A 54,123-nucleotide genomic window follows, 5' to 3' on the forward strand; every position below is an offset into this window, starting at 1 on the left:
CCGTCTTCGAACTTGAGCCGGTCCAGCTTGGTGTAACCCTGCTCGCTCAGCAGCGCGCGGACCTGCGCCTGCGTCAGCGGGGCGCTGCCTTGCGCTGCCGCCGGCGCTTGCGCGTAGGCGCTGCCGGCTGCGAGCGCCAGCGAAAGGGACATGGCCAGCAGCGGCCGAGACAGCATCTTGTGAGTGGCGTTCATGGCGTTCTCCGGTTGACCAGAGTCCTCATGCTCACAACCCGGGGTTCTGCAACAGGTGAATGTGCCGGCGTTGGATTCAGCTTTGTGCGGTCGCCGTCAGCGTTCGGGATCCAGCAGCCAGATCTCGACCCGCTCGTTGCGCGCCTTGGCCGCCGCGTCTTCGCCGCCGACCAGGGGGCGCGCCGCGCCCAGTCCCCGCGCGCGTTTGACCACGATGCCGCGCTGGGACAGATAGGCGGCGACCACGTCGGCGCGGTCGTTGCTGGCGATGGTCGGGTACAGGCGGTTGGCCGAGTCCGGTGTGGCGAAGCCGATCACGCCCAAGGCGCGGCCGCGCATCGCCGGCTGCTGCATGAAGGCGATCAGCCGATCCAGGTCCTGGGCGCTGCGCGCTTCGAACATCGAATTCAGCGACTGCAGGCTGAAACGCAGGGTGGTGGTCAGGCGCTGCGCGCCGGTACCGGCCTGCAGGTAGGCATCGGTCTGGCGCGGGTCGGAGGTCGCCTGGGGCGGCTGCATCGGATCGGGCGCGATGCTCATCGGGATCGGCCCGATCCGGCGCACGACCTGCTGCGCTTGTGCGCCGACCGAATACAGCGCCAGGCTGCGGCCGAGCGCCGACATCATCTGCCCGCCGTACAAGCTGTAGCGCTGCACCAGTGGATAGTCCTCGCCGCGAATGCTGGCCGGCGTGGGCGCGACGGCGATGCCGCCGTCGGCGATGGCGAGCGCGCGGGTGCCGGCCGGCAGCGGCGTGGTCAGCCCGACGACCGCCAGCGCGGCGGGGTGTCCGGCCACGGCCTGCGCCGCTTCGACCTGGCTGGGATGGATGCGCTGCACGGCGGCCTGTGCGGTCGCCGGTAGCGGCAGGCGCTCGCGCAGGAAGTCGCCCAATCCGCTGCTCGCGGCGTTGCGCTGCACTTCGATCGGCAGATCGGCACCGCCGAGTTGCGACCAGCGCGTCAGCCGGCCGCTGAGGATGTCGCGCAACTGCGCGATGCTGAGCGAGGTCAGCGGATTGTCGGCGGCGACCAGCACGCGCGCGCCGTCCAAGGCCAGGACGAAGTTCTGGTCCGGGGAAGACAGATCGCCCAGTTGCCAGGCGGCATCGCGCTCGCGCGCATCGGGCGTGCGCGCCAGCATCGCCAGTTCGGCATCGCCGCGGATCAGATCGGCGAAGCCGGCGGCCGAACCGGTGCCGTCGATCTCGACCACCAGCGGCGCGTCGTCGCGCAGCGCGGAGATCTCCAGCGTCGCCGCATCGACGCGGCGGCGCTGGATCTGCCGGTAGCCGATGCTGTGCAGCCAGGATTCGACCAGCGCCGGCATCAGCCGCGCGCCAACGCTGTTGGAGCCATGCACGCGCAGGCGCTCGGCCTGCTGCGCGGTGGCGGACGGTATGGCGCACAGCGCTGCGGCACCCACCAACAGCAGGCGCAAAATGGAACGCGACATCGGATCCCCCTGGATCTGGACAAGCGCGGCAGTGTTGGCGATCGGCGTGACATGGCGGTGACTGTGAGCGCGGTCACGCGCGGCCGGGACGGTGCGTCGCGGCTGCTCGGGTGCACGGCACGCAGCCGCCAGCGCGCCAGCAGCTGGCACTGCACCAGCTTGTTGGATTCGATCTGCATGCCGAAGAAGCGCGCCGCATCGCCGCCCGCGGTCGGACAACATCCAGGGAATGCAGGCTGGGCCGATGTCACGTGTAGCAGCGGCTTCAGCCGCGAAGGGCTCTACCGATAGCGCTCATCGCGACCGATGGCACGAAGCCATCGCAGGTAGCACGTAGGGAGTGGCAACGGCCAGGAGCAGGCCGCGCCAATCTCAAGTCCATCACCACCACGACTGCGATCAGCAGCGAGGTGCCGCCGAAGTGGAACGAGGTGCCGAGCTGCGGGCGCATGATTTCCGGCAACAGGCAGACGATCGCCAGGTACTGCGAGCCAGCCGCGGTCGACCGGGTCAGCACGCCGCGTCGACCTAGTCCCGCGGCCGCATCGTTCAGGCCGGTGCTGCCGCCCGCGTTGTCGCCGCCTGGGCCCAACGCGCGGCGACCAGCGGCGAGGTGATGCAGACCGCGCTGTCGGTCACCGTGGTCACTGCGCGCTCCAGCAGCTGGATGTCCGCTTCGTGCTGGCGCGCCACGTGCGGGTCCTCGAAGAAGATCGCGCGTTGGCAGCGTCGCTCCAGCACGCGGTCGGCGATCTGCGCGTCGCCGCCCATCGGGCCGCTCTGGTAACGATGCACCCAGTCCTGGCCCTGCGGCCAGCCGCGGCTCCAGGCCAGTTCGTTGAGGCGCTGGCCGGTGGTGCCGGTGGCCACGCGCTCGGCGAAGCGCGACAGCAGGTCGAAATGTTCGCTGGCGAAGGCCAGCATCTGCGGCTTCATCGCGTCGTGCGCGATCAGCGCCAGGGTCTGGCGCTCCAGCGCGTGCAAGTCGTCGGCACCGGCGTCGGCAGTCAGCCCGGCGTGCACGCGCTCCACCTCGATCCAGTCGCGGGCGCTGGCCACGGTGGAAATGAAGGGCTTGCCGTGGATCACGCACTGGCGCTTGAGCGCGATCGCCTCGGGAAAGATCGAGGAGGGGTCGACCGGGTCGATGAAGTAGATCGCCCCGTCGAGCGTGCGCTCGGCGCCTTCCAGGCCCACCACTTCGGCGACCAGCTTCATCAGTCCGCCTTCGCGGCCGAACGGATAGCGCTTGAGCCCAGCGTAGCCGGGCAACCAGCCGGCGCGCGCGATCGCCTCGTGGGTGCGGCCGACCGCGTGCAGGCCGAGCTGCAGTTCGCGAATGCCCGCCTCGCAGGCGCGCAGCCAGCGGAACAGGGCGGCGTCCTTGCCCTGGTGGTGCAGTCGGTTGGCGGCCAGGCCCAGGCGCATATGTCGATCCGTGCGGGAACAGGAGCGACAGTCTGCGCCGGATCGCGGTGCGGACTCAATCGCTTGGCGGTTGCGGCGCCGGGGCCAGCGTGGGGTGGCACGGTACGTGGCCGCCATGGCGGTCGACGTACTGGCCGTGCCGTTGGCGCGAATGCGGTAGACGGCGATGACGCGGGGCCTCCGCGGCCCCTGCCCAGTGCCTCTCCCGGAGGGGCCGGCCGCTCGCTCGTTCTTGCTTGCATCTTTTCGACGCCTGCATGTGTTCGCGCCACGCTGTGTCGATTGCGGTGCCGCCTGAGGCAGCACCGCTCCGCGGCGTCGGGACGTCGCCGCGCGTCGACGGCGTGACGCGACGGGCTGCCGTCGCGCGCTATTGCGCCGCTACTGCGTGATCTGCGCCGCGCGCGCCGCCAGCACGGCCATCTGCGGCTTGCTGGTGCCGTCCTTGGCCGGTTGCAGGTTGAACGGGTAGTCGGTCCGCCACCATGCGCCGGCCGCCCACGCGGTCCAGCCCATCCAGACGTCGGCGTTGTCGTGCACGTAGCCGAGCATGTCGTCGAGCGCGGCCATGCAGGTGGCGTTGCTGCTGGCGCCGAACTCGCCCAGGAAGCCGCGGTAGCCGTTGGCGCGCAGCCACTGGGTGAAGCCCTGCAGCTTCTCCGCGCCGATCGTGGCGCTGACGCATTCGGCGCTGGTGCCGGAGTAGTCCTTGTCCAGGTACTGGTGCACTTCGAACACCAGGTTGTTGACCGGGTCCTCCATCGTCACCAGCGACTGCGCGTTGGGCACGCCATACCAGGTGCTGTTCCAACTGTGCGCGCCGGTGTACGCGGTGCCCGGCACCATGATCAGGTTGTAGGCGCCGGCCTCGCGGATCGCGTCGATCGAGACTTGCGCGGCGGCGGCCCAATCGCCGGAGGAAATGCCGTTGGGCTCGTTCATCAGGCCGAAGATCACCGCATCGTCGTTGCCGAACGCGATGGCCAGGCGCCGCCACAGGTCGCCCAGCACCGCCGGCGGCACGCCGTCGCTGCCGATCCGCACGCCGTAGTACTTGGCGTAGTTGTGCACGTCCAGGATCACGTGCAGGCCATGGTTCCTGGCGCGGCTCACCGCGGTGCGCAGGTAGCCCAGCTGCGCCGCATCCAGTTCGCCGTTGGCGGCCGGTTGCAGGCGTTCCCACAGGAACGGCAGGCGCACGATGTTCATGCCCTGCGCGGCCATGTAGGCGAAGTCGCCGTCGGCGGGATACACGTAGTCTTTGAACGGCACGCCGGGCTTCTTCGCCGAGTTGAATTCGGCGCCGGCCAGGTTGACCCCGGCATAGCGCAGTTCCTGGGCGGCGGCGCCCGGGATCGCGCTGGCCAGCGCCAGCCACAGCGATGCGCGCAGCAGCCAGCGCGATGGGGCGAGGGGGAGGGAAATGCGTTGCATGGGAGTGCCTCTTTCGTGGGGGAAGCGAACGGGCGCCGCCGCGGCGACGCGTGGCGACGGGGGGTACCCGGCAGGTTGCAATCGGCATGCCAGAGCGGCGGCGTGCGGCCGGCGCGTGGCGCGTGCGCAGGCGTGCGCCAGCGCAACGTGTCGCTGTGGGGTCGGTGCCGGCGCGGCTCGCGCCAGTCGCGCGGCTCACGCGCTATCAGCGCCGCGCAGGCGCGGTCAGCGCGTGACGCGCTTCGCCCTGCTCGACAGAATCGGCATCTGCGGCTTGTCGCGGCCGTCCGCGCCGGGCTGCACGTTGAAGGGATAGTCCTGGCGCCACCATGCGCCGCCGGCCCAGTAGCTCCAGCCCAGCCACACGGCGCGGTTCTGCTCGATGTAGCCGAGCATGTCGTCCAACGCCTTCCTGCAGGTGGGGTTGTCGGCGGCGCCGAATTCGCCGAGGAAGCCGAGCTTGCCGGTCTCGCGCAACCAGCCGGTGAAGCGGCGCAGCCGCTCGGCACCGATGCTGCCGCTGACGCAGGTGGCGCTGGTGCCGCTGGAATCGCCGTCCAGGTACTGGTGCACCTCGATGGCCACGCGCTTGAGCGGGTCGTACAGCGAGGCCAGCGCCACCGCGTTGGACTCGCCGGCCACCGTCGAGTACCAGCTGTGCGCACCGGTCCACAACGCGCCCGGCACCAGGATCAGATTACGCGCGCCGGTGGCGCGGATCGCGTCGACCGCGGCCTGCGCGGCGGCGGCCCACAGGCCGGGCGAGATGTTGTTCGGCTCGTTCATCAGGCCGAACACGACCGCGTTGTCGTTGCCGAACTCGCGCGCCAGGCGCTGCCAAAGGTCGCTGAAGGTCTTGATCGGCACCGCCGGGCTGCCGATCTTCTGGCCGTAGTAGCTGGCGTAGTTGTGGATGTCCAGGATCAGGTACATCCGCTGCGTCTTGGCCTGCTTTACCGCGGCCCGGATCAGCGCCAGCTGCGCCGCATCGAGCTGCCCTTGCGGCGTGGGCTGCAGGCGCTCCCACAACACCGGCAGACGGATGATGTTCATGCCCTTGCCGGCGAAGTAGGCGTAGTCGGGCGTGCGCGGATAGAAGTAATCCACGTTGGGCACGCCCGGCTTCTTCGCCGAGCTGATCTCCGCGCCGGACAGGTTGACGCCGGCGAACTTCAACGCGCCTTGCGCGTGCAGCTGCGGCAGCACCGCGAGCAGGTACGCCAGCAACGCTATCCGCACCGCGCGCAGACGCAGTGAGCCACGGACCATGGTGAGCCTCCTTCGGCATCAGCGGGGGACGACCCGGCCAGGCGCCATGCGGCTGGCCGAGCTGATGACAACGGTGTGCTTGGCTGCACCGTACTGCATTGACGCTGCCGTCACCACGCATGGCGCACGCGCATGCACGGATCTGTGCGGCGTGTGGCATGGCGAACGCGGACTGGTTCTCGTGGGGTGGAGCCGGATAGCGCGCGGCGCGCCAGGCGCTACTGCCTACAAGGCGCGTGCGCAGCTTGCAGGTGCCGGCGGCGCGCCGGCACCGCGGTCAGCTCACTTGCCGGTGATCTTGCGCGCGTGGCTGGACAGGATCGACATCTGCGGCTTGTCGCTGCCGTCCTTGCCGGGCTGCACGTTGAACGGATAATCCTTGTTCCACCACGCGCCGGCCGCCCACCAGGTCCAGCCGAGGATCACGTCGTTGTTCTTCTCCATGTAGCTGAGCATGCCTTCCAGCGCCTGGTTGCAGACCGGATTGTCGCCGGTGGCGAACTCGCCGATGAAACCGACCTTCTTGTTCTCGCGCAGCCAGCTGACGAAGCCGGTCAGCCGCTCGACGCCGGCGGTGGCGCTGACGCATTCGCCCTTGCTGCCGCTGCTGTCGCTGTCCAGGTACTGGTGCGCCTCGAACGCCATGCGGTTGCCCGGATCCTTCAGCGGCTGCAGCGCCACCGCATTGGAGATGCCGTAGGACTTGCTGCGCCAGCTGTGCGCGCCGCTGTAGGCGGTCCCGGGCACCAGCACCAGATTGTTGGCGCCGGCCTTGCGGATGGCATCGATCGCCGCCTGCGCCGCCTGCGCCCAGTCGGTGGCGGAAATGGCGTTGGGTTCGTTCATCAGCCCGAAGATGACCGTGTCGTCGTCCTTGAACTCGGTCGCCAGCCGCCGCCACAGGTCGGCGAACACTTCGGGCGTCGCCCCGCCGGTGCCGATCCGCTCGCCGTTGAACTTGGCGTAGTTGTGCGGGTCCAGGATCAGGTGCATGCGGTTGGCCTTGGCCTGCGTCACCGACTTCTTGAGCAGCGCCAGCTGCGCCGGATCGAACTCGCCCTTGGCGGTGGGTTGCAGGCGTTCCCACAGGAACGGCAGGCGCACGATGTTCATGCCCTTGCTGGCGAAATAGCGGTAGTCGGCCTCGGCCGGATAGGTGTAGTCCTTGAACAGCGTGCCGGGCTTCTTGCTGGAGTTGAATTCGGCACCGGAGAGGTTGACGCCGGCGTACTTGAGCACGCCTTTGCCGTCCTGGGCGGACGCGCCGAAGGCCGCGGCGAGCAGGAGTACGGTGGGAGCGAGGGGACGCAGCCGTGACGAGCGGAGAGAGGAAAGCGACATGGGGGAGCTTCCTGGGAGAGGGGAGGATGCCGTTTTGCCATCGGGGGAGGACCGGCAGTACAAGGGTGCGCGGAGCGCACGCCAGCAGCCAGCCTAGGCGTTGGGGCGTTAGCGCCTCATTCACTCGGGCGAAAGACGGCGTTGTGGTGGCGGTGGCAGTGGCAGCGGTGAGTGAGGTTGTGGCGGCTGTGCGGCTGGGGTAGTTGGCGCTGCACTGTACGAGGGGCTTCAGCCCCGACAGACAACCGACACCGTGCGGTGCTGTTGGGTCCGTGTCGCGGCTGAAGCCGCTCCTACAGGAAGCGCGGTGTCTGATGGTGCACTTGTAAGGAGGGGCCTCAGCCCTGACAGCTGAAACCGCATGGTTTCGACGCTGCTCGTCGCGACTGAAGTCGCTCCCACAGGGGGAGGCTTCCGCGCCCGGTGAGTGCATTTGTGGGAGGATTTCAGTCCTGACAGATGGCTGAGCCGCGTGGTTTCCGGCTCCGCTCGTCGCGGCTGAAGCCGCTCCTACAGGGACTGCGGTGCCTGATGGTGCACCTGTGGAGGGGCTTCAGCCCCGACGCGACGATGCTGGCGGTGTAGGGTGCCGCGGGTGCAGTGGCCAGAGGACCATCGCCGCGGCATTGCCGGCGACGAGTGCACACGCTCTGCCCGGCCGCTCGCCGCCGGGCATGCAACGACTTGCTTGGACGCGGTCGACGTCGCTCAGGCGGCGGCCTGGGTGGTCACCGGCAGGCGGTTGCCGATCCATTCGGCGATGCTCGCGGCCGCGTCGCGGCCTTCGGCCACGGCGGTCACCACCAGGTCGGCGCCGCGCACCGCATCGCCGCCGGCGAACAGCTTGGGGTTGGTGGTCTGGTACGGCAGGCGGCCGCTGCCATCGGGATCGCTGCCGCCGGCCAGGATGCGGCCGTTGGCGGTGCCTTCCACGCCCTGCGCGGCCAGCCATTCCGGCACGCTGGGGGAGAAGCCGAAGGCGATGATGACCACGTCCGCGTCCAGCAGCGATTCGCTGCCTTCGACCGGCACCGCGGCCTGGCGGCCCTGCGCATCGGGTTCGCCCAGGCGGGTCTGCACCACGCGCACGCCGGCCAGCTTGCCGGCGGCATCGGCTTCCACCGCCAGCGGCTGGCGGTTGAACAGGAAGCGCACGCCTTCCTCGCGGGCGTTGGCCACTTCGCGCGCCGAGCCGGGCATGTTGGCCTCGTCGCGGCGGTAGGCGCAGGTGACCTTGGCCGCGCCCAGGCGGATCGCGCTGCGCACGCAGTCCATGCCGGTGTCGCCGCCGCCGAGCACGACCACGCGCTTGCCGCTGAGGTCCGGCAGCGCGATGGTGTCTTCCCAGCCGGCGATCGGCCGGCCCCACGGGTCGTTGCCGCCGACGATGCGGCTGTTCTGCACCAGGAACGGCAGCGCCGGCAGCACGCCGGGCAGGTCCTGGCCGGCCAGGCCGCCGTCGGTGTAGCGGTAGGCGCCGGTGCCGAGGAACACCGCATCGTATTCTTCGAGCAACTGTTCCAGGCTGACGTCGCGGCCGATCTCCACGCCCAGGCGGAACTCCACGCCCATGCCTTCGAGCACCTCGCGGCGCTTGCCGATCACGCTCTTGTCGAGCTTGAAGCTGGGGATGCCGAACTGCAGCAGGCCGCCGATCTGCTCGTAGCGGTCGTACACCACCGCATGGATGCCGGCGCGGACCAGGCGGTCGGCGCAGCTGAGCCCGGCCGGGCCGGCGCCGATCACCGCCACGCGCTTGCCGGTGGCCTGGACCTGGCTCAGGTCGGGACGCCAGCCATTGTTGAGCGCGGTGTCGACGATGTACTTCTCCACCGCGCCGATGGTGACCGCGCCGAACTCCTCCAGCGTGCAGCTGCCTTCGCACAGGCGGTCCTGCGGGCACACCCGGCCGCACACTTCCGGCAGCGGGTTGGTGCTGTGGCACAGCGCCGCGGCTTCCTCGATGCGGTTCTCCTGCACCAGCTGCAGCCACTGCGGGATCGCGTTGTGCACCGGGCATTTCCAGCTGCAATACGGATTGCCGCAATCCAGGCAGCGCCCGGCCTGGTACTGCGCGTCGGCCTTGTCGAACTTGCCGTACAGCTCGTTCCAGTCGCCGGACGTACGCAGTTCCACCGGGATGCGCTGCGGCATCTGCCGGGGCAGGTCGAGGAACTGGAAGGCTTGTTTGCGGCTCATAAAAAATTCCGTGACATATTCCCTTCTCCCCCCGGGAGAAGGTGCCCCGAAGGGGCGGATGAGGGTACGGGGCGCGCAGCGCCTTCGCGATCCCCTCTTCCCAAAAGCAGGAGAGGGGATACATCCATCAGGCAGCGCGCCGCAGCGACTCGGTCAGCGACTCGATGCTCGCCGCCTTCGGTTTGACCAGCCAGAACTTGCCGACGTAGTCGCGGAATTCGTCGAGGATCTGCTGCGCCCAGATGCTGCCGGTCAGTTCGCGGTGGCGGCTGATCAGCTTGTGCAGGTGCTGGCGGTGGCTTTCGAAGCCTTCGGCGGAGATGCGATGGATGTCGATCAGCTCGTGGTTGTAGCGGTCGACGAAATCGCGGTCCACGTCGAGCACGTAGGCCAGCCCGCCGGTGAAGCCGGCGCCGAAGTTCAGCCCGACCTTGCCCAGCACCAGCACGATGCCGTCGGTCATGTATTCGCAGCAGTGGTCGCCGGCGCCTTCGATCACCGCCAGCGCGCCGGAGTTGCGCACGCCGAAGCGCTCGCCGGCGCGGCCGGCAGCGTACAGCTCGCCACCGGTGGCGCCGTACAGGCAGGTGTTGCCGATGATCGCGGTGTTGCGCGCCTCGAAGCGCGCGCCGCGCGGCGGACGCACCACCAGGCGGCCGCCGGCCATGCCCTTGCCGACGTAGTCGTTGGCCTCGCCTTCCAGCTCCAGCTGCAGGCCGCCGGCGTTGAACGCGCCGAAGCTCTGCCCGGCCGAGCCGCGGAAGCGCAGGGTCAGCGGCGCATCGTCCATGCCGTGGTTGCCGTGCACGCGGGCGATGGCGCCGGACAGGCGCGCGCCGATCGAGCGGTCGGTGTTGTGGATCAGGAAACGGTGGTCGCCGCCGGTCTTGTTGGCGATCGCGTCGGCGAGCAGGCCGTCCATCTGCGTGGCCAGGCTGTCCGGCGATTCGTACAGGCGCTGCGCCGCGCAGTGGCTGCCGTCGTAGCGCACGTCCTTGAGCAACCGCGACAGGTCCACGCGCACGCCTTCGCGCGGCGACACGTCCAGTTGCTCGAGCAGTTCGGTGCGGCCGATGATCTCGTCCAGCGAGCGCGCGCCCAGGTACGACAGCCACTGCCGCACTTCCTCGGACAGCAGCTTGAAGAAGTTCTCCACCCGCTCGGGCAGGCCGACGAAGTGGTTGGCGCGCAGCCGCTCGTCCTGCGTCGCCACGCCGGTGGCGCAGTTGTTGAGGTGGCAGATGCGCAGGTACTTGCAGCCGAGCACGATCATCGGACCGGTGCCGAAGCCGAAGCTGTCCGCGCCCAGGATCGCGGCTTTGACCACGTCCAGGCCGGTCTTCAGACCGCCGTCGGTCTGCAGGATGGTGCGGTCGCGCAGGTTGTTGGCGACCAGCGCCTGGTGCGACTCGGCCACGCCCAGTTCCCACGGCACGCCCGCATAGCGGATCGAGCTGACCGGGCTGGCGCCGGTGCCGCCGTCGTGGCCGGACACGGTGATCAGGTCGGCGCCGGCCTTGACCACGCCGGCGGCGATGGTGCCCACGCCGGCATGGCTGACCAGCTTCACCGACACCAGTGCGGTCGGATTGACCTGCTTGAGGTCGTAGATCAGCTGCGCCAGGTCCTCGATCGAATAGATGTCGTGGTGCGGCGGCGGCGAGATCAGGCCGATGCCGGGCTTGGCGTAGCGTAGCCGCGCGATCAGTTCGTTGACCTTGTGCCCGGGCAGCTGGCCGCCTTCGCCAGGCTTAGCGCCCTGCGCGACCTTGATCTGCAGCACTTCGGCGTTGACCAGGTATTCGGGGGTGACGCCGAAGCGGCCGGAGGCCACCTGCTTGATCTTGGAGCGCTTCTCGGTGCCGTAGCGCGCCGGGTCTTCGCCGCCTTCGCCGGAATTGCTGCGCCCGCCGAGGCGGTTCATCGCGATCGCCAGCGCCTCGTGCGCCTCGGGCGACAGCGCGCCCAGGCTGATCGCGGCGGTATCGAAGCGACGCAGCAGGTCCGCGGCCGGGGCCACCTCGTCCAGCGGGGTCGGCACCGCGGCGCGCTTGAGCTGCAGCAGGTCGCGCAGCGCCGACGGCGGGCGCGAGTGCACCGCCTCGGCGTAGGCGGCCCAATCGGCCTGCTCGCCGCTGCGTGTGGCGCGCTGCAGGGTCATGACCACGTCCGGGTTGTACATGTGGTACTCGCCGCCGTGCACATACTTCAGCAGCCCGCCCACTTCCGGCTTGAGCAGATCGTTCCAGGCGCGCGCGTTGAGCTGCCGCGCCTCGGTGTCCAGCCGCGCCAGGTTCACCCCGCCGATGCGCGAGGCGGTGTCCGGGAAGCACAGCTGGACCACGTCCGGGTCCAGCCCGACGATCTCGAACAGCTGCGCGCCGCGGTAGCTGGCGATGGTGCAGATGCCCATCTTGGAGATGATCTTGGACAGGCCCTTGTAGATGCCCTTGCGGTACTTGCGGCCGATCTGCGCCTGTTCGCCGCCCTTCTTCAGCAGCAGGATGCCGCGCCGGCCCAGGTCGAACAGGGTCTGGTAGGCCAGGTACGGATACACCGCGGTGGCGCCGAAGCCGAGCAGGCAGGCCATGTGGTGCGGATCGCGCGCGGTGCCGGTCTCGATGATCAGGTTGACGTCGCAGCGCAGGCCCACCCGCGACAGGTGGTGATGCACCGCGCCGGTGGCCAGCAGTGCATGCGCCATCGGCCGTTCCGGCACCGGGTAGCGGTCGGTCAGCAGCAGCATGACCTTGCCGTCGCGCGCGGCCTGTTCGGCCTCGGCGCAGATGCGGCGCAGGCCGGCCTCAAGGCCTTCCTCGACGCTGTAGGACAGGTCGATCTGCGCGTTGCGGCTCTGGTACTGCTCCATCTTCAGCAGCTGGCGCAGCTTGCGCTGGCTGAGCACCGGCGAATTGAGGATGACGTGGTTCACCGTCTCCGGGCCGGCATGGAAGATGTTGGTCTCCTTGCCGAGCTGGGTGGTCAGCGACATCACGCAGTCTTCGCGCAGCGGATCGATCGGCGGGTTGGTGACCTGCGCGAACGCCTGGCGGAAGTAGTCGTACAGCGGCCGGGTGTGGCGGCTGAGCACCGCCATCGGGGTGTCGTCGCCCATCGAGCCGGTGGCTTCCTGCTCGGTCTCGGCCAGCGGGCGCAGCACCTGCTCCACTTCCTCGGTGCTGAGCTGGAACAGCTTGTGGTAGCTGCGCAGGGTGCGCTCGTCGAACGGCTCCTCGACCAGCGACGGGTCGATCAGTTCGGTCTGCAGGTAGGTCACGCCCTGCTGCAGCCACTGCTTGTACGGGGCGCGGCCGCGGTTGATGCGGTCGATCGCGTCCGAGTCGAGCAGGTCGCCGCGCTTGAGGTCGATGGCCATCATCTCGCCCGGGCCGAGCTTGCCCTTGCGGGTCACGCGCTCGGCCGGCAGTTCCCACACGCCGGCCTCGGAGGCGACCAGGAAATGGCGGTCGGAGGTCAGCATCCAGCGCGCCGGGCGCAGGCCGTTGCGGTCGAGCATGCACGCGGCGTAGCGGCCGTCGCAGGCGACGATGCCGGCCGGGCCGTCCCACGGCTCGGTGTTGAGCCCGTAGAACTCGTAGAACGCGGCCAGGTCGGCGTCCTTGAACTCCAGCGACTGGGTCGCCGGCGGCACCAGGATGCGCAGCGCCTGCAGCAGGTCCATGCCGCCGGCGACCAGCAGCTCGAGCATGTTGTCCAGGCTCTGCGAATCGGAGCCATGCATCGAGATCACCGGGTCGAACTCGGCGATGTCGAAGCGCGGGGTCTTCCACACCTTGCTGCGCGCCTGCGCCCAGTGCCGGTTGCCCTCGATGGTGTTGATCTCGCCGTTGTGCGCGAGCAGCCGGAACGGGTGCGCCAGCGGCCAGCGCGGCAGCGTGTTGGTGGAGAATCGCTGGTGGAAGACGATGGCGCTGGAGGCCAGGTCGCTGCGCTGCAGGTCCGGGTAGAAGGTGCTGAGCTTGTCCGGCAGCACCATGCCCTTGTAGCTGATGCCGTTGGGCGAGAGCGTGGTGACGTAGAAGTCGGCGACATCGCGCAGGCGCTGCTCGGCGCGGCGGCGCGCCAGGAACAGGGCCAGGGCGAAGGCGTCTTCGCTGTGCTCGGCGCCGGCATCGACGAACACCTGCTCGATGTGCGGCAAGGTGTCCTTGGCCAGCTGCCCGCACACCGAATCGTCGGTGGGGGTGACGCGCCAGCCGCGCGGCTGCGCGCCGGCGCGGACCAGTTCCTCTTCCAGCACCTGGCGGCAGCGCGCGGCGGCATCCGCGTCGTCGCGCGGCATGAACACCTGGCCGGCGGCGAAGCGCGCGCCCACCGCGATGCCGGCGTCGCGCGCCAGCGCGCGCAGGAACGCATCGGGTTTGCGGATCAGCAGGCCGCAGCCGTCGCCGGTGAGGCCGTCGGCGGCGACGCCGCCACGGTGGGTCATCCGCGACAGCGCGGCGATGGCGGTGTCGACCAGCGCCCGCGAAGGTTGGTCGTCGAGCTGGGCGACCATGCCGAAACCACAGGCATCGCGCTCGTCTTGGGGGTCGTAGAGCCCGTGGCGGTTGCGGGGGGCCATGTCTGCCTCTAAAAAGCGATCCGAAGGAACGCGGCGACACTCGCCCCCGCTCTATCCTGGAGCGCATCTTGAGGTCACCGGAACATCGACTAAAGCACAGTTGGTGCGGTGCCGCAATACACGGTTGCAGCTGCAACCGTAGCCGCGGCCGGCGCGGGCGACGAACCCGCTGCACCGGCCGCGTGGCGCTTGGCGGTAACGCCCTGTAGGCGCGGCTTCAGCCGCGACCGGAGGGTGACCGATAACGCCCGGTCGCGGCCGACGCCGCGCCTACAGAGAGCAGCATCTGGATCGAGCCGCTGCGGCAAGCGGCACCAGCCCGCCCTCGGCGCCGAGCACGCGCGAGGTCAGCCGCAGCGCACGCCGGTGACCACGTTCTTGGCGTCGACCTCGATGTTCAGGCGCTCGCCGTTGAATTCCATCGTCACCATCTGGTTCGGGGTCAGCACCCGCACGCTCTTGGAGCCGGTGTCGATCCGTGCCTGGTCCACCAGCGCCTGTTCCGCCGCCTGGCCGACCAGGCCCTGCGCCTGCGACGCGTCGCAGGTACCGACCGGCGGGGCCTCCGGCGCGCTGGCCGGATTGGGCTTGGCGGCCTGTTCGGCGGCCTGTTGCGCCTTGGCGGCGACCTGTTCCTGCTCGTCCGGCGGCGGCGCGGTACACGCGGCCAATGCCAGCGCCAGGCACGCCGCGCCGAGCAGGCCGACACGCGCGGACGGACGAGAAGAAAGGAAATTGCTCATCGGGGCTCCAGGAGTCGAGGGGAGAAGACATCCAGCATAAGCCGACAGCATCGGTGAATAGGCGTTCGCGGTTCGTTAACCGGCGCGGCATTGACGCGGCCTAGCCGCGACGCTGCCGACAATCCCCGCTCCCATCGCCGCCGGCGGTTTTTCGATGAGCAAGGCTTCCCGCTCCACCCCCGCCGCCGCCGAGGCGGCCCGCGCGCTGCAGTCCAAGCAGGCCGCCAGCAGCGCCGGCCTGGTCTACGTCAGCGACACCGAGCCCGGCATCGTCCGCCGCCGCGTCGGCAAGGGGTTCAGCTACCGGATGCCAGACGGCAGCCCGGTGCGCGATGCGCAGACCCTGCAGCGCATCCGCCAGCTGGCGATCCCGCCGGCCTACACCGAGGTGTGGATCTGCGCCAAGGCCAACGGCCACATCCAGGCCACCGGCCGCGACGCGCGGCGGCGCAAGCAGTACCGCTACCACGCCGACTGGGCGCAGGTGCGCGGCGACGGCAAGTTCGAACGGATCATGGCCTTCGGCCAGGCGCTGCCGCGGCTGCGCCGGCGCCTGCGCCGCGACCTGGCGCTGCCCGGCTACCCGCGCGACAAGGTGCTGGCGATGGTGGTGGCGCTGATGGCCGAGACCCTGGTGCGCGTCGGCAACGCCGAGTACGCGCGCAGCAACCGCTCCTACGGCCTGACCACGCTGCGCAACCGCCACCTGGAGTTCGTCAAGGGCGGCCGCGCGCGGCTGAAGTTCCGCGGCAAGGGCGGCCAGGAGCACGACATCGAGGTCGACGACGCGCACCTGGTCAAGCTGATCCGCGGCTGCCAGCAATTGCCGGGGCAGGCGCTGTTCCAGTACCGCGACGACGATGGGACCTTGCAGCCGGTGGATTCGGGCGAGGTCAACGACTACCTGCGCGAGGCGATGGGCGAGAGCTTCACCGCCAAGGACTTCCGCACCTGGGGCGGTACCCGCGCCGCGCTGCAGCGCCTGGCGCAGCTGCCGTTGCCCGAGCCCAGCAGCGAGCGCGCGCTGAAGCAGGCGCAGAACGCGGTGATCCGCGAGGTCGCCGACGCGCTGGGCAATACCCCGGCGGTGTGCCGCAAGGCCTACATCGATCCGTGCGTGTTCGACGGCTGGCGCTGCGGCGAGCTGCACGGGCTGTGCGAGCGCGTGCGCGGCGAGCGGCAGTGGGACCTGGCGACGCTGAAATACCTGGCGCAGGCGCGCACGGTCAGCCGCAAGGCGGCCAAGGCCGCCGGCAAGAAGGTGGTGGGTGCCAAGGCGGCGGCGCGGGCGGCCGGTGTAACGGCGGCGAGGGCAACGGCGGCCGGCGCCAAGACAGCGCGGCCGGCGCGCCCGCGCCGCACGGGCGGCACGGCGGCGAAAAAAGCCGCTGCCCCGCGCAAGCGGGCCTGACCCGGCGCGTCGGCGGCGCGTGGCGGCGGTCCCGCCGCGTGCGCCGCCCATCGCCACCGCGACGTCTTGTGGAAGCGACTTCAGTCGCGACGGGCCTTCCCGGGAATGCACGTCGCGACTGAAGTCGCTCCCACAACAGATTGCCAGCTGCGATACGCACGCCAAGACCCACGCTGGGAGCTGCGTCGGCAACCGGCGCGCCGCTGCGCGCGTCGGCACGGCCGCCGCGCATCTTGAATAGCGCGACGCGGTTGCCGCCGGCTTCGGTCAGGCGCGGGTGATCAGGTCCTGCTGCGCCGCAGACAGCGAATGCTGTCCGTCCACCGCCGTCACCCGGCGGCCGTCCGCATCAACCGCAATACAGCGTGGTGATGTTGTTGGTCGGACCGACCTCGATGGTCAGGCGTTCGCCGCCGCTCTCGCCGGCGCCGCGGGTCGCACTGTCCACGCCGCTGGCGGTCGCGCCGCTGCGATCGACGCTGCTGTTCACCACCTGCACCTGCAGGCTGTCGCTATCGACGCGGGCGCGCTCGACGGTGGTCTGCGCGGCGGCCAGGCCGACCGCGCCGCGCACCTTGTCGACGTGGCACTGGCCGGAGATGACGCCGTCAATGGGCTGCACCTGGGCGATCTGGGTGGTGCTGCAGGCACCGAGCAGCAGGCAGGCGAACGGAACGGCGAGCGCGAACGGGTGGCGGATCATGGGGCATCTCCTTCGATGAATAGCGCGAGCCTGTCGCGGTCGATGTTTGCGTGGCATGAAGAGCGCAACGCCAGGCTTCACCTGGCGTGGCCGCCGGCCCGGCCACACTGTCGCCTCCCAGCCAACCGGAGCCGAACCATGGCCACCTGCGATGTCTGCGGCAACGACTACGACAAAGCCTTCACCCTGACCCAGGGCGCGCGCAGCGGTACCTTCGATTCGTTCGAGTGCGCGATCCACGCCTTCGCCCCGCACTGCAGCCACTGCGACTGCCGCATCGTCGGCCACGGCGTGGAAGCCGGCGGACGCATGTTCTGCTGCGCGCATTGCGCCCAGCATGCCGGCGTCGAGGGCGTCGCCGACCGCGCCTAGCGTTTCGCCCTGTCCTCGGTCGCAACGGCGATCGTCCACATCAGCGGCGCCGCGCGCCGCGCCCACTTCCGGAGCACTGCCGATGGCCTCCCGCCGCAAACCTCCCGCCGCCTCCAAGTCCGCCTCGTCCAAGCCGGCCAGTGCCGCTGCCGCCGGCGCCGCCGGCAAGACCGCGCAGAAGCAGCGCGCGCTGCAGCGCGAGGTCGACGCGGGCGAGAAACAGGCCAAGGCCAAGGCCAAGAAATCCGCGCCGACCCAGGCTGGCACGCGCAAGCAGCCGGAGACGATGCCCAGGCAGCACCTGCGCAAGCCCGGCAAGGAACAGGACCTGGCGCTGCAACCGCGCTTCGACGCGCCAGACTACGTGGGCAGCGGCAAGCTGCGCGGCATGAGCGCGATCGTCACCGGCGCCGATTCGGGCATCGGCCGCGCGGTGGCGGTGCTGTTCGCACGCGAAGGCGCCGACGTGGCGGTGCTGTACCTGGACGAGCACGAGGACGCGCAGGTGACCCGCGCGCACGTGGAGAAGGAAGGCCGCCGTTGCCTGACCATCGCCGGCGACGTGAAGGATCCGGCGTTCTGCCAGGACGCGGTGGCGCAGACCGTGCGCGCCTTCGGCGGGCTCGACGTGCTGGTCAACAACGCCGCCTTCCAGTTGCATTGCCACGCGCTGGAGGACCTCAGCGACGAGCACTTGCAGGAAACCCTGCAGACCAACATCGCCGGCTACTTCCACATGGCGCGCGCGGCCTTGCCGCACCTCAAGCGTGGTGCGGCGATCATCAACAGCGGTTCGGAGACCGGCCTGTTCGGCAGCAAGTCGCTGCTCGACTACTCGGCGACCAAGGGCGCGATCCATGCCTTCACCATGGCTCTGGCCAGCCAGCTGCAGCCGCGCGGAATCCGCGTCAACGCGGTCGCGCCGGGGCCGGTGTGGACGCCGCTGAACCCGGCCGACAAGTCCGCCGAGGACGTGGCCGAATTCGGCAAGAGCAGCGCGATGGGCCGCGCGGCGCAGCCGGAGGAGCTGTCGCCGGCCTACGTGTTCCTGGCCTCGCCGATCACCGCCAGCTACATCAGCGGCGCGATCCTGCCGGTGATGGGCGGGCCGCAGGGCTAGCGTGCGCAGCCGCGGGGCCGACAGCGTTCGGCCCCGTCGTCCTTGCCGCGGCGATGCGCCCGGCCGCTATTCCTCCGACGCCGCCCAGCGCGCGAGGTTCTGCTGCACATCGGCGATCCCTTCCCAGGGATCCTTGCGGCGCCGCTTCAGCTTCGCCGGCACGTCGCGCATCTTGAACGCATCGGCGCGGTGCAGCTTGGGCAATTCGCTCCAGGCCAGCGGCATCGCGACCGGCGCGCCGGGACGTCCGCGCAGCGAATACGAGGCCACCGCGGTGGCGCCACGGCCGTTGCGCAGATAGTCGACGAAGATCCGCTTGTTGCGCAGGCGCTTGGTCGCGGTGGCCAGGAAGCGCTCGGGTTCGGACTGCGCCAGCGCGTCGGCGAAGCCGTGCGCGAAGCGCTTGGTCAGGTCCCAGTCGCAGCCAGGGGCGAGCGGTACCACCACGTGCAGGCCCTTGCCGCCGGAGACGCGGAGGAAGGAGTCCAGTTCCAGCTGCGCGAGCAGCTTGCGGATGTCGGTGGCGGCCTTCTTGACCTCGGCGAACGGTACGTCCGGGCCGGGATCCAGGTCGAACACCACCCGGTTGGCCGAGTCGGGATGATCGGCGTACGAACCCCATGGATGGAATTCCAGCGCATTGAACTGCACCAGTTCCAGCAGGCCTGCGGCATCGTTGACCACCAGGTAGTAGGCGTTGTTGCCGGCTTCCTCCTTCAGCCGCACCGAGGACACCAGTTCCAGGCCCGCGGTATGGTGCTTCTGGAAGAAACACGGCCGTTCCGCGCCGCTGGGACAGCGGATGATCGACAGCGGCCGGCCGACGATCTCCGGCAGCAGGTGATCCATGACCGCGCTGTAGTAGTCCCATACCTCCTGCTTGGTGGCGCCGATGTCCGGAAAGATGATCTTGCCGGGGCTGGACAGCGCCGGCGGCACGCGCCCGCCGGCATCGCCGCCGGCGGGTTTGCGGCGACGCTTCGTTGCCGGTGTCGAAGTCGCTGCCTGCGGCGCCGATGCGCCCGGCGGCGCGCGATCCGAATCGCGCAGATCGGCGACGTCCTTGTCCGGCCGCACCGCCTTCAGCGAGGCCTGCCGCAGCAACTGCTGGCCGCCGATGCCGCGGTAGAACACTTCCACCACGAAGCGCGGCGCGAACCAGGTGGCCGCACGCAGATCGGTTTCGGTGGTGGGGACGTGGGCAGTCGGGGTCTTGCCGCCGGCCTTGCCGATCCGCTTGGTCACCTCGCGCAACAAGGTGTCGGAAAAGCCTGAGCCCACGCGGCCGGCGTACAGCCATCCGTGCTGCGGGTCGGGCCGGGCCAGCAGCAGCGAACCGAAGCCGGAACGGCTGCCCTTGGGCGCGGTGTAGCCGACCACGGCGAACTCGTCGGAGATCAGCTGCTTGGTCTTGCGCCAGTCCTCGCTGCGGCCGCCGTGATAGCCGCGGTCGGCGCGCTTGGAGATGATGCCCTCGAAGTGCTGCTCTCCCGCCATCTGGAATGCGGCCTCGCCATCGCCTTCGATGTGCGAACTGAAGGCCAGGTGCGCATCGGCGCCGTGCAGCAGCTCCTGCAGCAAGGCCTTGCGCGCGACCAGCGGCGCATCGGCGATGTCGACGCCGTCGATGTGCAGCAGATCGAACAACGCCAGCGCCAGCGCCGCCTGGCGTTCGCCGGACAGCACCGCCTGCAGCAGGTTGAAATCCTCCTTGGTGCCCTTGCCCGCGATCAGCTCGCCGTCCAGCGCCGCCGATTTCAGGCCCAGTGCGGCGATGGCATCGCGCACCTCGGGAATCTTGTCGGTCCATTCGATCGCATTGCGCGACCACAGGCGCACCGCGCCATCGGCGATGGTGGCGAGGATCCGGTAGCCGTCCCACTTGATCTCGTGGATCCAGTGCTCGCCCTTGGGTGGGGCGTCGCCGAGCTTGGCCAGCTGCGCCTCGAACGGCCCGGTCGGCGCCGCTGCGCGCTTGGCCTTGGGCAGAGCCAGCGCCCGCTTCGCCCAGTCGGTCTTTTTCGCCTTGCGCGGCAGCGCGACGGCGATCAGCGCCTTGCGCTTGTTCGGCTTGCCCGCGCCGGCGCGCTTGAGATCCTCCGGCGGCGGCGCGGTCACGTCGGCGAGCAGGTCGTCCGCCTCCACGTCGCTGGCGAACGCATCGTCTTCCTTGAACAGCAACCACTGCGGCTGGCGCGCCGGCTTGCCGGAACGCACCAGGTGCCAGCCGCCCTTGAGCTTGGTCCCGAACAGTTCGAAGCGCAGGTGGCCCTTGGCCAGTTGCGCTTCGGGATCGCCGGCGGTGCTCCACACGCCATGGTCGAACTGCGCGACATGGCCCCCGCCGTATTCGCCCTTGGGAATCTCGCCTTCGAAACCGGCGTAGTCGACGGGGTGATCCTCGACCTCCACCGCCATGCGCTTGACCTTGGGATCGTAGCTCGGTCCCTTCGGGACCGCCCAGCTCTTCAGGGCGTCGCCCACCTGCAGCCGGAAATCGTAGTGGCGGCGACTGGCGTGGTGCAGTTGCACCACGAAGATCGGGCGCTGTCCTTGCGGCAGCGCCTTGCCCGGCTCCGGCTCCCGGGTCTTGTCGAAGCTGCGTTTGCGGCGGTATTCGGCAAGGCTCATCGCGTGGGCCTGGCCAGGCTACTTGCCCAGGTGCGCGCGCACGGCCTCGGCCGTGGGACCGGCAACCTCGACGGCCGCACGCAGTTCGTCGGCGGAGACGCCGAGCGTCTTGGTCCAGTACTGCAATTCATAGTCCTCGTTGACGTTGATGCGGTCGCGGTCCGGGGAACCGGCATTGTTCTTGTCGTCGCTCATGCGGATGCTCCTGCTCACGGTGGGAAGCGCCGCGGCGTCGGGACGCCGGCGGCTGTCGATGGCCGATACGCGTGCCGGTCGCTGTGCGGCGGCGGCGCGCGTTGTCTACGAACTTCTAATCGCGCGGGCGTCGGCTCGACGTGAACGGTGGAGACCTTGGATGCGCGAGCGGGAGGACGCGCGTGCTGCGCCAGGTTCGCGCCGTCGCCTCGCCCCTGCCGCATGACGCCGGCTATTTCTCGCGATGGAACACCATCCCGCCGTGGTGCAGTTCGTCCTGGCCGACGAACGTGCCGTCCGCGGTGAAGCCGGTATCGTCCCAGTAGTCGATGTGGTTGCCGTCGATCGCATAGCGGCCCTGGTAGGCGCTCCGGCGCGATCCGCGCGCTTCGTCGTAGCGGCCGTTGGGCAGCAGTTCCTGGCGGATCCGGCCATCGGCCGTGACCCACATGCCCAGATAGGGATGCTGTTGCATGGTGTCGCCTCGTGTCGGTACAGCGGGTGGGGAAGCGCCGGGTGCGTTCGTCTGCGCGCTTGCGGCGGCAATCGCGGCGGCGGCGAACGCTGTCGCCAGACCGCAACGCCGTGCGTTCGCGCGCGTCACTGCGCACCTTCGCGCGCGGGAATGCGGCGCAGTACGTCGTCGTAGGCGGCGAGGTCGAGGAAGGCATGCGCCTCGACGGCCTTTGCGCCATCCATGCGGAAGATCCACACATAGCGATTCCGGTAGGGGCGGCCATCGCGCGCGACGGCTCGGCCCTCCCACTGCGCGATGACGTGGTCGCCGTCGGCCCAGATCCGTCTGGAAACCGGCCGCACCGGCTCGCGCAGGCGAATGACGAAGGGGCGCACGGCATGCGCCATGAACGCATCGCGGCCGCGATAGGTGCCCGCGCTCGGGCCGGAGCCTTCGATCGTCCAGACGATGTCGCGGGCGAGCATCTCGTCGAAGAAGCCCGAACCGCCGTCGGCCCAGCGATCGAATGCGGCGCTGACGGCCTGCCGGTTGCGTTCGCTCTTCACGGCCGCTGGCGCTGCCACTGGCGTGGCGTTCACTGGCACCGGCGTGCATGCCGACGCCGACAGGGCGATCGCGACGAGGCTGGCCATGGCTGTCCTGGTACCGATGCACGCCATGGCCTCACCTCCGTCCCTGCACGGTGGAGGTGCCGAAGATCAGTTGCTGGCCCATCGGCCGGCCGATGAAGTTCTGCGGGAAGATCGGCGCGACCGCGCTGGCCTGGTCGAGGCGGACGCGCTGGTCGTCGTCGAACACCACGTCCAGCGCGCCGAAGTTGTCCTGCGCCTGCTGCAGCGTGCGTGCGCCCATCACCGGCGCGACCACGGCCGGGTGCTGCAGCGTCCACGCCAGCGCGACCTGCGCGCGCGACACGCCGAGTTCCCCGGCGATGTCGCCGACCACGTCCGCGATCGCCAGCGCGCGCTCGTTGAGATGGCCCGAGGAGGCGATGACGCCCTTGCGGGTCGCGGACACGCCGGCCTCGTTGGCGTCGGTCAGATCCGCGCGGCCGTACTTGCCGGTCAGGATGCCGCCGCCCAGCGGCGACCACGGCAGCACGCCCAATCCCATGGCCTCGGCCATCGGCAGCAGTTCGTGTTCGACCGTGCGCTCGACCAAGCTGTAGCCGATCTGCAGCGCGACGAAGGGCGACCAGCCGCGCAGCTCGGCCAGCGTCTGCAGTTGCGCCACCCGCCATGCCGGCGTGTTGCAGATGCCGGCGTAGACGATCTTGCCCGCGCGCACCAGATCGTCCAGCGCGCGCATCACTTCTTCCGGCGTGGTGGTGAAGTCCCACGCGTGCAGGTAGAGCAGGTCGATGCGGTCGGTGTCGAGCTGGCGCAGGCTGGTCTCGACCGAGCGCACTAGGTTGAGGCGGTGATTGCCGCCGGAATTGGTGTTGGCCCCGTCGCGCGCCATGGTGAACTTGGTCGCCAGCACGATGCGCTCGCGCTTGTCCTTCACCAATTCGCCGAGGATGCGCTCGGACGCGCCGTTGGTGTAGTTGACCGCGGTGTCGACGAAGTTGCCGCCGCGCTCGGTGTAGGCGTCGAAGATGCGCTTGGCTTCGGTGCGGTCGGCGCCCCAGCCCCAGTCCTCGCCGAAGGTCATGGTGCCGAGCGCGAGCGGCGACACGCGCAGGCCCGAGCGGCCGAGCAGGCGGTACTGGGAGAGGGAAGAGGGTGCGTTCATGAGGCAGGCGCTCCTGGAAAAGTGCGTGGCGCCATGGTTGCGTCGCGGCCGCCTGGAGCGATAGCCGGCTTGTCCGGAATGCTTGCACGATCGTCCGGCGCTGGCCGCATCACTCTTCCAGCGCGGCGGCGGATGTGGAATAAGACGCAGATGACCCTGCAGACGCTGACCGACCTCATCGCCCGCCACGCACCGCACGACGGCACGTTCGACGGCCGGCTGCCGGGCGTGAAGCTCATCCGCGCGTCGATGCCGACCCTGCCCATGCCGGTGATCTACGAGCCGACCGTGTGCTTCGTCGCGCAAGGGCGCAAGCGCGCGATGCTGGGGACCACCACCTACATCTACGATCCGGCGCGCTACCTGGTCGCCTCTGTCGGCTTGCCGGTCATGGGGTCGGTGATCGAGGCCAGCGCCGCGGCGCCGTATCTCAGCCTGCAACTCGATCTGGACCTGGCCGAACTCGGCGAGCTCGCCATCCGCCACCCGTCCACGGCCGACGAAGCGGCCGCCGCGCCGATGGGGCTGACCCTCAACCAGACCACGCCGGCGCTGCTGGACGCGGTCGTGCGCCTGACCAGCCTGCTGGACACGCCGCGCGACATCGACGCGCTCGCGCCGCTGACCATCCGCGAGATCCTGTATCGCCTGCTCACCGGGCCCGAAGGCGGCGTCATCCGGCACATGGCGCAGGCCGACAGCCGGCTCGCCCATGTCGCCCGCGCCATCGTCTGGATCCGCACCCACTTCCGCGAAGCTTGCCGCATCGAGGATGCCGCGCAGATCGCCGGCATGAGCCGCTCCACCTTCCACCAGCACTTCCGGGCGATCACCTCACTGAGCCCGCTCGAGTTCCGCACCCAGCTGCGCATGCAGGAGGCACGCCGCCTGATGGTCAGCGGCGCGCTGGATGCGGCCAGCGCGGGATTCCAGGTCGGCTACGACAGCCCGTCGCAGTTCAGCCGCGACTACGCGCGCCTGTTCGGCATCCCGCCGGCGAAACACGCCAAGCTGCTGCGCGCTTCGTGATGGCCGGCGGCAGGTGGCACGCGGCTGGCTGCCGCGGGTGATGGCGGCGCCGTAGCGGGAGTTGGGCGGCGCTGCCGAGCGCGATGCCAGGGGCGGACTTGGCGTGGCCGCCAATGAGCCACCAATGACCAGTAGCCTATTGACGACAGCTGTCGCCAAAGGTAGGTTGGCGACAAGTGTAGTCATCGGGGTGGACGGATGCGGCGCAAATCGATCGGGGACCAGGAACTGGCCCTGCTGCAGTACATCGCCGAGCAGGGCGAGGCCAGCGTCGGCGAAGTCGCCGCCGCCTTCGGCGAGGCGCGCGGGCTGGCCCGCTCCACCGTGCTGACGATGATGGAGCGGCTGCGCGCCAAGGCCTATCTGCGCCGGCGCCAGGTGCAGGGCGTGTACCGCTACGCCGCCACCGCCGGCCAGGACGACGTGGTGCGCAGCGCGGTCGGCAGCTTCGTCGAGAAGACCCTGCAGGGCTCGGTGTCGCCGTTCGTGGCGTGGATGTCGCAGCGCGCCGAGGTCAGCGACGACGAGCTGGCCGAACTCGAGGCATTGGTGGCCAAGCTGCAATCGCAGCGGCGGGAGGACTGAGGCATGCATACGATCTTCGGCACGACGTTGTTCGAGACCCTGCTGTCGCGGCTGCTGGCCACCAGCGTGCAGGCGGTGGTGCTGGTCGCGGCGATCTGGGCGCTGTGCCGCTGGCTGCCGGCGCTGCCGGCGGCCACCCGCTGCCGGCTGTGGTGGCTGGTCGGCGCGCAGACCGTGCTCGGCCTGCTGTGGGCCGGCGCGCTGAGCCTGCCGGTGCTGCCGGCCGCGCCGGCGCCGGTCGCGGTTGCCGCGACCGCATTGCCGACCGCTTCGCTGCAGGATGCGGGCGCTGCGCCTGCAACTACCTCAACATCGCCGCATCTCACTTCGCAGCAGGCCGTGTCTGCCGCCGCGCCGCTGCCCTGGGCGCAGGCGCTGATCGCGCTGTGGCTGGCGGGCGTGCTGCTCGGCGCGCTGCGCAGTGGCCATGCCTACCGTGCCAGCCGGCGCCTGGTGCGCGCCAGCACGCCGTGCACCGACGCCGCATTGCTGGGCGCCTTGCACCTGGCCGCCGAGGCGCATGGCCTGCGCCGGCCGCCGCAGCTGCGGCTGTCGGCACAGATCGACTCGCCGCAGCTGATCGGGCCGTGGCGGCCGGTGCTGCTGTTGCCGGCGCGGCGCCTGGCGGCGATGCACGCCGACGACCTGGACATGGCGCTGACCCACGAGCTGGTGCACCTGCAGCGCCGCGACCTGTGGTGGGGCCTGCTGCCGGCGCTGGCGCAGCACCTGTTCTTCTTCCACCCGCTGGTGCACCTGGCGGTGCGCGAATACGCGCTGGCCCGCGAGGCCGCCTGCGATGCGGCGGTGGTCGCCGGGCACCGGCACTGCCGGCACAACTATGCGCGCCTGCTGGTGCAGCTGGGCGTGGCGCCGCGACCGGCGGCCGGCGTCGCCAGCGCGTCGCCGAGCTTCGTCAGCCTGAAGCGACGCTTGCTGATGCTGCAGAGCACGGCCTCGTTCTCGCGTCTCGGCGCCGGGCTGATCACCGCCGCGATCGCGCTGGCCGGGGTCATGCCGCTGCGCCTGGTCGCCAAGCCGGTGCCGGCGACCGTGGCGTCGGTTCCTGCGCCAGCCGCCGTGCATGCGGCCCCCGCGAGCGCGGCGGCCCCGGCCCCGGCTGCTCCCGCGGCGACGTCGATCATCGCCAGCGTGCTGGCGCGGCCCGCGCCGGCCGCTCCGGCGACGGTCCCGGAGCCGCCTGCCGCGCCATCGCCGCCGGCGGCTCCCGCGCCACCCGCCGCGCCGGCGCCGGCCGATCCGCTGCTCACCCAGGGCCGCATCACGCTCTCGCGGCACGACGGCGAGGACGCCTACGTGCTGGTGCAGGACGGACACAACCTGATGGATGCGTCGCTGGACGACCTGCGCGAAGCGCGCCGTCTGGCCGGCACCGGTGGAGAATTGCTGTGGTTCCGCCACGACGGCCGCCGCTACGTGGTCCGCGACCCGGCCGCGCTGGCGCGCTTCGAGGCCTTGCACGAACAGAGCCTGCAGCTGGCCGAGGCGCAGGCCGAGTTGGGCGACCGCCAGGGCGATCTCGGCGACCGGCAGGCCGACGTCGGCGAGCGCATGGCGGAACTGAGCGCGCAGATGGCCGAGAGCGCCTCGCGTCACGCCGAGGCGGCGCTCGCCGCCAGCCGCGATGCGAGCACCCAGGCGCAACGCGATCGCGCCGCGGCGCAGCAGGCGACCGAGCGGATGCGCCGGCAGGACATCGGCAAGAAGATCCAGGAACTGGCCAGCCAGCAGGCGCAACTGGGCCTGCGCCAGGCCGAACTGGGCAAGATGCAGGCCGACGCCAGCGTGCACGCGCGGGAGCAGGCGGAAGCGCTGATCCGCCAGGCCATCGCGCAAGGGCTGGCCACGCCGGTCGATGGTTGATTCCCCCTGACGCGGCGGTCGCGCGGATAATCGCCGCGGACGCCGACAGGACGGGGCAGGGCACGATGGCAGGTTGCAAAGTGGTGGTGCTGGGAGGCTACGGCCATTTCGGCGCGCGCATCGTGCGTGCGCTGGCGGCGACGCCGGCGCTGCAGGTGGTCGCGGCCGGCCGCCATCCTGGCGCTGCCACCGCCAACGTAGCCGGCGCGGACCTGCGCGGCGTCGCGGTGTGCCGGTTGGATACGGCCGCCGCGGACTTCTCCGCGCAGCTGGCCGCCACCGGCGCGGACATCGTCGTGCACACCGCCGGGCCGTTCCAGGGCCAGGACTACGCGGTCGCCCGCGCCTGCCTGCAGGCCGGCATGCACTACATAGATCTGGCCGACGGCCGCGCGTTCGTGCGCGATTTTCCCGCCGCGCTCGACGTGCTGGCGCGGCAGGCCGGGCGCACCGCGATCAGCGGCGCCAGCACCCTGCCGGCGCTGTCCAGCGCGGTGGTCGATGCGTTGCGCCCGCGTTTTTCGCAGCTTCACGACATCGACCTGGTCATCGCACCGGCGCAGGCCACGCCGTTGGGCATGGCCACGGTGCGCGCGGTGCTGTCGTACTGCGGCCTGCCGTTCGACTGGTGGTGCGATGGGCGCTGGCAGCGGACGCGCGGGTGGGCCGCGCCGCAGCCGGTTTCATTCGCGCGGCTCGCCCCGCGCCTGGCTGCGCCGTGCGACGTGCCCGATCACGACCTGCTGGTGGCGCGCTATCCCGGCGTGCGCAGCGTGCGCTTCCGCGCGGCGCTGGAACTGCCGTTCCTGCAGCGCTGCCTGGCCGCGCTCGCGCGCCTGCGCGGGCTCGGCGTGCCGCTGCCGATGCGGGCGCTAGCGGCGGCGTTCGCGCGCGCCGGGCGCTGGTTCGACCGCTTCGGCAGCGATCTCGGCGGCATGTCGGTGCAGGTGCGTGGGCTCAAGGATGGCCGCCCGCACGCCCTGTGCTGGGAGTTGACCGCACCGACGCTGCACGGCCCGGAGATTCCGTGCCTGGCCGCGATCCTGCTGGTACGCAAGCTGGCCAGCGGCGCGGCGTTGCCGGTGGGGGCGCATGCGTGCACGGGCCTGCTGACCTTGGCCGAGTTCGAAGGCGAGTTCGCGGCGTGGCGGATCGAGACGGCGGTGCGGGAGCTCTAGCGGTTGCCGCAGGGCAGCCGTTCCTTCTCCCATCGGGACCATGGCCCCCTTTTCGGGGGAAGGTGCCCCGCGGGTGCGATGAGGGTGCGGGCGCAGCCTCGTGCTCCTAACTCCGCGAGACGCTTTCGCGCCGGACCCTCACCCCAACCCCTCTCCCGAGGGGAGAGGGGCTAAGGCAGCTCCCTTCTCCCGTTGGGAGAAGGTGCCCCGTAAGGGGCGGATGAGGGTGCGGGCGAAGCCTCGTACACCTTGATCCGCGAGACGCTTTCGCGCCGTACCCTCACCCCAACCCCTTTCCCGAGGGGAGAGGGGCTCGACGCGCCACGGCTGTTTCCTTCTCCCATCGGGAGAAGGTGCCCCGTAGGGGCGGATGAGGGTACGGGCGCAGCCTCGTGCTCCTAACTCCGCGGGACGCTTTTGCGCCGGACCCTCACCCCAACCCCTCTCCCGGAGGGAGAGGGGCTAATGCGCGGCGCTACGGCGCCTCCACGAACGGCACCACCTCGCGGTCCTCGGCTTCGGCGTCGACCAGGCGCTGCAGCAGCAGTGCCAGGGTCACCACGTCCTGGTGGTTGTGCGCGGCGACGCGGCGCAGGTTGCGCGCGCTGCCGCCGCGCAGGTAGCCCAGCCAGGCCGCCGGCGCTTCGGAGCCGGGCAGGTCGTCCTCGCGCACGATGCGCAGCAGCTGGCGTTCGATCGTGGCCAGCTTGCAGTTCTCCCAGGTGCCGCGGTAGCGGCGGCGGGTCGGGTGCAGCAGGTCCACGTGGTCCAGTGCCGACAGCGGGTCGGCGCAGCGCGCCAGCCGGTAGCGGGTCTTCAGCAGCGGCGCGTCGTAGCAGCGGCCGTTGTAGCTGGACAGCACCGTGGTCGGCGCCAGCCATTCGCGGAACGCTTCGAGCATGGCCTTCTCCGCCCCCATCGTCGCCATCATCAGCTGGCGGATGCGCAGGCCCGGGCCGTCGACGGGGTGCAGATACCAGTCGGCCGCGCCGATCATGAACGCGCGGGTGCCGGTGCCGCCGGCCAGGCCGGTGGTCTCGGTGTCGAAGAACAGCAGGTCCGACGGCTGCACCGCGTCCTCGCGCCGGGCGAACGCCAGCGACAGCGCGGCGGCGGGGATCGGCTGCGGCAGGAACGCTTCGATCAGGTGCAGGCCGGGCGCGATCTCCACCCCCGGCAGATGACGGTCGGCGGCCTGCGGCCGGCGCGGCGCCGCGGCCGGCGCCACCGCGCGTTCGCGCATGCCGAGCAGGCGCCGCAGCGAAGCGACATCGGCGCCGCGTTGGTCGAAGGGTTCGATCGCGATCGGCGGCGCCACTGCGACGGTGCCTCCGCTGTGCGCGGGCGACGGCGGCCGCGGTGTAGGCGGGAGGGGCGCCGCGTCGATGCCGTGCGGTGGCTTGCGCAGCAGCGCGGGCCGGCCTGCGGGCGCCGCCGACCGTGCAGGAGCGCTCGCCGATGCGGTAGTGCCTGCAGCGACCGCATTGCCTGCCGGACGTACGCCCGATGCAGGTGCACGCGGCGTCTCCACGCCCGTATCGCCGGCCTGCTTGCGCAACGCGCGCAGGCGTTCGAGGCTGATGCTCATGCGCTACGCCCCGGCAGCGCGTCGGGATCGGTGTGGATCGCATTGCCTTGCATCGCGTCTTTCAGCAGCAGGCGCAACGCACGCAAGCACTTGCAGTCGGCGTTCATGCGTGCCGCTCCAGCAATGCATCGTAATCCGTGTCGAGCGCGGTCGATGCGTCGTTCACCGTCACGCGCTCCAGAAGCGTGCACGGCACGCGCGAGCACTTGTGGCCGCTCCTCATGCGCTCCACTCCGGCAGTGCATCCAGTTCGTTGTCGATGGTGGTCGTTTCGTCATCCAGCGCCGTGCCGCCCAGCAGCAGGCGCAGCACGTGCAGCGCCAGCGCCTTCGGCGTGGTCGCGCTTTCCTCCTGCGCGGCCAGCACCGGGCCGACGCAGGCCGGGCAGCCGGCCACGCAGTCGCAGCGCTGCACCAGTTCGCGCGCGCGCTGCACCAGTTCGCCCTGGCGCTGCCACAACGGTTCGCTCAGGCCCACGCCGCCGGGGAAGTTGTCGTACAGGTACACGGTCGGCACGAACTGCTGCAGCTCCACGCCGACCGGCTCGCCGTTGTCGCCGCCGCGCAACTGGCCGCGGCCTTTGGCGTCGGCCATCGCGAACCAGGCGCCATCGCCGTCGCCCACCGCCTTCTGCAGGTCGCGCGCGTCGGCCATCACCGCCACCGTCGCCACCACGTGCAGCGCGTAGGCCGCGCCGAGGAAGCCGTCCAGCGCGTCCTGCTTGGAGGCGAAGGCCTTCAGCAGCGTGGCCTGCGGCAGCTGCCACCACACCGCGGTGGTGTGCAGTTCCTGGTCGGGCAGGGTGACCGGGCCGTAGCCGATGTTCTCGTGGGTGTAGTAGCGGATCTTCTTGTAACCGGCCACGCGCCGCACCACGTGCACCTCGCCGTGGTGGCTGTCGCCGCGCCCGGCCGCGCCGCCGTCGAAGCGGTCCAGCACCTTGAGCTTGGTGAAGTCGATGCTGTCGGTGTAGTAGTCCACGTGGGTGCGGGTCACGTAGGCCTTGCGCCCTTCCCAGTCCAGTTTCTCCACCTGGTACGGGGTGCTCTGCACCATGTGGATCGCGCCTTCGTACAGGGTGAGCGCGGCGGCGGAATAGTCAACCTCGGCGATGATCTGCTGCTTGCCGTCGGTCTTGTCCACCACCACGAAATTGCCGTCGGCCACCGAACGCAGGCTCACCGCGTTGGCCGGGTAGCTGTCGGCGATCCACTCCCAGCGGTCGCCCTCCTGGTGCACCACCTCGCTTTCGGCCAGCGCTTCCAGGAACACCGCCGGATCCACCGGGCCGAACGGCTCGCTGGCGACGAAGGTCAGCTCGAACGCGGCGCAGCGGATGTGGTCGAACAGGATCAGCGGCTGGTCCGGGGCGATGCGCGCGTGTTCGGGCGAGGCGTCGGCGAAGAAGTCCGGATGCCGCACCACGTACTGGTCCAGCGGCTGCGAGCTGGCCACCAGCACCCCGAGCGAGGGCTGCTGGCGGCGCCCGGCACGGCCGAAGCGTTGCCAGGTCGCGGCCACGCTGCCGGGGTAGCCGTTGAGCACCACCACGTCCAGCGAGCCGATGTCCACGCCCAGTTCCAGTGCCGAGGTGGAGACGATGCCGTCGATGCTGCCGGCGCGCATCGCGCGTTCAGCCTCGCGGCGTTCGGTCGGCAGGTAGCCGCCGCGGTAGGCGCGGATGCGCGGCGGCTTGCGCGGGTCGTGGTCGAAGATGTCCTTCAGGTACTTGGTCAGCACTTCCACCATCAGCCGGGTCTGCGCGAACACCAGCGTCTTCAGCCCGCTCTTGATCGCGATGCGCGCGATGCGGTTGCTCTGCGAGCGCGCCGAGGCGCGCAGGCCCAGGTCGGCGTTGACCACCGGCGGATTCCACAGCAGCACGTGCTTGTCGCCGGACGGTGCGCCGGACTCGGTGATCGCGTGCACGCGCTGCTCGATCAGCGCCTCGGCATGCGCGCGCGGATTGCCGATCGTCGCCGAGCACAGGATGAACTGCGGGTTCACACCGTAGAACGCGCAGATCCGCTTGAGCCGGCGCAGCACGTTGGTGACGTGGCTGCCGAATACGCCGCGGTAGGTGTGGATCTCGTCGATCACCACGTAGCGCAGGTTCTCGAAGAACTGCGCCCACTTGGTGTGGTGCGGCAGGATCGCCTGGTGCAGCATGTCCGGGTTGCTGACCACGATGTCGCCGTGCAGGCGGATCGCCTGGCGCGCATCGCCGGGGGTGTCGCCGTCGAAGGTGAAGGCCTTCACCCCCAGCTCGCCGGCGCGGTTGAGCTCCAGCAGCTCGGCCACCTGGTCCTGCGCCAGCGCCTTGGTCGGGAACAGGTACAGCGCCTTGGCCTGCGCGGTCATCGCCGCGGCCACCACCGGCAGCGTGTAGCACAGCGACTTGCCCGACGCGGTGGGGGTGACGATGGCCACGTGCTCGCCGCGCTGCGCCGCGTCCCAGGCCTCGGCCTGGTGGCTGTAGAGCTGCTCGATGCCGCGCGCTTTCAGCGCCGCGACCAGCGCCGCCGGTACGTCCTCCGGGATCGGCGCATAGCGGCCCGCGCGGCCGGGGATCATGAAGCTGCCGGTGATGCGGTCGTGGTAGCGCCGCTCCAGCCGCTCGGTCAGCAGCGCGCCGTCGCGCGAAGGCTCGCCGCCGGTGGTGGACAGGGCGCGTTCGGCGTCCTCGGTGCGGCGGGCTAGGGCGTGGGCAGGCATCGGCACGGCTCTCAAAGCGGGACAGGGAAGCGGAAACGCGTCTCAGGGTATGAGACAGCAGCCGAACCGGCGAGGGCAGCTGGCTGAGCGGATTCAGCCAGAGCAGCGCGGCAGGTGCAGGATATGTATGACGTATTGCGTCATATGACGAGTTGCGTTATGGTTGCTGCGTGATTCGGAACTTCGTCGACAAGGAAGCCGAAAAGATCTGGCAGGGCACGCCTTCCCGGCGATTGCCGGCCGACATCCAGGTCGTGGCTCGGCGCAAGCTGCGCATGCTCAACAGCGCGGCCACGCTGGACGATCTGCGGGTTCCGCCGGCCAACCGTCTGGAGGCCTTGAAGGGAGACCGCAAGGGCCAGCACAGCATCCGGATCAACGATCAATGGCGCGTGTGCTTCCAATGGAAGGACGGCGATGCGCTGGACGTGGAAATCGTCGACTACCACTGACCCATCGAGCCGCCATGAAGACCCTGCCCAACATCCATCCCGGCGAAGTCCTGCTGGAGGAATTCCTGACCCCGCTTGGCATCAGCCAGAACGCACTGGCGCGCGCCGCCGGCGTGCCGCCGCGGCGCATCAACGAAATCGTGCTCGGCAAGCGCAGCATCACGGCCGACAGCGCGATCCGGCTCGCCGCCGCGCTCGGTACCAGCGAGCGTTTCTGGCTCGGCCTGCAGGCGGACTACGACCTGGAACAGGCGCGGCGCGCATTGGGCGCGCAGGCGCGCAAGATCGAGCGCATCGCGGCGTAGGCGCGGGCAAGCACCTGGGCCGTTGCCGCAGTGCCGGGCGGCGGCAGCGGTCGCCGCTCGAGAAAGCCGACCTGATCGGCACGGCCAGCGCGTATCCTGTGCTCCCCCCTCGCGCAGCGGCGCCGTCCCCCGACGTGCCGAAGACTCGCCTTGTCCGTGCCTGCCCCCGCCATCGCCGCACACTACAAAACCATCGGCGCCCGCCGCGCCGACCTGATCGTGCATGCCGCCGGCCTGCTGCTGTCCATCGTCGGCGGCGTCATGCTGATCTGGCGCCCCCACGCCAACCAGGCGCTGCTGCTGGCCACCTGCGTCTACGCGCTGGGGATGCTGGTGATGTTCGCCTGCTCGGCGGCCTACAACTTCGCCCCGCCGCAGCGCCAGCCGATCCTGCGCAAGCTCGACCACGCCGGCATCTTCGTGATGATCGCAGGCTCCTACACGCCGCTGTTCGTGCTGGCGCTGTCCGGCGCCTGGGTCTGGTCGATGACCCTGGCGGTGTGGGGTGTGGCGCTGTTCGGCGTGTTCGCCAAGCTGTTCCTGCCCGGCATCAGCAAAGGCTTCTGGGTGGCGATCTACCTGCTGCTGGGCTGGGCCGGCATCGTCGCGATCAAGCCGTTGATGGCCAGCCTGGACAGCGCCGTGCTGTGGTTCATCGCCGCCGGCGGCATGTTCTACACGGTGGGCGTGGGCTTCTACGTGCGCAAGTCGATGATCTACAACCGCGCCATCTGGCACGCCCACGTGGTGGGCGGCGCGCTGTCGCACTGGTGCGCCATCTGGCTGTGCCTGCAGCCATCGCAGGCGGTATGAGCATCTGTAGGCGCGCTGCCGCCGCGATGGCGACGTTCAGCGGCCGACCGTAAGCTCGGCACCTGTCATCGCCGTCTGGCGTGGGAAAAGGACCGATCTGGATGTGCAATGCCGTGCGTTCCGTCGTTGCCGCAGCGCTGCTCGGTGTGGCCGCGCAGGCGCATGCCCAGCAGGTCGAGCCTGCGCCCGCGGCGAGCGGCCCGCCGCAGCAGGACATCCAGACCCTCGACGAAGTACGCGCGCTGCCGCCTGACGAGGAACAGCCGCTGGACCTGTACCGCTTCAAGAATCCAGTCAGCGCCCAACCCAACCGTTTCGACAAGGACTGGCGGCCACCGCCCTCGGTGGAGCAGGTCAGCCAGGGCGGCGGCTACCTCGCGCTCGGCATCTACTACGTGGCAGGCAAGGCGGCCAAGGGCCTGCACACCCTCACCGGCGCCCCGGACCAGGTACAGCCGGCGATCGCCCGCCCGCCGCCGTTGAGCGAGGCGCAACTGCGGCGCGCGGCGGAGCTTTGCGACGCGCAGAACCCGGAGTGTGCCGGGCCGCGGTGAGTCGGCCGTCGCGGGCGGGGACGCGGGTGCGACGTTGCAGCATCAGCCGCAAGTCCCAAGTTGCCCTTGCGAGGGATCGACGTCGCGACAACGCGGCGTACGCGTGCTGACTCAGCGGGCCGCGCCGAGATACTTCTCGAGTTCGTCGGCGCGCGCGCAGATCCGCCACAGCGCCGCTTCGGCGCGCTGCAAACTCTCGGCCTGGGACCCCCCATAGAGCGAATTGTCCAGATCGCCGGCCTGGGCATTGGATTGCTCCCAGGCGTACTGTGCGTCCAGCAGCCTCGCTCGCGCACTGCCGTCCAGTTCGTAGCGCAACCGATCGTAGAGCCGGGCCAGGCGATCATCCTGCAAGGTCTGCTCGCGTTCGATGCAGCGCTCCTGATCGACCCCGCCACGTGCCTGCCTGCGGCAGTTCAGGTAGGTGGCCGACAAGCCCCTGGGAGCGCCCGAGTTTTCCGGCGCCGGTTGCTGCTGCTGCATCTGCTGAACTTGTTGGAGTTGCTGTTGCATCAGCTGCTGCTGTTGCATTTGCTGTTGCTGCATTTGCAACTGCTCCTGCTCCTGTTCCTGCGCGCCGGCCGCGGCGCTGGCGGCCGCAGCGGTCAGCAATATCACCCACAACAGCCAGCGGCGCTTGTTCGCCTTGGTTTCCATGCGTCCTTCCCCTTGTCGCGTTCCCATGTACAGGCGCAGCTTTACAAGCATGCGGTTAATGTTTCGCTAAGGATACGGGTGCGGGGTGGTCTCGGCGATGCCGACCGCGTCAGACGTGGAGAGCGTTCGAGTTTGTCGATGCGCCCACGTAGCCGGAACAGCCCCGCTTCGGCGCTACCGAGGTTTCCCCGACAGACGATGCCCGATTCCAGTGCGTGCCACGATCGGCGCCTGTCGGTCGGGTTTGGCGCGGTCCCCTGCGTAAGATAGTGCGCGCTCGACCGCGATCCGGCGCTGCGTTCCCTCCCTTTCCAACTTGCCTCGCTCATGACTCCCAGACGTCTGCTGGTCCGCATCCTGTTCGCCCTCGCGCCGCTGTGCGCGGCCACCGCCCATGCCAACGACAGCAGCTTCGGCGATGCCAACGGCACCATCCAGCTGCTGCAGCAGCCGGATATCCGCATGAGCAAGGAGGCGCTGTTCATCAGCGAGGAGCTGGTACGGGTGGACTACGTGTTCACCAACACCAGCACGCGCGACCTGCTGGTGCCGATCGCGTTCCCGATGCCGCCGATGTACTTCGGGCAGGCCGACCACAGCGAGCTGACCGAGTTCAAGCTGTGGGTGGACGGCAAGCCGGTGCATACCGAACGCAAGCTGGTGGCGTCGCTGGACGGTGCGGACGTGTCGCGCGCATGGGCGGCCAGCGGCTGGAGCAGCGACGACCTGGCCGCCTACATCGACTCCGGCGAGACGCCCAAGGGCCGCAAGGCATTGCCCAAGAACTGGTTCGATGCGGACGGACAGCCGCGTTTCACGCTGAGCGAGTATTTCACCTGGCAGCAGCGCTTCGCCGCGGGCACGTCGGTGTCGATCCGCCACAGTTATGCGCCGAGCCTGGCGAGCGGCGTGCCGATGCCGGCTGCCGACCTGATCCGCGACTTCGCCAAGGACACCTGCCTGGACGCCGGCGCGCAGCAGAGCGCGCGCCGCCGCCAGCACGAGTACGGCCTGGAATGGAGCAACCTGCGCTACATCCTGCTGACCGGCAACAACTGGAAGGGGCCGATCCAGGACTTCCACCTGACCCTGAAGAAGCGCGCGCCGACCGACATCGTCAGCCTGTGCTTCGACGGGGAGCTGAAGCGCACCGATCCGCTGACCTTCGAATTCCAGCAGAAGGACTTCGTGCCCAAGCAGGATCTGGACGTGCTGTTCCTGCGCTAGCGCAGCGCGAAACGAGGGGCCGGGCCGCGGCAGCGCCAGGCGCTGACGCGGCGCATCCTCCGCCTTGGCGCGGCGCTTACATCGCGTGTCCTACGGTGACCGGCATGCTGCGTCCGCAGCGGCTTTGGAGGAGTGGGCGATGTCACTGCAGATTCCCGAGAATGCGCTGGTGGTGGTGGTCGACGGCGCCGAGGCGCGCTGGTTCACCAATGTCGGCGGCCGCGACGGCGTGACGCTGCGCCAGCACGCGCGCACCGAAGTACAGAACGTGGACGACGAAGGCCCCGCCGGCAAGGTGCCGCCGCGCACCGCCGAATCGGAACTGGACGAGTTCACCTTCGCCAAGCAGGTGGCGCAGGCGCTCAACGAAGGTGCGCTGAAACACCGCTACGACCATCTGGTGCTAGTGGCGGACCCGACCACGCTGGGCCGCATCCGTCCGTTGCTGCACAAGGAAACGCAGCAGCGCCTGGTCGGCGACGTGGCCAAGGACCTGACCAACCTGCCGCTGGAAGACATCCAGCGCGCGCTGTCCTGAGCAGTGCCATGACCTTCCCGCGCGACTACCGCGTAGAGGCCCCGCAGGCCGCGCAGGTGCGCGCGCAATCGGGGCTGCAACTGCTGGAGTTCGGCACCGGCTGGTGCGGGCATTGCCAGGCCGCGCAGCCCTTGCTGCAGAAGGTGCTGGGACCGTTCGAACAGGTGCCCTACCACAAGGTCGAGGACGGCAAGGGCCGCCCGCTCGGCCGCGCCTTCGCGGTCAAGCTGTGGCCCACCGTGCTGGTGCTGCGCGATGGCCAGGAGGTCGCGCGTGCGGTGCGGCCGCACGAGCGCGAGGATCTGCTGCCGTTGCTCGAGGCGCTAGCGCGCCCCGAGGCGTGATCCGGCTGCCATCGGCGCCAGGTAGGCTAGTGTTCCCGTTCCACTGTTTCGGCACGGCCGGCCGCCCTCGGCGCCGGCGGCCGCCGCACTGCCCCCAGGAGCCGCAATGACCGATCAGCTTCCCGTGCCGTCGATGGACGCGACCCACCATCGCGAGCTGGTGCTGGCGCACGGCCTGCTCGAACATCCCGGGCTCGCCGCCAAGGTGGCCAACGTGGTCGGCGCGCCGATCGAGCATCTGCTAAGCAAGCGCCTGCCGCGCTTCGTGTCCTCGCGCATCGATGCGATCAGCCGCCACGCGTTGAATGTGGCGCTGCGCTCGGCACTGCTGACCCTGCGCAAGGACGCACCAAGCAAGGCGCGGCCGCGCCTGCACGGGCTGGCGGTGGCGGCCACCGGCGCGGCCGGCGGTTTCTTCGGCCTGCCCGGGCTGGCGGTGGAGCTGCCGCTGACCACCACCTTGATGCTGCGCTCGATTGCCGACATCGCCCGCGCCGAAGGCGAGCGGCTGGAGGACCCGGCCACCGCGCTGGCGTGCCTGGAAGTGCTCGCGCACGGCGGACGCAGCCGCCGCGACGACGGCAGCGAGTCGGGCTATTTCGCGGTGCGCACGGCGATGGCGCAGCAGCTGAGCGCGGCGGCGCAGTACATCGCCGCGCACGGACTCGGCAGCAAGGGCGCGCCGGCGCTGGTGTCGATGGTGGCGCGGATCGCCGCCAAGTTCTCGGTGACGGTCAGCGAGAAGCTGGCGGCGCAGGCGGTGCCATTCGTCGGCGCGGCCAGCGGCGCGGCGCTCAATACGCTGTTCATCGCACACTTCCAGGCGATGGCGCGTGGCCACTTCATCATCCGCCGGCTGGAGCGGCGCTATGGCGAGGCCGCGGTGCGCCAGGCCTACGAGGCGTTGCCGGCAGCGGAGTGAGCGCGCCACGGCGCAGTGGCAGAGAGGACTCCACGGGCCGTGCCGAGAAGGCGCCCTATCCCAGTTCCTTCAGCACCCCGATGAAGGCCTGCAAGCCCGCCGGCACGTGGCGGTGGCCGGAGTAGTACAGGAACAATCCCGGCAGCGGCGGGCACCAGTCGTCGAGCACGCGTACCAGCGCGCCGCTGTCCAGCTGCGCCTGCACCGCCACTTCTGACAGGTAGGCGATGCCCATGCCGGCGACCGCGGCGTCGGCCATCAGCCCGAGGTGGTCGAGGGTGAGCGCGCCGCCGACCTCCACCGCCAGTTCCTGGTCGTGGCGCGCGAATTCCCAGCGGTAGGGCTTGCCGCTGGGCAGGCGGAAGCCGATGCAGGTGTGTTGCGCGAGTTCGTCGGGCGTGCGCGGCGGCGGGTGGCGCGCCAGGTACGCCGGCGCAGCGGCGGCAATGAAGCGTTGCGGGCCGCCGAACGGCACCGCGATCATGTCCTGCGGCAGCGCTTCGCCCAGGCGGATGCCGGCGTCGAAGCCGGCGGCGACGATGTCGACCAGGCGGCCCTCGCTGACCAGGTCCAGCGCCATCGCCGGATAGCGCTGCAGGAACGCCGGCACCACGCGCTGCAGCAGCAGGCGCGCGGCGGTTTCGTTGGCGTTGATGCGCAGCGTGCCGCTGGGGCCGTGCGCGAAGCTGCCGACGTCGTCCAGCGCCTGGTCCAGTTCGCGCAGCAGCGGCTGCAGCCGTGCGACCAGCCGCGCGCCGGCTTCGGTGGGCGCGACGCTGCGCGTGGTCCGGTGCAGCAGGCGCACGCCCATGCGCGTTTCCAGCGTGCGCATCATGTGGCTGAGCGTGGACGGCGACAGCCCCAGCTCGTCGGCGGCCTTGCGGAAGCTGCGATGGGCGACGATCGCGGCGAAGGCGCTGAGATCGGTCAGGGCGGGCCGCTGACTCATGGGGAATTTTCACTGGCGCATGCTGGATTGGACGGATAGTAACAGCGGTGCGTGGCGCCTAGTCTGCAACCAGACCCGCCACGCACCGTGGCCTTTGCGAGAGGCAAGCCCATGAACCGCACGCATTTCATCACCGGGACCTCGTCCGGCTTCGGCCGCCTGTTGACCGAGCAGCTGCTGGCGCGCGGCGACCGCGTCGCCGCCACGCTGCGCCGGCCCGAGGCGCTGGACGACCTGAAAGCCGAATACGGCCAGCGCCTGTGGGTGGCGGCGCTGGACGTGAGCGACGCCGCCGCGGTGCGCGCCGTGGTGGACCGCGCCTTCGCCGACCTCGGGCGTATCGACGTGGTCGTCAGCAATGCCGGCTACGCGGTGTTCGGCGCCGCCGAGGAAGCCAGCGATGCCCAACTGCGCGGACAACTGGAGACCAATCTGGTCGGCTCGATCCAGCTGATCCGCGCGGTGCTGCCGCACCTGCGCGCGCAAGGCGGCGGGCGCATCGTGCAGGTGTCGTCGGAAGGCGGGCAGATCGCCTATCCGGGTTTCAGCCTGTACCACGCCAGCAAGTGGGGCATCGAGGGCTTCGTCGAGGCGGTGGCGCAGGAGGTGGCGCCGTTCGGCATCGCCTTCACCCTGGTCGAACCCGGTCCGGCGGCGACCGACTTCGGCCGCGGCCTGGACCGCACCGTGCCCAGCGCGACCTATGCGGACACGCCGGTCGATGCGCTGCGCCGCGCGCTGGACGAAGGCCGCTTCGTGTTCGGCGACGCGCGCAAGATGGTGCGCGAGATGCTGGCTTCGCTCGACGTGAGCCCGGCGCCGCGGCGGCTGCTGCTCGGCGCGCAGGCGTACGCACAGGTGCGCACGGCGCTGCAGCAGCGCCTGGCCGAACTGGACGCGCAGCAGGCGATCGCGCTGTCCACGGAGATGGATGCGGCATGAGGCGCGGCCTGCGCTGACGCGCAGCGCGCCGCTGGCGGTCGTGTCGCGCCGCGTTGCCGCGCCGCAGCTCCCCACCATAGGCAGTCGCGGCGGCGCCGGCGATGTTGCATCTGCGGGTTCGGCACGCGCGGTTGGCGGGATCGTGCAAAGCCGCGCACGCGCGGCGCCGGTATCCTCTGCGTCCAGATCGCCATGGGGAGACAGGGACGTGACCGCAGACATGCAATGGATGAAAAGAGCGGTGCTCGCGCTGGCCGCGTGCCTGGCGGCATCGGGCGCGAGCGCAGCCGACGCCCCTGCGCACGACGGCATCCGCCACATGCCCGCATTCGACCTGCCGTTGTCGCCGTTCCTCAGCCCGCAAGCGCAGGCGGCGGCGCGTGAGGACATGGCCCGCGGCGACCCGCTGGCGAAGATGGACAACGCCACGTTGGCGCGCGAGCTGCCGCGCCTCCGCGCCGAGACCGAGGCATGGGCCAAGGGCGTGGTGGAGCCGCTGCGCGAACGCTACGGGGTGAAGATCAGCACCGCGACCTGGAACGGCGTGCCGGTGACGCTGGTGCAGCCGCGCGAGGCGTCGCCGGCGCAGCGCCAGCGCTTGTTGATCGAGCTGCACGGCGGCTCGTTCGTGATGGGCAGCGCGGCCTCGTTCGGCATGATGGAGGCGATCCCGGTGGCGGCGATGACCGGCGTCACCGTGGTCGCCGTCGACTACCGGATGGGCCCGGAACACCGCTTCCCCGCCGCCAGCGAGGACGTGGCCAAGGTCTACCGCGAAGCGCTCAAGCGCTACGCGCCACAGCACATCGGCCTGTTCGGCTGCTCGGCCGGCGGCGTGCTGACCGGCGAATCGCTGGCCTGGTTCGCCAAGGAGAAGCTGCCGATGCCGGCCGCGGCGGGCATGTTCTGCGCCGGCGGCGATGCGCGCTACCGCGGCGATTCGCGCTACGTGGTGGCGGCGGTGAACGATGCGCCGCTGCCCGATGCGCAGGGCGCGCTGCCGATCATGGAGGACCTGTACTACGGCCCCGACGTGGATTTCCACGACCCGCTGGTGTCGCCGGTGTTTTCCGATGCGGTGCTGGCGCAGTTCCCGCCGCTGCTGTTCGTCACCGGCACGCGCGCGGCCGAGCTGAGCAATGTCGCCTACACCCATTCGCGCCTGGTCGACCTGGGCCGCGAGGCGGACCTGCACGTGTGGGACGGCATGGGCCATGCGTTTCATCTCAACAACGCGCTGCCCGAAAGCCAGCAGGCCTTGCGGGTGATCGCGCGTTTCTTCCGCAAGCATCTGGATCTGCCGCAGGCGCCCGCGGCAACGCCTTGAATGCGGCGCGCCTGCGGTGACGGCCGCGGCGTGATCGGAGTTGCCGCCGGGTCCTGGGCCGGCACGGCCGCAGGTCGCGATGCGCGGCGTCGCGTGCGGCAGCTGGCGATCGACCGTGCGGACCCGCCAGCGGCTTGTCGCCCGGCGAAGCGCTCGCCGGCTTTCTTCCGGACTGGCCGCCGCTGCCCCGGGGTGGCACAGTGATGCCCGGCGCCGAAGCGCGGCAGCGTCAAGACGCGCGCGCTCCGCCGCCGCTTTCGTCTCCACGCAGGTCCCTGCCATGAAAACCCGTTCCAGATCCGACACCGACGACGACCAGCCGCGCCTGGCCGTGCTGATCGATGCCGACAACGCGCAGCCCTCGGTGATCGAAGGCTTGCTGGCCGAAGTGGCCAAGTACGGCGTGGCCAGCGTCAAGCGCATCTACGGCGATTTCACCAGCACGCGCATGACCCAGTGGAAGCAGGCGCTGCTCAAGCACTCGATCAGCCCGGTGCAGCAGTTCGCCTACACCAGCGGCAAGAACGCCACCGACAGCTCGCTGATCATCGACGCGATGGATCTGCTGTACACCGGCCGTTTCGACGGCTTCTGCCTGGTCTCCAGCGACAGCGACTTCACCCGCCTGGCGCAGCGCCTGCGCGAGGAAGGCCCGACCGTGTACGGCTTCGGCGAGCGCAAGACGCCGGACGCGTTCGTGCAGGCCTGCGACAAGTTCATCTACACCGAGGTGCTGCGCAGCGAGGCGACGAGCGCCGAGCCATCGAAGCCGGTTTCCGCGGCGGCCAAGCCGGCGGCCAAGGGACGCAAGACGCCGCAGGCCGCGCAGGGCGCGCAGGCGGCCAAGCCCGAGGCCATGGCGGCGCCGGCCGCGGCGGTGCCCGCTGCGCCCGCCGACGCCAAGGCCGCGCCGCTGGCGGCGCCGCTGAAACTGCTGCGCCAGGCGATCGAGGAAGCCTCCGACGACCAGGGCTGGGCCGGACTCGGCAGCGTCGGCAGCTACCTCAACAAGGTGCGCCCGGATTTCGATCCGCGCCTGTACGGGCACAAGAAGCTCAGCGATCTGCTGCGCCGGCTGTCGGCGCAGTTCGAACTGGAGGAGCGCGGCAACGAAGGCGGCAGCAAGCGCATCTTCGTGCGCTCGCGCAGTTGAGCCGCTGCGTGTCGACCGGCCGGAGGAAGAGCGATGACCGATAGACCCTACGCACCCTCCTGCGACCGCAATCGCGAGCCGATCCTGCAGGTGCTGCGGCGGCATTTCGCCGACCGCCGCCACGTGCTGGAGATCGGCAGCGGCACCGGCCAGCATGCGGTCCACCTCGCCGCGGCCTTGCCGCAGCTGACCTGGCAATGCAGCGAGCGTGCCGAGCACCTGCCCGGCATCGCGCAATGGCTGGAGGCGGCGGCATTGCCGAACACGCCGCCGGCCCTGGCGCTGGACGTGCAGGCCGGGCCGTGGCCGGCCGCCGGCTACGATGCGGTGTTCACTGCCAACACGCTGCACATCATGGGCTGGCCCGCGGTACAGGCGTTGTTCGCCGGCGTCGGCAGGCTGCTGGCCGGCAGCGACAGCGGCACGCTGGCGGTGTACGGGCCCTTCAATTACGGCGGCGCGTTCAGCAGCGACAGCAACCGCGAGTTCGACGCCTGGCTGAAGGCGCGCGATGCGGCCAGCGGCATCCGCGACGTCGAGGCGGTCGCCGCGCTGGCGCAGGCGCAGGGCCTGGTGCTGCAGGAGGACGTCGCGATGCCGGCCAACAATCGCTGCCTGGTATGGCGGCGCGGCTGAATCCTGCGCCGCGCCGCGCGGCGGCGGCGCGTTCGGCTCCTGCCGCGGCGCGGCGCCCGCGCAGCGGGCACGGCGGTTCCCCGGTATAGTCGCGCTGCGATTTCAGGGACGCTGCCGTCCCCTCCCGTTCGAGCGCGCAGGCCACACCTGCCTTGCACGGCGCGGGTCATGGACGCCTACCGGGACTTGTTCGATGTCGATGCTCATTGCCGCGCGCAGCGCCCTGGTCCTGGAGACCAACAACCTGCGTGGCGGCGGCGCGGCGGCGGCACGCGCCGAGGCCAGCCTGCAGCGCGTCATGCGCGCCCTGGCCACGCAGAGCGTGCCGCTGGAGGCGCTGGCCCAACTGGTCGTGACCCACGATGGCATGAGCGAAGCGGCCTGCGCGGCGCTGGTCGCGATCGCCGGTCGCCCGATCGTGTTCGTCCGCATCGATGCGGACACCGGCTACTACGACGCCAAGAACGCCGGCTTCGCCGCCACCGATCCGCACGCCTGCGACCACGTGGTGTTCGCCGACGCCGATTGCCTGCCGGATCGCGACTGGTTGGCCGAGCTGCTGCAGCCGTTCGCGCAGGAGCCCGCGCCGGCGGCGGTGGCCGGGCGCACCAGCTACCGTGCCGACGTGGTCGGCACCGCGCTGACCACGCTGGACTTCATGTACTTCCCCAGTCCGCTGCAGGCGCGGGCGACGCGGAATTTCTACGCCAACAACGTGGCGTTCCGGCGCGAGGTGTTCGCCCGCCACGGCTACCAGCCGCTCGACGGCGTCTACCGCGCGCACTGCCAGGTGCTGGGCCTGCGCCTGCAGGCGGCCGGGGTGGCGGTGCACTACGCCGCGCAGGCGCACACCGTGCACCGGCTGCCCGATACCCGCCGCGAGGCGCTGCAGCTGCGCTGGTGGCGCGGCCAGGACACGCTGGGACTGACCCCGCACCTGGTGCGCGCCTACCTGCCCGACGCGCTGCAGTGGCTCGGCCGCAGCGGACCGCTCGGGCCGCTGTGCGTGCTCGGCTCGCGCCTGTGGTTCAGCGTGGGCGCATTGAACCGGCAAGACCTGCCGCCGCTGCGCGGCCTGCGCTGGTGCGCGGCGCTGCTGCTGATCCTCGGCTTCTCCGCGGTGGACATGGCCGGCGCGCTGGCGCGCGGGCTGGGCTGGCGCCGTGGCAGCCAGGCCGACGCGCAGGCGTTGTCCTATCACCGCTCGTGAGCGGCGGCCGGTGACGGCGCTGGCCGAGGGCGCCACGATCGCCACGCTGCGCGACCTGGAGCCGCCGCCGCTGCGCGGCTGGCTGCGCTGGCAGGCATGGCTGGTCGACCGGATCAAGCGCGCCGCGCTGCGCCAGCTGCATGCCAGCGTCGCCGGCGAGCGCCTGTTGCTGCGCATGTACCTGATCGGCGAGGAAGCCACCGAACTGGCGCTGCAGCGCGAAGTGCCGGTGCAGCGGCCGGCCTGGCTGGTGCCGCTGATGGACCGGCACCTGCAGGAGGAGCAGTGGCATGCGCAGGCGTTCGCCGCGGCGCTGGCCGCGCGCGGTGATCTGCAGCCCACACGCCGGCCCGACCGCCTGAGCCGGCGCAAGATCGCGCAGTGGCATCGCTTGGCCGAACGCCATGCCGGCGCCTTCGCGCAGGGGCTGCTGGTGTCTGCGTTCGCGATCGGGCTGTGCGCCGAGCAGATGGCGTCGCGGGTGCTGCAACGGCATTGCACGACCTTGCCGGCCGCGCATGCGCTGCAGCCCTTGCTGAGCCGGGTGCTGGGCGACGAACAGCGGCACGTGCGGCAGTGCCGGCAGATCCTGCAGCGGTTGGTGACCGCGCAGGAGCAGCCGGCATTGAGCGCGCTGCTGGCCGAGGTGCGGCGGATCGACCGTGCCTTCGGCGTCAGCGGCGCCCTGGGCATGTACCTGGCCGGCGTGGCCCTGCGCGTGCGCGGCGCGCTGTGGCGCTGAACCCGCCGCGCCTGCTGTACCTGGCCACCGCCGATGCGCGCGGCCACCTGATGCGTGCGCAGTTGCTGACCCATGCGCTGCGCGCGCAGGGAGCGCACGTCGATGTGCTGACCACCTCCGCGGCGGGCGTACAGTTCCTGCGCCGTTTCGGCATCGACGCCGCCCTGCTGTCGCCGCACTACGCCGTGCAGTTCGATGCGCGGCAGAACATGCGTGCGGCCGCGACCGATGCCAATGTCGCCGCCTACCTGCTGCACCCGGCGCGGCTGCTGCGCGACATCGTGCGGTTGCGGCGCCGTCTGCGCGGCATCGACCTGGTCCTCAACGACTCGTTCCATCCTGCATTGCTGGTGATGGGCATGCTGCCGGGCTGGCGGCGCAGGATCGTGCATGTCTATGGCGTCAGCCTGCGCGCGGCGCTGCAGGGGAATTTCGACGGTCGCCTGCCGCGGCCGGCGGCGGCCTTGTTCGCGCGATTGATCGGCTGGCAGATCGACGCGGCGGCCGCGCAGCTGGAGCACGATTTCGCGCAGCCGCGGCTGCACGCCCGCGGCCGCCGGTTCCGCCTGCCCACGCCGGTCGCGCTGGCCGCGGCCGCTGCGCCAGGCGCGCCGCCGCCGGCGCCGGCCGCGGCGGTGTACCTGAATCCGCACTTCCGCGATCCGGCCTTGGCGGACGCGCTGGAACAGGGCCTGCAGCGCGCCGGTCTGGACAGCCATCGCGTCGGCGAAGGCTATCCCGGCCGCCCCGGCTGGGTCGCGGAGGACCCGCAGTGGATCGCCAGCGCCGCCGCCAGCACGCTGCTGGTGTCGGCGCCGGGCATGGCCGCGCTGTCGGTGGCGCAGGTGTATCGGCGGCCGATCCTGCTGGTGCTCACCGACCAGCCCGAACAGCAGCGCAATGCGCGCCGTGCCGCCGCCTGCGGGCTGCAGCACCGGACCGTGGTGTGGCACGGCGATGGCGACGCGTTCGCGCAGGCGGTGGCCGCGGCCTGCCGCGCGCTGCAGGCGGAACCGCCGCCGCCCGCGCCGGAGCCGGCCGCGCTCGATGCGCCCGCGCGGTTGCGGCTGTGGGTACAACTGATCCTGGCGCTGGCGCGTGGGCAACGCGCGCCGATCGCAGATGCGCTCGTTCCCGCACCCGCACCCGCACCCGTAACGGTGCGGCAGGAGCAGGGCGCATGATCGCCGCGTTGCCGCCGGCGTTGCGGCGGCTGAGCCCGTGGCGCAGCGCGCTGGCATTGGCCCTGGACTGGGCGCTGATCGCGCTGTGCTTCGCCGCGGCGATCCGCTACCCGCATCCGCTGGTGTATCTGCTGGCGGCGCTGCTGGTGGCGCGGACGCAGTTGGCGCTGGCGGTGATGATGCACGAAGGCGCGCACGGTCTGCTGGCGCGCCGCCAGACGCACAACGATCTGCTGGCGCAACTGTGCGCGGCCGGGCCGCTGTTTCTGTCGCTGTTCGCCTATCGCCAGGGCCATCTGCAGCACCACCGCGCACCGATGGCCGACGACGATCCGGTGGCCATCGTGTTCGGCATCGCCGACTACCCGGTCTCGCGGCGGCGGCTGGCGGCGCGGTTGCTGCGCGATGTCACCGGCATCGGCTATCTGCTCGCCGTGCGCGATGCGCTGCGACGGCGGAGGCGGCGTCCGTCCGCGCAGGTCGCGCCCGCGCCGACCGGCCATTTGCCGCTGGTGCTGGGTTCGATCGTGGTCAGCAACGGCGCGCTGCTGGGAACGCTCGCCGCGCTCGGTCATGCCTGGCTGTATCTGATCCTGTGGCTGCTGCCGGCGCTGACCTTCCTGCAGCTGTTCGCGCGGATCCGCGCCATCACCGAACATGCCGGCTATCCCGCGTGCGCCGACCAGCGCCGCAACGCTCGCAGCATCGTGCGGCGCAGCTGGCAGACCTTCTTCTGCGGACCGCACGCCATCCACTATCACATCGAGCACCACCAGTACGTGCGCGTGCCGTTCTATCGGCTGCCGGCGGTGCATCGCTGGATGCGCGAGCAGGGCCAATTGCCCGAGGCCAATCTCTATCGCGGCTACGGCGCGGTTTTGAACGAGGTCAGCCGCGGTCCGAACGCGTGAGGCGCCCGACCGGACGCGGATGGGCACCGGCGTCCGGCCTTGCGTCGTATTCGCCTGCATGGCGCAGTCGCATGCTCAAAAGCACGCATGAGGCGCGCCGGTCGTGCCGGCGCGCCGTCGGCCGCCCCGGTTACAGCGGCTCCGCCGTGCACAACGCGCGCGTGCTCGCCGACCCGACCAGCTGGTTGTTCGCATCGATGACCAGCACGCTGGCGGTGATGTAGCCGCTGCTGCGCGGGCAATAGAAGCCGCAATAGACCTGGTTGGTGCAGTTCGCCGGATAGATGACGCTCAACCCGTTGGAGTTGAACGACCACGCATAGTTGTAGGCGCCACCAGGCGTCACGTCGGCGTAGCAGAGATTGCTCCCGGTGCAGTCGAGCGTGACGCTCTGCGCGTGCGCCGCCGGCGCGATGGCAAGCGCGCCGGTGGCGGCGAACAGCAGTGCGGCGAGTGTCGAAACGGCCTTGTTCATGCGCATGTCCTCGTTGATGTCCCCTGCGCCGGAAATGCTGGCCGGGGCGCTCGCGCGAATCCGCGATATCCATCACTTCCACGGAAACACCCACGCCCCGCCCAGCCCGCGACGTGCCGATTCTGGGACCGCTTCCTAAGCGTGCCGCGACTGCATCGCGTTCGGCGGCGCCCGGTCAGCGGCGATTGCACAGGGTGCGGGCGCTTGCGATCGACCGCGCAGCACGGCCCTGGCGCGAAGACGTTGCCGATGCGTGAGGACAATCACGCGTTGCCTCATCGCACGATCACTCCGGTGGCACGCGCGGTTAACCCCGCGCTTGACACTGTGCGGCCACCACCGGCCAGTGCATGCGGTCGGTGATCTTTCAACTCGCGACGGAGCATACCCATGAGCAGCAACCACGAAGCACGTGATCTCAATCGCGACCCCATTTCCGGGACGCCCGGTTCGCACCCGGTCGGCGTCGGCATCGGCGGCACCGCCGGCGGCGTCGCCGCCGGCGCGCTCGCCGGCACCGTGTTCGGCCCGCTCGGCACGCTGATCGGCGCCGCGGTCGGCGTGGTCGCCGGTGCCGCGGCGGGCAAGGGTGTGGCCGAACGCATCGACCCGACCGGCGAAGCCGAGTACTGGCGCGAGGAATACCGCAACCGCGACTACGTGAAGTCCGACTACGACTACGAGCGCGACTACGCGGCCGCCTACGGCCTCGGCCTGCAGGCGCGCGAGCAGTATCCGACCCGCAGCTGGGAAGAGAACGAAACCGAACTGTCGCGCGATTGGGGCACGCGCCGCGGCGAGTCGCGCCTGGAGTGGGAGGATGCGCGCCTGGCGGCACGCGATTCCTGGCAGCGCGCGGACACCACCTATCGCACCTACGAGGACACCGACCGCTACTACGCCGAGCGCTTCGACAGCGTGGACTACCGCGATGCCGACGCCGGCTACGACGACTACCGTCCGGCCTACCGCTACGGCGTCCAGGCACGCAGCCGCTATCAGGACCGCGACTGGGACGATCGCCTGGAAGCGGATCTGGAAAGCGGCTGGGAACGCGCCAAGGACCGTTCGCGGCTGACCTGGGCGCAGGCCAAGGCGGCCGTGCGCGAGGCGTTCCATTCGGACCGCTACGGTTCGGGCCGCGGCACGCCGCCGGACCCGCGGGTCTGAGGGTTTGATGAGCTGAGTAGTCGAAACGAGCGCGCATAGCCGAAAAGCGCGCGCCTGTTTCTGCTTCCTTCGACGATCCTCGCTCCGTTCTCCACAACGCTGCCGGCATGCATGCCGGCAGCGTTTTTTGCGGCGAACCGGAGGGTCGGCCTGGTGCACTTGTAGGAGCGGCTTCAGCCGCGACCGCTTTTTGTCCTTCGGCGGCGTTGGCCGCATCGGACAAGGCAGGTCGCGGCTGAAGCCGCTCCTACATGAGCGTGCGGCGACTGCCTGGACCTGACGCAGAGGGCGTCAGCCCCGCCTGCCGTTACTGCATCGCGCAACCGACCCCACAGTTCAAGCCGCCTGCACGAGGTGCAACGCCTTCGGATTGCGCCAGGTCGCCAGCAGCCGCGTTTCGCGCTGCTTGGCTTCGTGCAGGTGCGCTTCCTTGACGTGGCCGTAGCCGCGGATGTGTTCCGGCACACTGGCGATCTCCACCGCCAGCGTCAGGTTGTCCGCTGCCAGCCGCTCCAGCAGCTCGCCCACGGTGCGCGCGTAGTCGGTGATCAGCTGGCGCTCGCCACGGCGTTCGGCGCTGTAGCCGAAGATGTCGAACGCGCCGCCGCGCAGCACGCGCAGCCTGGCCAGCCACTTGAACGCGCTGAACATCCACGGCCCGTACTCGCGCTTGAGCGCACGGCCCTGCGCGTCCTTCTTGGCCAGCAGCGGCGGCGCCAGGTGGAAGCGCAGCGAATAGGCGCCGTCGAACTGCTGCTGCAGCTGGCGCTGGAAATCGCCGCTGGTGTACAGCCGCGCCACTTCGTATTCGTCCTTGTAGGCCATCAGCTTGAAGGCGTAGCGCGCCACCGCCTCGGTCAGTGCGGTGGAACCGGCGGCGACGCGCTGCTCGGCCTCGCGCACGCGCTCCACCAGCGCGGCGTAGCGCGCGGCGTAGGCGGCGTCCTGGTAGTCGACCAGGAACGCGCGGCGGCGCGTCACCAGTTCGTGCAGCGAGCGCGACAGGCGGGTGTCGTCCAGCGGCGCGTGGCCGTTGTCGGCGGCATCGCCAGCGGCGGGCAGGTCGCGTGCCTGGCGGGCGTTGTGCGGATTGCGCGGCGCGGCGCTGGCGCCGGCTTCGTGACCTTCCCACTCGCCCGGCGGCAGCTGCTGCAGCCGCTGCGTGGCCGGCGCAGCCTCGGCCGCGACGCTGCCGGCCATGCCGGCCGCCTGCTGCACCGCGGGCAGGTCCAGCGCCGCCAACCGGCCCCAGGCGAAGGCCTGCTGGTTCATCGCCACCGCGGCGCCGTTGAGTTCGATCGCGCGCATCAGCGCTTCATGCGACAGCGGCACCAACCCCTGCTGCCAGGCATAGCCGAGCATGAACAGGTTGCTGGCGATGGCGTCGCCGAGCAGCGCGGTGGCCAGTTGCGTGGCGTCGAGCAGCAAGGGCTCGCGCCCGCCCAACGCCAGCCGCACGCCGGCGACGATATCGGCGGCGGGGAACTGCATGTCCGGGTGCGTGGTGAAAGTGCCGGGCATCGCCTCATAGGTGTTGAGCACCACCTGCGAACGGTCGCCGCGCACCTTGGACAGCGCCCAGTAGTCGTTGACCACGACCATGTCGCAACCCAGCACCAGGTCGGCCTCGCCGGCGGCGATGCGCACAGCGTGCAGGTCCTCGGGCTGGCGCGCCAGGCGGATGTGGGTGGTGACCGCGCCGCCCTTCTGCGCCAGCCCGGTCTGGTCGAGCACGCTGGCGCCCTTGCCCTCCAGGTGCCCGGCCATGCCCAGCAGCGCGCCGATGGTGACCACGCCGGTGCCGCCGACGCCGGTGATCAGGATGTTCCAGGGCTGCGCCAGATCGCTGCGGAACGCCGGCGGCGGCAGGTCCTGCAGCAGCGTGGCCGCGTCCGCCTTGCGGCCCTTGCGCAGCTGCCCGCCGTGCACGGTGACGAAGCTGGGGCAGAAGCCGGAGACGCAGGAATAGTCCTTGTTGCAGCCGGACTGGTCGATCTGGCGCTTGCGCCCGAACTCGGTCTCCTTCGGCAGCACCGATACGCAGAAGCTCTTCTCGCCGCAATCGCCGCAGCCTTCGCAGACCAGCGAATTGACCAGCACGCGCTTGGCCGGATCCGGCAGCTTGCCGCGCTTGCGCCGGCGCCGCTTCTCGGTGGCGCAGGTCTGGTCGTAGATCAGGATGCTGGTGCCCTTGACCTCGCGCAGGCGCTTCTGCACGTCGTCCAGTTCGCTGCGGTCGTGGAACTCGACGTCGCTGGGGAACTGCTCGCGGCGCCGCGTCCACTTGCCGATGTCGTCGCTGACCAGGGCGATGGTGTGCACGCCTTCGGCACGCATCTGCCGGACGATGTCGGGCACGCTCAGGGTGCCGTCCACCGGCTGCCCGCCGGTCATCGCCACCGCGTCGTTGTAGAGGATCTTGTAGGTGATGTTGACGCCGGCGGCGATCGACTGCCGGATCGCCAGCGAGCCGCTGTGGAAATAGGTGCCGTCGCCTAGGTTCTGGAACACGTGCGGGGTGTCGGTGAACGGCGCCTGCCCGGCCCAGGTCACGCCTTCGCCGCCCATGTGGGTGAAGGTATCGGTGGAGCGGTCCATCCACGTCACCATGTAGTGGCAGCCGATCCCGCCGAGCGCGCGCGAGCCCTCCGGCACCACGGTGGAGGTGTTGTGCGGGCAGCCGGAGCAGTAGTGCGGCACGCGCGGGAAATTGGCGCGCGGCAGGGCCATTTCCGCTTCCTTGGCTTCCATCCAGCGCAGCCGCTGCTCGATCGACTCGGTGTTGAAGAACCGCTGGATGCGCTTGCCGATCACCGCGGCGATGGTCGCGGGGGTCAGCTCGCCGGTGGACGGCAGGATCCACTCGCCGGCCTCGTCGTACTTGCCGACGATGCTCGGGCGCGGACCGGCGCTGGCCGGCCAGTTATAGAACTGCTCCTTCATCTGCCGCTCGATGAAGGCCTTCTTCTCCTCCACCACCACGATGTCGTCCAGGCCCTGCGCGAACGCGGCGATGCCGATCGGCTCCAGCGGCCAGGTCATGCCGACCTTGTACACGCGGATGCCGATGTCGCGGCAGGCGCGTTCGTCCAGGCCCAGGTATTCCAGCGCCTGCAGCACGTCCAGGTAGCTCTTGCCGGTGGTGACGATGCCCAGCCGTGCGTGCGCCGAATCCATCACCGTGCGGTCCACGCCGTTGGCGCGGGCGAAGGCCTGCGCGGCGCGCACCGCGTAGCGATGCAGGCGCATCTCCTGGTCCAGCGGCGGATCCGGCCAGCGGATATTGAGCCCGCCCGGCGGCAGTTCGAAATCCTCCGGCAGCACGATCTGCCGCGCGAACGGGTCCACTTCCACCGAGGCCGAGGATTCCACCGTCTCGGCGATGGTCTTGAAGCCGATCCAGCGCCCGGTGTAGCGGCTCATCGCCCAGCCGACCAGACCCAGGTCGAGGATGTCCTGCACCCCGGCCGGATTGAGCACCGGCATCATCGCGCTGACGAATTCCTCTTCCGACCCGTGCGGCAGGGTCGAGCTGCGGCAGGCGTGGTCGTCGGCGGCCAGCGCCAGCACGCCGCCGTGGCGCGAGGTGCCGGCGGCGTTGGCATGCTTGAACACGTCGCCGCAGCGGTCCACGCCCGGGCCCTTGCCGTACCACATCGCGTACACGCCATCCACGCGCGCGCCGGGGAACAGGTTGGTCTGCTGCGTGCCCCACACCATGGTCGCGCCCAGGTCCTCGTTGAGGCCGGGCTGGAACTTCACATTGGCCGCGTCCAGGTGCTTGCGCGCGCGCCACAGCTCCAGGTCGAAGCCGCCCAGCGGGCTGCCGCGGTAGCCGCTGACGAAGCCGCCGGTATCGAGTCCGGCGGCGCGGTCGCGCAGCTGCTGCATCAGCGGCAGGCGCACCAGCGCCTGCACGCCGGACAGATAGATGCGGCCGTCGGTACGGGTGTACTTGTCCTCCAGGGTGTAGCCGGCATCCATGCCGTCGGTGGCCGGCACGGCGAGGGAGGACGGCGGACGCGGATCGGCGATGCGGTTCATGGCTTGCCCGGAGATGGAAGGCTGGCGCGCGCGCGGCAGGCCACGCACGGTCGCCGATTGTATCAGCGGCCTTTTGTGCGCCCGCCTCTCGCCCCCGGCGCCCGGCGCGGTTAGGATGCGGTTGGGGGAGGGGACCACCTCCAAGGGGTTGTCAGCAGTGAATGCATACAAATACGCACTGGCCGCGATGCTGGCCTGGGTGAGCGCGGCCGCGATCGACGCGCAGGCGCAGGCCTTGCCGGCGCCGAAAGAGTTCTACTTCGACCAGGACCGCGCCACCACGCGCCCGGTGACAGCGCTCGCCGGCAGCGGCGATGCGCTGGTCGACCGTCTCGCCAGCGCGGTGCAGCGCGATCCGAACGCGGCCGAGGCGCGCGCGCAATTGGCGGCGATCGCCATGGCCGGCGGCCGTCGCGAACTGGGCGAAGAGCTGTACCAGGCGGCGCTGCGTTCGCTGACCGCCGGCGCACAGCGGCGCCAGGTCGAATGGAACTACGGCTGGGACCTGCTGCGCGCCGGCGACCCGGCACGCGCGCTGGCGCAGTGGAGCGGCCTGGTCAACGGCCGCCCGGCGGCGCCGGACTGGGTGCCGCCGACGCTGGCGCTGGTGCTGTGGCGGCTGGATCGCAAGGACGAGGCGGTGAAGTGGTACGCCGCCGCCGTGCGCACCTGGCCGGACCAATGGGGCGCCGGCGCCGATTTCGCCAAGCTGCTGCCGGCCTGGCGCGACGACGAGCGCGCCACCTTGACCGAGGTGCAGGCCGCCTGGCAGGCCAAGCCGCCTGCGTGGCCCTGAGGCGCGCTGCGCTCGCGTAGCGAGGAGCGCGCCACCGATGGCGATGGCGCAGGGTTTCGGAAATCCACTGCGTACGTCGCGGTGGATGCCAAGCCCACTAGCAGTCGCTCCCACCTGAGCTTGCAGCAAGCCAACTGGCTGCACAGCAGTAGGGGCCGCAGCCGAAGCCGTCGGATCCTTCGCGATTGAAGCCTCTTCTACAGAGACTTGCGGTCAGCCGGCGGGGGGCATTGTAAGAGGGGCTTCAGCCCCGACAGCTGCCGAAGCCGGCCGACTTCCCGGTTCCGCTCGTCGCGACTGAAGTCGCTCCCACAGCGACTTGCGGCGAGCGGGCCAGGTGCGTGTGCAGGGGCTAGCTCCGAGCGTGTCGAAGCCGTGAGGCCCATTGTTTGGCCGGTCGCGGCTGAAGCCGCTCCTTGTATCTGGACATGGCGCCCCTGAAGGCGTTATGTCTTCCGACTGATCATCGGGGGAGGTGCGGGAAGTCCAGTCGCTCCTGAA

At 70.4% G+C, this 54,123-nt stretch carries 45 protein-coding genes and 4 pseudogenes; 25 read left to right on the plus strand and 24 right to left on the minus strand.

The genetic code is table 11. From position 1 onward, the window contains the following. From J2Y70_RS21505 to J2Y70_RS21555, 11 genes and pseudogenes are all read right to left on the minus strand, one after another. Positions 1-194, minus strand: a 194-nt coding sequence (locus tag J2Y70_RS21505) for a PepSY domain-containing protein (RefSeq protein WP_309922370.1), incomplete at its 3' end; no start/stop codon positions are given. Positions 195-290: 96 nt separating this feature from the next. After that, positions 291-1,649 (minus strand): substrate-binding domain-containing protein, encoded by a 1,359-nt coding sequence (locus J2Y70_RS21510; protein WP_309922373.1) that lies wholly within the window; start codon positions 1,647-1,649, stop codon positions 291-293. A gap of 65 nt (positions 1,650-1,714) precedes the next feature. Next, a pseudogene (locus J2Y70_RS21515) lies at positions 1,715-1,849 on the minus strand (chorismate mutase); the annotation flags it as partial. A 176-nt stretch (positions 1,850-2,025) separates the two neighbouring features. Further along, positions 2,026-2,169, minus strand: a pseudogene (gene secY / locus J2Y70_RS21520) (preprotein translocase subunit SecY); the annotation flags it as partial. 29 nt (positions 2,170-2,198) lie between these two features. Beyond that, on the minus strand, positions 2,199-3,077 hold the full coding sequence (locus J2Y70_RS21525; RefSeq protein WP_309922376.1) for a methylglyoxal synthase: 879 nt from the start codon (positions 3,075-3,077) through the stop codon (positions 2,199-2,201). Between the two features lie 381 nt (positions 3,078-3,458). Then, positions 3,459-4,511 (minus strand): glycoside hydrolase family 5 protein, encoded by a 1,053-nt coding sequence (locus tag J2Y70_RS21530; RefSeq protein ID WP_309922379.1) that lies wholly within the window; start codon positions 4,509-4,511, stop codon positions 3,459-3,461. A gap of 225 nt (positions 4,512-4,736) precedes the next feature. After that, on the minus strand, positions 4,737-5,780 hold the full coding sequence (locus J2Y70_RS21535) for a glycoside hydrolase family 5 protein (RefSeq protein ID WP_309922383.1): 1,044 nt from the start codon (positions 5,778-5,780) through the stop codon (positions 4,737-4,739). A 282-nt stretch (positions 5,781-6,062) separates the two neighbouring features. Further along, positions 6,063-7,121 (minus strand): glycoside hydrolase family 5 protein, encoded by a 1,059-nt coding sequence (locus tag J2Y70_RS21540; protein WP_309922386.1) that lies wholly within the window; start codon positions 7,119-7,121, stop codon positions 6,063-6,065. 708 nt (positions 7,122-7,829) lie between these two features. Continuing rightward, positions 7,830-9,320 carry an FAD-dependent oxidoreductase gene (locus J2Y70_RS21545; protein WP_309922388.1) on the minus strand — a complete coding sequence of 497 codons (1,491 nt, stop codon included), beginning with the start codon at positions 9,318-9,320 and terminating at the stop codon, positions 7,830-7,832. A gap of 127 nt (positions 9,321-9,447) precedes the next feature. Beyond that, complete coding sequence (gene gltB, locus J2Y70_RS21550) at positions 9,448-13,905, minus strand: glutamate synthase large subunit (RefSeq protein WP_309922392.1); 4,458 nt, start codon at positions 13,903-13,905, stop codon at positions 9,448-9,450. A gap of 347 nt (positions 13,906-14,252) precedes the next feature. Then, positions 14,253-14,648 carry an I78 family peptidase inhibitor gene (locus J2Y70_RS21555; RefSeq protein WP_263396320.1) on the minus strand — a complete coding sequence of 132 codons (396 nt, stop codon included), beginning with the start codon at positions 14,646-14,648 and terminating at the stop codon, positions 14,253-14,255. 154 nt (positions 14,649-14,802) lie between these two features. On the opposite strand from J2Y70_RS21555, the gene J2Y70_RS21560 reads away from it, so the two are divergent. Continuing rightward, a complete protein-coding gene (locus J2Y70_RS21560; RefSeq protein ID WP_309922398.1) occupies positions 14,803-16,059 on the plus strand; it encodes a DNA topoisomerase IB in 1,257 nt (418 codons plus the stop codon). Positions 16,060-16,237: 178 nt separating this feature from the next. On the opposite strand, the pseudogene J2Y70_RS21565 reads toward J2Y70_RS21560, so the two are convergent. Continuing rightward, positions 16,238-16,392 (minus strand): annotated as a pseudogene (locus J2Y70_RS21565) (transporter); the annotation flags it as partial. Between the two features lie 16 nt (positions 16,393-16,408). Continuing rightward, positions 16,409-16,762 carry a hypothetical protein gene (locus tag J2Y70_RS21570; RefSeq protein WP_263396318.1) on the minus strand — a complete coding sequence of 118 codons (354 nt, stop codon included), beginning with the start codon at positions 16,760-16,762 and terminating at the stop codon, positions 16,409-16,411. A 138-nt stretch (positions 16,763-16,900) separates the two neighbouring features. Between J2Y70_RS21570 and J2Y70_RS21575 the strand changes: the two genes are divergently transcribed. After that, positions 16,901-17,134, plus strand: coding sequence for a hypothetical protein (locus J2Y70_RS21575; protein WP_185814797.1), 234 nt, complete (start codon positions 16,901-16,903; stop codon positions 17,132-17,134). An 82-nt stretch (positions 17,135-17,216) separates the two neighbouring features. Further along, positions 17,217-18,254 (plus strand): SDR family oxidoreductase, encoded by a 1,038-nt coding sequence (locus tag J2Y70_RS21580; RefSeq protein ID WP_309922403.1) that lies wholly within the window; start codon positions 17,217-17,219, stop codon positions 18,252-18,254. A 66-nt stretch (positions 18,255-18,320) separates the two neighbouring features. Here the strand turns inward: J2Y70_RS21580 and ligD are convergent, their stop codons facing one another. From ligD to J2Y70_RS21605, 5 genes are all read right to left on the minus strand, one after another. After that, the gene (ligD, locus tag J2Y70_RS21585) at positions 18,321-20,885 is read right to left on the minus strand and encodes a DNA ligase D (RefSeq protein ID WP_309922405.1); all 2,565 of its coding nucleotides are present in this window, start codon (positions 20,883-20,885) and stop codon (positions 18,321-18,323) included. A gap of 18 nt (positions 20,886-20,903) precedes the next feature. Further along, complete coding sequence (locus tag J2Y70_RS21590; protein WP_309922407.1) at positions 20,904-21,080, minus strand: DUF3606 domain-containing protein; 177 nt, start codon at positions 21,078-21,080, stop codon at positions 20,904-20,906. Positions 21,081-21,312: 232 nt separating this feature from the next. Beyond that, entirely contained in the window at positions 21,313-21,627 is a 315-nt protein-coding gene (locus J2Y70_RS21595; RefSeq protein ID WP_309922477.1) for an Atu4866 domain-containing protein, read from the minus strand. Positions 21,628-21,680: 53 nt separating this feature from the next. Continuing rightward, the gene (locus tag J2Y70_RS21600; protein ID WP_309922410.1) at positions 21,681-22,217 is read right to left on the minus strand and encodes a nuclear transport factor 2 family protein; all 537 of its coding nucleotides are present in this window, start codon (positions 22,215-22,217) and stop codon (positions 21,681-21,683) included. A gap of 4 nt (positions 22,218-22,221) precedes the next feature. Next, positions 22,222-23,292 carry an aldo/keto reductase gene (locus J2Y70_RS21605; protein ID WP_309922413.1) on the minus strand — a complete coding sequence of 357 codons (1,071 nt, stop codon included), beginning with the start codon at positions 23,290-23,292 and terminating at the stop codon, positions 22,222-22,224. Positions 23,293-23,442: 150 nt separating this feature from the next. Between J2Y70_RS21605 and J2Y70_RS21610 the strand changes: the two genes are divergently transcribed. The 4 genes from J2Y70_RS21610 (at position 23,443) to J2Y70_RS21625 (ending at position 27,968) form a co-directional block, all read left to right on the plus strand. Beyond that, on the plus strand, positions 23,443-24,321 hold the full coding sequence (locus J2Y70_RS21610) for an AraC family transcriptional regulator (RefSeq protein ID WP_309922416.1): 879 nt from the start codon (positions 23,443-23,445) through the stop codon (positions 24,319-24,321). Between the two features lie 198 nt (positions 24,322-24,519). Then, positions 24,520-24,906, plus strand: coding sequence for a BlaI/MecI/CopY family transcriptional regulator (locus J2Y70_RS21615; protein ID WP_263111790.1), 387 nt, complete (start codon positions 24,520-24,522; stop codon positions 24,904-24,906). 3 nt (positions 24,907-24,909) lie between these two features. After that, entirely contained in the window at positions 24,910-26,790 is a 1,881-nt protein-coding gene (locus J2Y70_RS21620) for a M56 family metallopeptidase (RefSeq protein ID WP_309922421.1), read from the plus strand. A gap of 65 nt (positions 26,791-26,855) precedes the next feature. Next, positions 26,856-27,968: a saccharopine dehydrogenase NADP-binding domain-containing protein gene (locus J2Y70_RS21625; protein WP_309922424.1), complete on the plus strand. Its 1,113-nt coding sequence runs from the start codon at positions 26,856-26,858 to the stop codon at positions 27,966-27,968. 475 nt (positions 27,969-28,443) lie between these two features. On the opposite strand, the pseudogene J2Y70_RS21630 reads toward J2Y70_RS21625, so the two are convergent. Together J2Y70_RS21630 and J2Y70_RS21635 are read right to left on the minus strand one after the other, a co-directional pair. Beyond that, positions 28,444-29,253, minus strand: a pseudogene (locus J2Y70_RS21630) (ribonuclease H-like domain-containing protein); the annotation flags it as partial. 522 nt (positions 29,254-29,775) lie between these two features. Beyond that, on the minus strand, positions 29,776-32,271 hold the full coding sequence (locus J2Y70_RS21635; RefSeq protein ID WP_309922427.1) for a DEAD/DEAH box helicase: 2,496 nt from the start codon (positions 32,269-32,271) through the stop codon (positions 29,776-29,778). A gap of 170 nt (positions 32,272-32,441) precedes the next feature. Here J2Y70_RS21635 and J2Y70_RS21640 point away from each other — a divergent pair, with 170 nt between their 5' ends. The 4 genes from J2Y70_RS21640 to J2Y70_RS21655 all read left to right on the plus strand — a co-directional run bounded on the left by J2Y70_RS21640 (position 32,442) and on the right by J2Y70_RS21655 (position 34,395). Beyond that, on the plus strand, positions 32,442-32,723 hold the full coding sequence (locus J2Y70_RS21640) for a type II toxin-antitoxin system RelE/ParE family toxin (RefSeq protein WP_309922430.1): 282 nt from the start codon (positions 32,442-32,444) through the stop codon (positions 32,721-32,723). A 14-nt stretch (positions 32,724-32,737) separates the two neighbouring features. Next, positions 32,738-33,028: a HigA family addiction module antitoxin gene (locus J2Y70_RS21645; RefSeq protein ID WP_263396306.1), complete on the plus strand. Its 291-nt coding sequence runs from the start codon at positions 32,738-32,740 to the stop codon at positions 33,026-33,028. Between the two features lie 150 nt (positions 33,029-33,178). Then, positions 33,179-33,841, plus strand: a complete 663-nt coding sequence (locus J2Y70_RS21650; RefSeq protein WP_309922435.1) for a hemolysin III family protein — start codon at positions 33,179-33,181, stop codon at positions 33,839-33,841. Positions 33,842-33,942: 101 nt separating this feature from the next. Further along, positions 33,943-34,395, plus strand: coding sequence for a hypothetical protein (locus J2Y70_RS21655; RefSeq protein ID WP_309922438.1), 453 nt, complete (start codon positions 33,943-33,945; stop codon positions 34,393-34,395). Between the two features lie 111 nt (positions 34,396-34,506). Here the strand turns inward: J2Y70_RS21655 and J2Y70_RS21660 are convergent, their stop codons facing one another. Then, positions 34,507-35,052, minus strand: a complete 546-nt coding sequence (locus J2Y70_RS21660; RefSeq protein WP_309922441.1) for a DUF1311 domain-containing protein — start codon at positions 35,050-35,052, stop codon at positions 34,507-34,509. 327 nt (positions 35,053-35,379) lie between these two features. Here J2Y70_RS21660 and J2Y70_RS21665 point away from each other — a divergent pair, with 327 nt between their 5' ends. The 4 genes from J2Y70_RS21665 to J2Y70_RS21680 all read left to right on the plus strand — a co-directional run bounded on the left by J2Y70_RS21665 (position 35,380) and on the right by J2Y70_RS21680 (position 38,083). Further along, positions 35,380-36,279, plus strand: a complete 900-nt coding sequence (locus J2Y70_RS21665; RefSeq protein WP_309922444.1) for a DUF4424 family protein — start codon at positions 35,380-35,382, stop codon at positions 36,277-36,279. Between the two features lie 139 nt (positions 36,280-36,418). Then, positions 36,419-36,817, plus strand: a complete 399-nt coding sequence (locus tag J2Y70_RS21670) for a host attachment family protein (RefSeq protein WP_309922446.1) — start codon at positions 36,419-36,421, stop codon at positions 36,815-36,817. 8 nt (positions 36,818-36,825) lie between these two features. Further along, entirely contained in the window at positions 36,826-37,161 is a 336-nt protein-coding gene (locus J2Y70_RS21675; RefSeq protein ID WP_309922449.1) for a thioredoxin family protein, read from the plus strand. A 133-nt stretch (positions 37,162-37,294) separates the two neighbouring features. Further along, complete coding sequence (locus J2Y70_RS21680) at positions 37,295-38,083, plus strand: EcsC family protein (RefSeq protein WP_309922481.1); 789 nt, start codon at positions 37,295-37,297, stop codon at positions 38,081-38,083. A gap of 55 nt (positions 38,084-38,138) precedes the next feature. Here J2Y70_RS21680 and J2Y70_RS21685 read toward each other — a convergent pair whose 3' ends face one another. Beyond that, positions 38,139-39,032 (minus strand): LysR family transcriptional regulator, encoded by an 894-nt coding sequence (locus tag J2Y70_RS21685; RefSeq protein WP_309922452.1) that lies wholly within the window; start codon positions 39,030-39,032, stop codon positions 38,139-38,141. 111 nt (positions 39,033-39,143) lie between these two features. Here J2Y70_RS21685 and J2Y70_RS21690 point away from each other — a divergent pair, with 111 nt between their 5' ends. From J2Y70_RS21690 to J2Y70_RS21725, 8 genes are all read left to right on the plus strand, one after another. Further along, positions 39,144-39,974 carry an SDR family oxidoreductase gene (locus tag J2Y70_RS21690; RefSeq protein ID WP_309922455.1) on the plus strand — a complete coding sequence of 277 codons (831 nt, stop codon included), beginning with the start codon at positions 39,144-39,146 and terminating at the stop codon, positions 39,972-39,974. Between the two features lie 229 nt (positions 39,975-40,203). After that, positions 40,204-41,301 carry an alpha/beta hydrolase gene (locus J2Y70_RS21695; protein WP_263398566.1) on the plus strand — a complete coding sequence of 366 codons (1,098 nt, stop codon included), beginning with the start codon at positions 40,204-40,206 and terminating at the stop codon, positions 41,299-41,301. A gap of 280 nt (positions 41,302-41,581) precedes the next feature. Then, positions 41,582-42,454, plus strand: coding sequence for an NYN domain-containing protein (locus tag J2Y70_RS21700; RefSeq protein WP_309922458.1), 873 nt, complete (start codon positions 41,582-41,584; stop codon positions 42,452-42,454). A 33-nt stretch (positions 42,455-42,487) separates the two neighbouring features. After that, positions 42,488-43,090 (plus strand): DUF938 domain-containing protein, encoded by a 603-nt coding sequence (locus J2Y70_RS21705; RefSeq protein ID WP_309922461.1) that lies wholly within the window; start codon positions 42,488-42,490, stop codon positions 43,088-43,090. 193 nt (positions 43,091-43,283) lie between these two features. Further along, a complete protein-coding gene (locus J2Y70_RS21710) occupies positions 43,284-44,300 on the plus strand; it encodes a glycosyltransferase (protein WP_309922463.1) in 1,017 nt (338 codons plus the stop codon). Positions 44,301-44,310: 10 nt separating this feature from the next. Beyond that, entirely contained in the window at positions 44,311-45,042 is a 732-nt protein-coding gene (locus tag J2Y70_RS21715) for a hypothetical protein (RefSeq protein ID WP_309922466.1), read from the plus strand. Beyond that, positions 45,033-46,226, plus strand: a complete 1,194-nt coding sequence (locus J2Y70_RS21720) for a hypothetical protein (protein ID WP_309922469.1) — start codon at positions 45,033-45,035, stop codon at positions 46,224-46,226. Before J2Y70_RS21715 ends, J2Y70_RS21720 begins: the two co-directional genes overlap by 10 nt. Continuing rightward, positions 46,223-47,137, plus strand: coding sequence for a fatty acid desaturase family protein (locus J2Y70_RS21725; protein ID WP_309922472.1), 915 nt, complete (start codon positions 46,223-46,225; stop codon positions 47,135-47,137). Before J2Y70_RS21720 ends, J2Y70_RS21725 begins: the two co-directional genes overlap by 4 nt. Positions 47,138-47,267: 130 nt before the next feature. On the opposite strand, the gene J2Y70_RS21730 is transcribed toward J2Y70_RS21725, so the two are convergent. Then, the gene (locus J2Y70_RS21730; RefSeq protein WP_309922473.1) at positions 47,268-47,612 is read right to left on the minus strand and encodes a hypothetical protein; all 345 of its coding nucleotides are present in this window, start codon (positions 47,610-47,612) and stop codon (positions 47,268-47,270) included. 390 nt (positions 47,613-48,002) lie between these two features. Here J2Y70_RS21730 and J2Y70_RS21735 point away from each other — a divergent pair, with 390 nt between their 5' ends. Continuing rightward, positions 48,003-48,782: a hypothetical protein gene (locus J2Y70_RS21735; protein WP_263396290.1), complete on the plus strand. Its 780-nt coding sequence runs from the start codon at positions 48,003-48,005 to the stop codon at positions 48,780-48,782. A 336-nt stretch (positions 48,783-49,118) separates the two neighbouring features. Here J2Y70_RS21735 and J2Y70_RS21740 read toward each other — a convergent pair whose 3' ends face one another. Then, complete coding sequence (locus tag J2Y70_RS21740; RefSeq protein ID WP_309922485.1) at positions 49,119-52,766, minus strand: indolepyruvate ferredoxin oxidoreductase family protein; 3,648 nt, start codon at positions 52,764-52,766, stop codon at positions 49,119-49,121. A 247-nt stretch (positions 52,767-53,013) separates the two neighbouring features. Here J2Y70_RS21740 and J2Y70_RS21745 point away from each other — a divergent pair, with 247 nt between their 5' ends. After that, positions 53,014-53,622, plus strand: a complete 609-nt coding sequence (locus tag J2Y70_RS21745; RefSeq protein WP_309922488.1) for a tetratricopeptide repeat protein — start codon at positions 53,014-53,016, stop codon at positions 53,620-53,622. The last annotated feature ends 501 nt before the right edge of the window (positions 53,623-54,123 follow it).

The sequence above is a fragment of the Xanthomonas sp. 1678 genome, assembly GCF_031455575.1.
Lineage (GTDB): Bacteria > Pseudomonadota > Gammaproteobacteria > Xanthomonadales > Xanthomonadaceae > Xanthomonas_A.

Coding starts and splice junctions, on each gene's coding strand:
- J2Y70_RS21510 (WP_309922373.1), bottom strand. CDS start 1,649: ATGTCGCGTTCCATTTTGCGCCTGCTGTTGGTGGGTGCCGCAGCGCTG.
- J2Y70_RS21525 (WP_309922376.1), bottom strand. CDS start 3,077: ATGCGCCTGGGCCTGGCCGCCAACCGACTGCACCACCAGGGCAAGGAC.
- J2Y70_RS21530 (WP_309922379.1), bottom strand. CDS start 4,511: ATGCAACGCATTTCCCTCCCCCTCGCCCCATCGCGCTGGCTGCTGCGC.
- J2Y70_RS21535 (WP_309922383.1), bottom strand. CDS start 5,780: ATGGTCCGTGGCTCACTGCGTCTGCGCGCGGTGCGGATAGCGTTGCTG.
- J2Y70_RS21540 (WP_309922386.1), bottom strand. CDS start 7,121: ATGTCGCTTTCCTCTCTCCGCTCGTCACGGCTGCGTCCCCTCGCTCCC.
- J2Y70_RS21545 (WP_309922388.1), bottom strand. CDS start 9,320: ATGAGCCGCAAACAAGCCTTCCAGTTCCTCGACCTGCCCCGGCAGATG.
- gltB (WP_309922392.1), bottom strand. CDS start 13,905: ATGGCCCCCCGCAACCGCCACGGGCTCTACGACCCCCAAGACGAGCGC.
- J2Y70_RS21555 (WP_263396320.1), bottom strand. CDS start 14,648: ATGAGCAATTTCCTTTCTTCTCGTCCGTCCGCGCGTGTCGGCCTGCTC.
- J2Y70_RS21560 (WP_309922398.1), top strand. CDS start 14,803: ATGAGCAAGGCTTCCCGCTCCACCCCCGCCGCCGCCGAGGCGGCCCGC.
- J2Y70_RS21570 (WP_263396318.1), bottom strand. CDS start 16,762: ATGATCCGCCACCCGTTCGCGCTCGCCGTTCCGTTCGCCTGCCTGCTG.
- J2Y70_RS21575 (WP_185814797.1), top strand. CDS start 16,901: ATGGCCACCTGCGATGTCTGCGGCAACGACTACGACAAAGCCTTCACC.
- J2Y70_RS21580 (WP_309922403.1), top strand. CDS start 17,217: ATGGCCTCCCGCCGCAAACCTCCCGCCGCCTCCAAGTCCGCCTCGTCC.
- ligD (WP_309922405.1), bottom strand. CDS start 20,885: ATGAGCCTTGCCGAATACCGCCGCAAACGCAGCTTCGACAAGACCCGG.
- J2Y70_RS21590 (WP_309922407.1), bottom strand. CDS start 21,080: ATGAGCGACGACAAGAACAATGCCGGTTCCCCGGACCGCGACCGCATC.
- J2Y70_RS21600 (WP_309922410.1), bottom strand. CDS start 22,217: ATGGCGTGCATCGGTACCAGGACAGCCATGGCCAGCCTCGTCGCGATC.
- J2Y70_RS21605 (WP_309922413.1), bottom strand. CDS start 23,292: ATGAACGCACCCTCTTCCCTCTCCCAGTACCGCCTGCTCGGCCGCTCG.
- J2Y70_RS21610 (WP_309922416.1), top strand. CDS start 23,443: ATGACCCTGCAGACGCTGACCGACCTCATCGCCCGCCACGCACCGCAC.
- J2Y70_RS21615 (WP_263111790.1), top strand. CDS start 24,520: ATGCGGCGCAAATCGATCGGGGACCAGGAACTGGCCCTGCTGCAGTAC.
- J2Y70_RS21620 (WP_309922421.1), top strand. CDS start 24,910: ATGCATACGATCTTCGGCACGACGTTGTTCGAGACCCTGCTGTCGCGG.
- J2Y70_RS21625 (WP_309922424.1), top strand. CDS start 26,856: ATGGCAGGTTGCAAAGTGGTGGTGCTGGGAGGCTACGGCCATTTCGGC.
- J2Y70_RS21635 (WP_309922427.1), bottom strand. CDS start 32,271: ATGCCTGCCCACGCCCTAGCCCGCCGCACCGAGGACGCCGAACGCGCC.
- J2Y70_RS21645 (WP_263396306.1), top strand. CDS start 32,738: ATGAAGACCCTGCCCAACATCCATCCCGGCGAAGTCCTGCTGGAGGAA.
- J2Y70_RS21655 (WP_309922438.1), top strand. CDS start 33,943: ATGTGCAATGCCGTGCGTTCCGTCGTTGCCGCAGCGCTGCTCGGTGTG.
- J2Y70_RS21660 (WP_309922441.1), bottom strand. CDS start 35,052: ATGGAAACCAAGGCGAACAAGCGCCGCTGGCTGTTGTGGGTGATATTG.
- J2Y70_RS21665 (WP_309922444.1), top strand. CDS start 35,380: ATGACTCCCAGACGTCTGCTGGTCCGCATCCTGTTCGCCCTCGCGCCG.
- J2Y70_RS21670 (WP_309922446.1), top strand. CDS start 36,419: ATGTCACTGCAGATTCCCGAGAATGCGCTGGTGGTGGTGGTCGACGGC.
- J2Y70_RS21675 (WP_309922449.1), top strand. CDS start 36,826: ATGACCTTCCCGCGCGACTACCGCGTAGAGGCCCCGCAGGCCGCGCAG.
- J2Y70_RS21680 (WP_309922481.1), top strand. CDS start 37,295: ATGGACGCGACCCACCATCGCGAGCTGGTGCTGGCGCACGGCCTGCTC.
- J2Y70_RS21685 (WP_309922452.1), bottom strand. CDS start 39,032: ATGAGTCAGCGGCCCGCCCTGACCGATCTCAGCGCCTTCGCCGCGATC.
- J2Y70_RS21690 (WP_309922455.1), top strand. CDS start 39,144: ATGAACCGCACGCATTTCATCACCGGGACCTCGTCCGGCTTCGGCCGC.
- J2Y70_RS21695 (WP_263398566.1), top strand. CDS start 40,204: ATGAAAAGAGCGGTGCTCGCGCTGGCCGCGTGCCTGGCGGCATCGGGC.
- J2Y70_RS21700 (WP_309922458.1), top strand. CDS start 41,582: ATGAAAACCCGTTCCAGATCCGACACCGACGACGACCAGCCGCGCCTG.
- J2Y70_RS21705 (WP_309922461.1), top strand. CDS start 42,488: ATGACCGATAGACCCTACGCACCCTCCTGCGACCGCAATCGCGAGCCG.
- J2Y70_RS21710 (WP_309922463.1), top strand. CDS start 43,284: ATGTCGATGCTCATTGCCGCGCGCAGCGCCCTGGTCCTGGAGACCAAC.
- J2Y70_RS21725 (WP_309922472.1), top strand. CDS start 46,223: ATGATCGCCGCGTTGCCGCCGGCGTTGCGGCGGCTGAGCCCGTGGCGC.
- J2Y70_RS21730 (WP_309922473.1), bottom strand. CDS start 47,612: ATGAACAAGGCCGTTTCGACACTCGCCGCACTGCTGTTCGCCGCCACC.
- J2Y70_RS21735 (WP_263396290.1), top strand. CDS start 48,003: ATGAGCAGCAACCACGAAGCACGTGATCTCAATCGCGACCCCATTTCC.
- J2Y70_RS21740 (WP_309922485.1), bottom strand. CDS start 52,766: ATGGATGCCGGCTACACCCTGGAGGACAAGTACACCCGTACCGACGGC.
- J2Y70_RS21745 (WP_309922488.1), top strand. CDS start 53,014: ATGCTGGCCTGGGTGAGCGCGGCCGCGATCGACGCGCAGGCGCAGGCC.